Raw genomic sequence first — 57,230 nt, 5'->3', positions numbered from 1 at the left:
GGCATGGAATGGCTGCCGCTGCCTAAGCTGCCCGCCAGCCGACCGGAAACGACCGGCCGCGTTGTACCCCGCCCCGGAATCCCGGTGGTGGGCATGACCTTACAACCTGATTGTTACAGGCGGCGCCGAACGGCGTCGTCCACCGTCAGCACATGTGTCCTGGGAGGGAAACATCATGTCAGTACGTTGTTGCCGTGGGGCGACAGGCGCATCCGTGCCTGCACGTACCCCCACCGCGTTGCGCCGCCGTGCGCTGGCGGTCTGCGTTTCGATGCTGGTCGCCGGGCAGGTGATGGCCCAGCAGAGCGATATCCAGGACACGAATGCCGCGACCCAGCTGGACACCGTCCAGGTGACGGGTACCCGCAGCAGCGTGACCCGTGCCCAGCAAATCAAACAGAATGCCGAGCAGATCGTCGATTCGATCGTGGCTGAGGACATCGGCAAACTGCCCGACAACAACGTCGCCGAAGCGCTGCAGCGCATCTCCGGCATCCAGATCACGCGCAACTACGGCGAAGGCAGCACCATCGCCATCCGTGGCCTGACCCAGGTGCGCACCGAGCTCAATGGCCGTGACATCTTCACCGCCAATGATGGCCGCGGCCTGAGCTTCGAAGACGTCTCGGCCGAGCTGCTCGGCGGCGTCAACGTGTACAAGAATCCCTCGGCGGAAATGATCGAAGGTGGCCTGGGCGGCACGGTCGACCTGCGCACACGCCTGCCGTTCGACTATGACGGCCGCAAGATCGCCGGCAGCCTGCAGTACAACCATTACGATCTGGCCGATGACAGCAAGCCGGCCTTCTCGGGCATGTTCAGCGACCGCTGGCAGACCGGTATCGGTGAGATCGGCCTGCTGGTGAACTATTCGCAGCAGACCAGCCCGTTCCGCCAGGACACGATTTCGCTGGAGCCGTGGTACTCGCAGACCGATCTGCCCGGCTTTGAAGGCACTGAGGTGTTCGTGCCGCACGGCGCCGGCATCAATACCACGGTGGGTGAGCGCAAGCGTCGCACCGGTGCGGTGGCGCTGCAGTGGCGCCCGCGCGACGACATCGAAGTGCAGGCGCAGGTGCTGCGCTCGGACTACGATTTCCGCTGGCAGGATTACTCGTTCTTCGCCTACAGCGGCGGCGATGCCATGCAGGGCGCGCGCGACATCGTGGTCAACGACCGCAACGAACTGGTCAGCGGCGTGTTCCAGAACACCCCGGCCGATTCCAACACCAGCCTCACCCAGCGCAAGTCGATCACCACCGACTACTCGTTGGGCGCCAAGTGGACGGTGACCCCGAACCTGACCTTGAGCACTGATGTCCAGTACGTGGATGCCACCACCAAGGGCACGCGTTACATCGTGGGCACCGGCATGAATGCCACGCCCTTCTATACGATCGACCTGAGCGGCGACCTGCCGTACCTGGCCGTGACCGATGCCGCGGGCAACCAGGGGTATCTGACCGATCCGGCCAACTACGTCGGCTGGAAATTCCATCTGGACAACAAGGACGACAACAAGGGCACCGAGTTCGCCTGGCGTTCGGACATGGATCTGGCGTTCGATGATGGCTTCGCCCGCAGCTTCAAGGCCGGCGTGCGTTACACCGATCGCAAGGCCGAGAACCAGGGCAACGTGTGGCGCTTCATGTGGCTCGGCGCGCCGTTCGCCGACTTCCCGAACGTGGGCCTGGTGCCGAACCCGATCACCGATTTCTTCCGTGGCAAGAGCTATACCTTCGGCCCCACCCTGAGTGCGGCCGACGCGGCGGTGGAGAACTACGAGCAGACCCTGGCGGCGTTCGGCGCTGATCCTCTGGAATTCTCGCCGAACAACATCAACAACCAGCGCGAGAAGACCTACGCGGCGTATGGCGTGCTGCGCTTCGGCGCGGACGACTGGGGCGTGCCGTTCGATGGCAACGTCGGCGTGCGCGTGGTGCGCACCGAGGTCACCTCCGACGGCGTGCGCACCGGCACCGACATCGAAGGTGGCGGCCTGCTGCCGGTGAATGTGGAGCAGTCGTATACCGACGTGCTGCCCAGCCTCAATCTGCGTTGGATGTTCACCGATCAGCTGCAGCTGCGCTTCGCCGCGTCCAAGGGCATTTCGCGCCCGGGCTTCGACAAGCTCAACCCGAACCTGAGCCTGAGCGCGGCCGATGCCGGTGGCGGGGTGACCCGGCGGACCGGTTCGGCGGGCAACCCCAACCTCAAGCCGATGGAAGCCACCCAGTTCGACACCTCGCTGGAGTGGTACTTCGGCCAGGGCTCGATGATGTACGGCACCGCGTTCTACAAGAAGGTGGACGGCTTCATCGCCAATGCCGTGTTCAACGAGGTCTACGCCGGCGAGAACTGGGAGATCACCCGCCCGGTCAATGGCGATGACGGCAAGATCAAGGGCGTGGAAGTGGGCTACACCCAGTTCTTCGACTTCCTGCCGGGTTGGATGAGCCATTTCGGCCTGCAGACCAACTACACCTACGTCGATTCCAAGGCGCCCAGCCCGAACGCCACCGATACCAACGGCAGCCAGCTGGTGGTGCCGCTGGAGGGGCTGTCCAAGAACAGCTACAACGTCATCCTCAGCTACGAAGTGCCGCGGTTCCAGGCGCGTGTGGCCTACAACTGGCGCAGTGACTGGTTGATCACCACGGCCGGCAACGGGACCGGCAATCTGCCGGTCTACAACAAGGGCTTCGGCCAGCTGGATGCCTCGCTGCGGTTCAACATCAACGACGTGTGGTCGGTGTCGCTGGACGGCATGAACCTGCTCGATACCCGCAATGAGAGCTACCTGGGCTACACCACGCGCTACCGCGATTTCGTGATCAACGACCGTCGCTACGGCATCACCCTGCGCGCGAGCCTGTAACGCGCGTGATCGTCTGTCGGCCTTCCTGCTTCGTGGATCTTCCTCTCCACCACGAAGCGGGCAGGGCCGCAGTTCCTGCTCCAGGCGTGCGGCCGCGATGCCGCACGCCGCTCCACCGGGAGGCCCGTGCATGACCCCCGCCGATTGCCTGATCTGGACGTTGCGTGCATCGGCCCGCGCTGGCCGCTGCCGGGCAGGGTGGCTGGTGCTGCTGCTGGCCGTGTTTCCGAGCGTTGCCGCAGCTGCGCCTTACCAATGGCACAACGTGGCGATCGGTGGCGGTGGCTTTGTGACCGGGCTGGTGTTCCATCCAGCCCAACCGAATCTGCTTTACGCACGCACCGATGTCGGTGGTGCCTACCGGTGGGATCAGACTACCGGCCGCTGGGTCCCGTTGACCGACTGGCTCGGCCGCGACGATGCCAACCTGACCGGCATCGAGAGCCTGGCCGTGGACGCCAGCGACCCGCAGCGCGTCTATCTGGCCGCAGGCACCTATACCAACCCCCGCGTGGGCAACGGCGCGATCCTGCGCTCGTCCGACCGGGGGGCCACCTTCACCCGCACCGATCTTCCGTTCAAGCTCGGTGGCAACGAGCTCTCGCGCGGCAATGGCGAGCGGCTGGCGGTGGACCCGCATCAAGGCCGCATCCTGCTGCTGGGCACGCGCAGCAACGGGCTGTGGCGCAGCGACGACCATGGTGCCCACTGGCAGGAAGTGACGAGCTTCCCGGCGCTCGCGCGCAGTGCGCCGGCCAGTGCGCCGGCCTGGAACGGCACGCAGCAGATCGGCATCGTGTTCGTGCAGTTCGATGCGCGCAGCGGCCGTGCCGGACATGCCACGCCGGTGATCCATGCCGGTGTGTCGACCACCACCGGCCCCGCGCTGTACCGTTCCGATGATGCGGGGAAGACCTGGCAGCCACTGCCTGGGCAACCGCGTGGCCTGCGCCCGACACGCATGGCGCAGGGCAGTGACGGACGCCTGTATATCGCCTATGCGGATCTGCCGGGTCCGGACAGCATGGGCAACGGCGCGCTGTGGCGGTTCGATCCCGCGCAGGGGCGCTGGCAGGACATCAGCCCGGTGCCACAGTCCAGTGACACCCAGAGCGATGGCTTCGGCTGGGGCGGCGTCAGCGTGGAGGCCGGCAATCCGGACGTGGTGATGGCCAGCACCTTCAATCGCTTCGGCCCGCACGACGATATCTTCCGCAGTACCGATGGTGGCCGCAGCTGGGCGCCGGTCATCGCAGGGGCGACGTTCGAACACGGCAACGCGCCCTGGACCGCGCACGCCTCCCCGCACTGGATCGCCGATGTGCAGATCGATCCGTTCGACCCGCGTCGGGTGCTGTTCGTCACCGGCTACGGGCTGTGGGCGAGCCGGGATATCCGCGCCGTCGACGATGCCCGGCCGGTGCAGTGGTGGTTCCAGAATGATGGGCTGGAAGAAACGGTGCCGTTGGATCTGGTCAGCCCGGGGCAGGGCGCGCACCTGCTCAGTGCGCTGGGCGACATCGATGGCTTCCGCCACGATGACCTGACCGTGTCGCCATTGCAGTACGCCGGTCCGCGCCTGACCAACAGCGAGAGCATCGACGTTGCCGCGCAGGCACCGTCCCACGTGGTGCGCAGCGGCACCGTGCGCCATCGCCTGCATGACGAGGTCCGTGCGGCCTGGTCGGACGATGGCGGACGTACGTGGCAGACGTTCGTGAGTGAACCGCCGGACGGCGAGGGCGCCGGCCGCATCCGCATCGCCAGCGACGGCGGCCGGGTGCTGTGGCACACGCTGCGCGGCAGCCATTGGTACACCGATGACCACGGCCGACACTGGCCGGCCGTGCGCGGCCTGCCAGTGTCGGCCGTGGTGGTCGCGGACACCCGCTCGCCTGCGCACTGGTTTGCATACGACGCCGCCAGTGGCGCATTGCTGCGCAGCGACGATGGGGGCGCCTCGTTCGTGGCCGACCGCGTACGCCTGGCGCCGGCCCCGGCGCTGACGCCCGAGTTGCGCGCCGATCCACAGCAGCCCGGGCTGCTGTATATCGGTGCCGGTCCGCAGGGGCTGCTGCGCTGGCGCGAAGGTGAGCTGCAACGCGTGGCAGGGGTGGACGTGGTTCACAGCCTTGGCGTCGGCAAAGGAGCCCCCGGTCGTGACGTTGCCAGCGTGTTCGTTGCGGGCACCGTCGAGGGCATCCAGGGACTGTTCCGTTCCGATGACGGCGGTGCCCGGTGGCTGCGCATCGATGACGCCGCGCACCAGTTCGGTCAGATTCAACGCGTCACCGGTGATCCGCGCCTGCATGGGCGTGTCTACTTCGCGACCGGTGGACGCGGCATCGTCTATGGAGATCCACAATGAAACGAGCATGTGCGCTGGCGGTATCGCTGTCGATGTTCACCGTGGCCGTGCAGGCCGAGCCGGTCCTGCCGCGGTTGTTTGCCGATGGCATGGTGCTGCAGCGCGACCAGCCGCTGCCGGTGTGGGGCACGGCCACGCCCGGCGCACGCCTGCAGGTCGGCATCGACGGCCTGCGCGCCAGTACCACGGTCGGTACGGACGGCAGCTGGAACGTCACGTTGCCGCCGCACGCGGCCGGCGGCCCGTTCCAGCTGGAGATCGCGGGCGACGGGCGCGCGCTGCAGGTGCGCGACGTCCTGTTCGGCGATGTCTGGCTGGCCAGCGGTCAATCCAACATGGAGTGGCCGCTGCACGATACGCAGGGCGCCGCGGTGGCCATCGCCGCAGCGAACGACGCGCAGCTGCGGCATTTCAAGATTCCCAAATCCTGGTCCGGGCAACCGGAGACGGCGCTGGCCGGTGGCCACTGGTTGCCGGCGACCCCTGCCAACGCGGGCAACTTCTCCGCGGTCGCCTACTACTTCGCGCGCGAGCTGCGGCAGCACACCGGGGTGCCGATCGGCATCATCGACAGCAGCTGGGGCGGCAGCGCCATCGAGGCCTGGATGCCGGCGGGGATCCAGGGCATCGACGCCGCCACGCTGGCCACGCGTATGCAGGCGCAGCGTGAGCGCGATGCCCGCACGCTGGTGCAGGTACGTCAGCGCCTTGCCCACTGGACCACGTTCGATGAGCAGCCGCAGTGGTCGGCGGTGCAGTTCGATGACAAGGACTGGGAGGCCGCCACGCTTCCCGGCCTGTGGGAAACCGGCGGCTTTGCCGGCATGGACGGCATTGGCTGGTACCGCGCCGAGTTCACCTTGAGTGCCGCGCAGGCAGCGCAGTCCGGCAGCCTCGGGGTCGGGCGGATCGATGATTCGGACCGCACCTTCGTCAATGGCGTGCTGGTCGGCGCGACGACCATGGCCTGGAACACGCCCCGGGTGTATCCGCTGGCGGCCGGCCAGCTGCATGCCGGTCGCAACGTGGTTGCGGTGCGGGTCGAGGACCTGGGCGGTGGCGGCGGTATCCACGGCGAGGCGGCCGAGCTGTTCGTCCGCCTGGCCGATGGCAGCCAGCTGCCGCTGCAGCGGTGGCGGTTCCGCCCCGCCGCGGTCACGGTCGCACTGGACGATGACAAGAACCAGACCCCGACGCTGCTGTACAACCGCATGATCCACCCGCTGCCGCCGTTCCCGATCAAGGGGGTGATCTGGTACCAGGGCGAGAGCAATGCGACCGATACCGGGGCGTTGGCTTACCGCGATCAGTTCAAGGCCTTGATCCAGCAGTGGCGTCAGGACTGGAACGCACCGGCGCTGCCGTTTGTCTGGGTACAGTTGGCCAGCTTCGGCGCGGGCGCCGATCACGGTGAGCAGAGCCCGTGGGCGTTGCTGCGCGAGTCGCAATCGGCGGCGCTGTCACTGCCGCACACCGCGCAGGCGGTCAGCATCGACCTGGGCAATGCGACGGACATCCACCCGCGCAACAAACGTGATGTCGGCGCACGGCTGGCGCTGGCCGCCCGGCACGCGGCGTATGGTGAAACGCTGGACTACAGCGGCCCGGTGCAGCGCGCTGTCCGCTTCGATCGCGGTCAGGCCGTCATCACCTTCGACCGGATGGGCAGCACGCTGGCGGTACGGGGCGGTGGCACCCAGGTACAGGGCTTCACCGTGGCCGGTGCCGACCGCCGCTTCCACCCGGCACAGGCGCGGATCGACGGTGATCGCGTGATCGTCCACAGCGAGGCGGTCGCCACGCCGGTCGCCGTGCGCTATGCCTGGCGCGAGAACCCGGCCGACGCCAACCTGATCAATTCGCAACAGCTGCCCGCCTCGCCGTTCCGCAGCGATACCTGGTGACCACAAGGACCCCGTGCATGTCTCCGACCACCTACCCGCTTCCGGTGTTCCCGCGCCGCCTGCTGCTGCCGGCCGCTTTGCTCTGTCTGCTGGCTGCGTGTGAGCAGGCACCGACACCGGCCGAGGGCTCCACGCCGCCGGCTACGGCCGCGGCAGGCAAACCGGCGACGCCCGACGCCGCCAGGCAGGCACCGATCCCGCAGTTCACCAGCAAGGACGGCAAGCACGCGCTGCTGGTGGATGGTGAGCCGTTCCTGGTGCTGGGCGCGCAGGTCAACAACTCCAGCAACTACGCGGCCGCGCTGGAGGCGGTGTGGCCGGCGGTGACGATCATCGGCGCCAACACCGTGCAGGTGCCGATCGCCTGGGAGCAGATCGAGCCGGAAGAGGGCAAGTTTGATTTTTCCTTCGTCGATACGCTGCTCCAGCAGGCGCGCGAGCATGACGTGCGGCTGGTGCTGCTGTGGTTCGCCACCTGGAAGAACAACGGCCCGGCTTACGCGCCGCGCTGGGTGAAGACCGACAACACCCGCTTCCCGCGGGTGGTGACCCGCGACGGACGCAGCATCGGCTCGCTGTCGCCGCATGCCCCGGCCACGCTGGAGGCGGACCGCAAGGCCTTCGTTGCCTTCATGCAGCACCTCAAAGCGGCTGACCCCCAGCGCACCGTGATCATGGTGCAGCCGGAGAACGAACCGGGCACCTATGGCAGCGTCCGCGATTTCTCGCCGATGGCGCAGAAACTGTTCAACGGCCCGGTGCCGGCCGAACTGCTGCAGAAACTCGGCAAGTCACCCGGCACCTGGGCACAGGTATTCGGTGCCGATGCCGATGAGTTCTTCCACGCCTGGTCGATCGGGCGCTTCATCGACCAGGTCACCGAGGCGGGCAAGGCGGTGTACCCGCTGCCGATGTACGTCAACGGCGCGCTGCGCGGGCCGTTCAATCCCGGGCAGCCGGGCCAGTACGCCAGTGGTGGCCCGACCGACAACGTGCTGGATGTGTGGAAGGCCGCAGGCCCACACATCGATTTTCTGGCGCCGGACATCTACATGCCCGAGTACCGCATGTACACCACGGTGCTGGAGCGCTATGCGCGGCCGGACAATGCGCTGTTCGTCGCCGAGACCGGCAACGCACCGCCGTATGCGCGCTACCTGTTCCCGACGCTGGGGCACGACGGCATCGGCTGGTCCACGTTCGGCATCGATTTCAGCCATTACAGCAACTACCCGCTGGGCGCGAAAAAGGTGGACGCGGAAACGCTGGCGCCGTTCGCCACCGGTTTCCAGCTGGTCAGCCTGGGCATGCGCCCGTTCGCCAAGGCCTCGTCCGAAGGCAAGCTGCATGGCGTGGCCGAAGAGGCCGGCCAGGCCGTGCAGGACGTGCCGCTCAACGCGCGCTGGCGGGCCACGGTCACCTATGGCGTGCCGCAGTTCTGGTTCCAGGGCCAGCCGCCGGGCAACCCCGAGCCGATCGGCAGCGCGCTGATCGCCGAGCTTGGCCCGGACGAATTTCTGATCACCGCCCAGCACGCGCGGGTCACCCTGCACCCGGCCGGAGAGGCCACCGCGAACATGGTGCTCGATCGTGTCGAAGAGGGGTTCTACAAGGACGGCCAGTGGCAGTTCCAGCGCAACTGGAACGGCGACCAGACCGACTACGGCTTGAACTTCACCACTGCGCCGCAGCTGCTCAAGGTCACGCTGGCGACGTATTGAACCGGGGGTGTCCGCACCCGCGCAACGAATGAGAAGGGAGCACTGAATGCGTTACATGAGCGTACTGAGCGTGCCGCTGCTGGCATTGCTGGCGTCACCGGCGATGGCCCAGAGCCACCGCGTGCTGGACAACGGTGTGGTGGTGGTGCCGGCCCAGGCCGGCGCGGCCCAGGTCCGGCTGGAACTGGTGGACGACAACATCGTGCGGGTCAGCGCCGACCCCGACGGCGACTTCACGCGCACCCCGAGCCTGATGCGCGTCCCCGTACAGGGCAAGCCGCGCTTCACGGTGGAGCAGGGCGGTGGCAACGTGCGGCTGGTCGCGGCCGGCATCAGCGCAGAGATCTCCGAAGCCGATGGCCAGGTCAGCTTCCGTGACGCCCAAGGCAAGCCGCTGCTGGCCGAGCGCGCCGGTGGCCGCAGCTTCAGCCCGCTCAACGTGGAGGGCAAGGCGTATTACAGCGTGCGCCAGCGCTTCGAGTCGCCCGGCGATGAAGCGATCTACGGGTTCGGCCAGCATCAGCAGGGCTGGATGAACCAGAAGGGCCGCGACGTCGAGCTGCTCCAGGGCAACATCGACATGGCGGTGCCGTTCATCGTCTCCAGCCGCAATTACGGTCTGCTCTGGGACAACAACGCGATCACCCGCCTGGGCGACCCGCGCGGGCTGCAGCCGCTGCAGGCCTCGCTGCAGGTGTTCGATGCCAAAGGCAAGGCCGGCGCGTTGACCGCCCGCTACATCGTCGATGGCAAGACCCGCGTCGAGCGCCGCGAGCCGGAAGTGAACTACCAGTACATCAAGGATCTCACCGCGTTCCCGGCCAAGGGCAAGAACGGGGCTGAAGGGGGGCGCTCGCAGGTGGTCTGGGAAGGCGCGATCGAGGCGAAGACCGCCGGTCGCCATACCTTCTCCCTGTACGGCAGCGAATACATCAAGCTGTACGTGGACGGCAAGCTGGTGATCGACCGCTGGCGCCAGAACTGGAACCCGTGGCATCACGAATTCGCGCTGGAGCTGACGCCCGGCACCCGCCACCAGATCAAGGTCGAGTGGGACCTGATCGACCCCAGCTACATCGCGCTGCTGCACCGTGATCCGCTGCCGCAGGCCGAAGCCGCCGATCTCTCGCTGTGGTCCGAAGCCGGGCAGATGGTGGACTACTACGTGGTCGCCGGGGGCAATGCCGATGAGGTGATCGCCGGCTATCGCGAACTCACCGGCAAGGCGGTGATGCTGCCCAAGTGGGCCTACGGTTTCTGGCAGAGCCGCGAGCGTTACAAGAGCCAGGATGAGCTGCTCGGCGTGCTGGACGAGTACCGCCGCCGCAAGCTGCCGATCGACAACATCGTGCTGGACTGGTCGTACTGGCCCGAAGATGCCTGGGGCTCGCACGACTTCGATCCCACCCACTTCCCCGATCCGGACGGCATGGTCAAGCACATCCATGACCAGCACGCGCAGGTCATGATTTCGGTGTGGCCGAAGTTCTACCCGACCACGGCCAACTACAAGGAACTGGACGCGGCCGGCTTCATGTACCAGCGCAACGTCGAGGTGGGCGAGCTGGACTGGATCGGCAAGGGCTACAAAAACTCGTTCTACGATCCCTACGCGGCAAAAGCGCAGCAGATCTACTGGCGCCAGATCAACGAGAAGTTGAACAGCAAGGGCTTCGATGCCTGGTGGATGGACGCCGACGAGCCGGACGTGCACTCCAACCTGGATATCGGCGAGCGCAAGGCACGTACCACGCCGACCGCACTGGGCCCGTCCACCGAGTTCTTCAATTCGTATCCGCTGCCGCACACCCAGGGGGTGTACGAGGGGGATCGCGCGGCCGATGGCCAGCGTGTCTTCATCCTCTCGCGCAAAGGCTATGCCGGCACGCAGCGTAATGCGGTGGCGGTGTGGAGCGGCGACATCGTGTCGCGGTGGGACGACATGCTCGAGCAGATCTCGGCCGGCGTGAATACCGCCATGTCCGGCCTGCCCAACTGGACCTTCGACATCGGCGGCTTCTCCACCGAGAAGCGCTATTCCGAAGAAGATCCGGCGCACCTGCCCGAGTGGCGTGAACTCAACACCCGCTGGTTCCAGTTCGGTGCGTTCGTACCGCTGTTCCGCTCGCACGGGCAGTACCCGTTCCGCGAGATCTGGAACATCGCCCCGGAAGGCACGCCGTACTACGACAGCATGGTGTACTACAGCCGCCTGCGTTACACGCTGCTGCCCTACATCTACACCCTGGCCGCCGACACCTGGCACCACGACGGCAGCATCATGCGCGGGCTGCCGATGGACTTCCCGTCCGATCCGGCGGTCCGTGACATCAACGACCAGTACCTGTTCGGGCCCTCGCTGCTGGTCGCCCCGGTCACCACGTTCGGCGCGACCTCGCGCAAGGTGTACCTGCCGGCCGGTACCACCTGGCTGGATTACTACACCGGCCAGCGCCTGCAGGGCGGCCAGACCATCGACGCCGCCGCGCCGCTGGAACGCATCCCGCTGTACGTGCGGGCCGGCGCGATCATCCCGACCGGACCGGTCCAGCAGTACGTGGATGAACAGCCGGACGCGCCGCTGACCGTAGTGGTCTATACCGGTGCCGACGGCACGTTCTCGCTGTACGAGGACGACGGCCGCAGCTATGGCTATGAGAAGGGGCAGTTCAGCCGCATCCCGCTGCAGTGGAACGAGGCCGCGCGTGAACTGCGCATCGGCAAGCGCGACGGTCAGTGGAAGGGCATGCAGGCGCAGCGCACGATCCAGGTCCGCTTCGTGGAGGGACCGCGTGCCGACGCCGGTGCGCTGGCCCCGGCCATCGATCAGACCGTGCGCTACGACGGCAAGGCGGTGGTCGTGCCGCAGCGCAAGATGGCAGCCGCGCGCTGATCGCCTAGGATGAAGATGACTACCGGTGGACATTTCGCCTTGGAGGGCGTTGACGTGGCAGCAGGCAGCACAGGCAGGCCAATGCAGCGCAGGGGAATGCCGTGGAGCTGAGCCGTCGCGGGCTGTTCAAGGCACTTGGGGCGGGGCTGACCCTGTCCGCCACCGGCTGGTCGTCGCAGGCCGGTGCGGTGCCAGCCGCTGCAGGGCGGGGCGACGCCGCCGCGGCGCCGGGGGACGCCCTGCAGCTCTGGTACCGCGCGCCCGCCACCGAGTGGGTACAGGCCCTGCCGACCGGCAACGGCCGGTTGGGCGCGATGGTCTGGGGCGGGGTCGCGCACGAACGGATCGGCCTCAACGAAGACACCCTGTATGCCGGGGGGCCGTATGACCCCACCAGTCCGGACGCGCTGACGGCACTGCCGCAGGTGCGCGCGCTGATCTTCGCTGGACGCTACGCCGAGGCCGAAGCGCTGGCCGACGCCAAGCTGCTGTCGCGGCCGGCCAAGCAGATGCCGTACCAGCCGCTGGCCGATCTGCTGCTGGATTTCGACCGTGCCGATCACATCGACGGGTACCGCCGGTCGCTGGATCTGGACACGGCCGTGGCGACCACCGAATTCCGCAGCGGCGGCGCCTGGCACCGCCGCGAGGTGTTCGTGTCCGAACCGGACCAGTGCATCGTGGTGCGGCTCAGTGCCGACCTGCCGGGCCGCGTCTCGCTGCGGCTGGGCGTGGACAGCCCGCAGCAGGGGACGGTGCAGGCGGACGCGAACGGGCTGTTGTTCGACGGGCGCAACGCGGGCTTCGCCGGTATCGAGGGCAAGCTCCGCTTCGCGCTGCGGGTGCAGCCGCGACTGCGCGGCGGCACCCTGCGGGTGGCGCGTGATCGCCTGCATGTGGACGGTGCCGACGAGCTGGTGCTGGTGTTGACGGCCGCCACCAGTTTCCGCCGCTTCGATGATGTCAGTGGGGATCCGCAGGCGCTCACCGCGGCGCACCAGGCGCAGGCCGATGCCCACGATTATCCGGCGCTGCTGGCGCGCCATCTGGCCGCGCACCAGACGCTGTTCCGTCGTGTGTCGATCGATCTCGGCAGCACGCCGGCCGCGCAGCTGCCCACCGATCAACGCGTGCAGGATTTTGCCAGCGGCAACGATCCGGCGCTGGCGGCGCTGTATCACCAGTACGGGCGCTACCTGTTGATCTGCAGTTCGCGGCCCGGCTCGCAGCCGGCCAACCTGCAGGGCGTGTGGAACGACCTCATGGCCCCGCCGTGGGAGAGCAAGTACACGATCAACATCAACACCGAGATGAACTACTGGCCCAGCGAGGCCAATGCGCTGCACGAATCCGTGCAGCCGCTGGAAGACATGCTGTTCGATCTGGCCCGTACCGGCGCGGTCACTGCGCGGCGGATCTACGATGCGCCAGGGTGGGTGGTACACAACAACACCGACCTCTGGCGGCAGGCCGGGCCGATCGACGGCGCGCAGTGGAGCCTGTGGCCGATGGGCGGTGTCTGGCTCCTGCAGCAGCTGTGGGACCGCTGGGACTATGGCCGCGATCCGGCGTATCTGCGCCGTATCCATCCGCTGTTCAAGGGGGCGGCCGAGTTTTTCGTGGCCACCCTGCAGCGCGACCCGACCACCGGCGCGATGGTCACCAACCCCTCGATCTCTCCGGAGAACCAGCATCCGTTCGGTGCGGCGGTCTGCGCCGGGCCGGCGATGGACTCGCAGCTGTTGCGCGATCTGTTCGCGCAGTGCATCCAGATCAGCGCGGTGCTCGGCGTTGATACCGCGTTCGCCGCGCAGCTGAAGACGCTGCGCGCGCAACTGCCACCGGACCGGATCGGCAAGGCCGGACAGTTGCAGGAGTGGCAGCAGGACTGGGACATGGAGGCGCCGGAAATGCACCACCGACACGTCTCGCATCTGTATGCGCTGCACCCCTCCAGCCAGATCAACCTCCGCGATACTCCCGCACTGGCGGCGGCCGCCAAACGCTCGCTGCAGATCCGCGGTGATGAAGCCACCGGCTGGGGCATCGGCTGGCGGCTGAACCTGTGGGCGCGGCTGGGCGACGGCGAGCATGCGCTGCAGATCCTGAAGATGCTGCTCTCGCCCGAGCGCACGTATCCGAACCTGTTCGACGCGCATCCGCCGTTCCAGATCGATGGCAACTTCGGCGGCACCGCCGGCATCACCGAGATGCTGCTGCAGAGCTGGGGCGGGTCGATCTTCCTGTTGCCGGCCTTGCCGTCGGCCTGGCCTGACGGCGAGGTACGCGGCCTGCGCGTACGCAATGCCGCCGGCGTGGACCTGCAATGGCGCGATGGCCAGCTGCACTCGGCCCTGCTGCGCAGTGAGCGCGGGGGCACCTATCAACTCGTGCATGGCGAGAGCACGCTGACCGTGGCGCTGCGCGCCCGTGGCCAGCAGCGCATCGGCCTGCGCGGCAATCAACTGGTGAAGCAATGAGTCTGTACGTAGGGCTGGATGTCGGCACCCAGAGCGTCAAGCTGCTGGCCTATGACCCGTCGCTCGGCGAAGTGGTGGCCACGGTCGCGCGGCCGATGCAGCTGGTCAGCCACGACGATGGCACCCGGGAGCAGGAGGCGCAGTGGTGGATCGATGGCATCGTCGCCTGCTTCGCCGAACTGGGCCCGGCGCTGCGCGGCCGCATCCGTGCGATCGGCGTCTCCGGCCAGCAGCACGGTTTCGTGCCGATCAACGCGCGCGGTGAGGTGATCGCACCGGTGAAACTGTGGTGCGATACCAGCACCGCCGCCGACTGTGCGCCGATCATGGCCGCGGTGGGTGGCCCTGCCTCCTGCATCGCACTGGCCGGCAATCCGATCCTTGCCGGCTACACCGCCTCCAAACTGCCGTGGACGCGCCGCCATCGCGCGCAGGCGTATGCAGAACTGGACGGCATCCTGCTGCCGCATGACTACATCAACTTCTGGCTGACCGGTCAGCGCTACGCCGAGTACGGCGATGCCTCCGGCACCGGCTGGCTGGACGTGCGCAACCGCTGCTGGTCGCGGGAGCTGCTGCAGGCAATCGACCCGCAACGCGACCTGGCCGCGCTGCTGCCGCCGCTGGTACCGCTGGAAGCGACCTTCACCCTGGACCCCCGGATCGCCGCGCTGCTGGATCTGCCGACCGACGTGCAGGTCTCCACCGGCGGCGGTGACAACATGATGGCCGCGCTGGGCACTGGCAACGTGGCCGCAGGGCGGCTGACCATGAGCCTGGGCACGTCCGGCACGCTGTTCGCGTATGCCGATCACCCGGTGGTGGACGACGACGGCCGCTGGGCCGCGTTCTGTTCCTCCAGTGGCGGCTGGCTGCCGCTGATCTGCACCATGAACTGCACCGTCGCCACCGAGCGCATGGCCGCGCTGTTCAACATCCCGCGCGGCGGTGGCGAGGCGCTGATGGCGCAGACCGAGCCAGGCGCGGGCGGCCTGGTGATGCTGCCGTACTTCAATGGCGAACGGACCCCGGACCTGCCCGACGCGCGTGCCTGCCTGCACGGCATGGACCTGCACAACACCACCCCGGCGCACTTCTATCGGGCCGCGATGGAAGGCGCCACGTACAGCCTGCGCAACGGCTACGACGCCTTCACCAGTGCCGGCCTGTCGTTCGACACCGTGTTGCTTACCGGCGGCGGCAGCAACAGTGCCGCGTGGCGGCAATTGATCGCCGACGTCTTCGATCTGCCGGTCAAGGTGCCCACCCAGGCCGAAGGTGCGGCGTTCGGCGCCGCCCTGCAGGCGCTGTGGGCCGCGCAGCGCGGGCAGGGCGGTGAGCAATGCCTGGCGGCTACAGTCGATGCGCACGTGCGCTTCGATGACGCGCTGTCGGCCACGCCCGATCGCCGCACTGTGCCGCGCTACGCAGAACAGTACCGGCGTTTCCTCCACCATCTTTCCGAGGTCGGTCCGCTGCTGCGCACCGCCCCGTCACCACCGCAAGGATCCGAGCAATGAGCACCTCCGTTTACATCGGCGCAAAGGAATACTTCCCCGGCATCGGCCGCATCCCGTTCGAGGGACGCGACTCGGACAATCCGCTGGCCTACAAGGTCTATGACGCAGACAAGCGCGTCGGCGGCAAGACCATGGCCGAGCACCTGCGCTTCGCCGTGGCTTACTGGCACAGCTTCTGCGCGACCGGCCACGATCCGTTCGGCCCGGGCACCCGGGTGTACCCGTGGGATGCCGGCAACACGCCGCTGGCGCGTGCCGAGGCCAAGGCCGATGCCGCGTTCGAGTTCATCACCAAGCTGGGCGTGCCGTATTACTGCTTCCATGACATCGATCTGGCGCCGGACGCCGACGACATCGCCGAGTACGAGGCCAACCTGCAGCACATGGTCGGCATCGCCGGCGAGCGCCAGAAGGCCACCGGGGTCAAGCTGCTGTGGGGCACCGCCAACCTGTTCTCGCACCCGCGCTACATGAACGGTGCCTCGACCAACCCGGATTTCGCCGTGGTCGCCCGCGCCGCGGTGCAGGTCAAGGCCGCGCTGGAGGCCACCGTGGCCCTGGGCGGCGAGAATTACGTGTTCTGGGGCGGCCGCGAGGGCTATGCCTGCCTGTACAACACCGACATGAAGCGCGAGAAGGACAACATGGCGCGCTTCCTCACGCTGGCCCGCGACCATGGGCGCAGCATCGGCTTCAAGGGCAACTTCCTGATCGAGCCCAAGCCGATGGAGCCGATGAACCACCAGTACGATTTCGACAGCGCCACCGTGGTCGGCTTCCTGCGCGAGCACGGCCTGGACAAGGACTTCAAGCTCAACATCGAGGCCAACCACGCCACGCTGTCCGGGCACACCTTTGCCCATGACCTGCAGGTGGCCTCCGATGCCGGCCTGCTCGGCAGCATCGATGCCAACCGCGGCAACCCGCAGAACGGCTGGGACACCGATCAGTTCCCGACCGATCTGTACGACACGGTGGGCGCGATGCTGGTAGTGCTGCGCCAGGGCGGCCTGGCCCCGGGCGGGTTCAACTTCGATGCCAAGGTGCGCCGCGAGTCGTCCGCGCCGGAAGACCTGTTCGAGGCCCACATCGGCGGCATGGACGCGTTCGCGCGCGGCCTGGAAGTGGCCCATGCCCTGATCGAGTCCTCGCCGCTGGAAGGCTGGCGCCAGGACCGCTATGCCAGCTTCAGCAGTGGCGCCGGTGCCGAGTTCGCCGCCGGTCGCAGCAGCCTGGAGGCCCTGCGCAGCCTGGCCCTTGCCCAGGGCGAGCCGCAGCAGCGCAGCGGCCGCCAGGAAAGGTATGAGAACCTGATCAACCAGTACCTGCTGCGCTGATCCGCAGCTTCCCTTCAACCCAGGGGTTCCCATGTCCAGTGCTTCGCTCAGCAGTACCCGCGCCGGCAGCGGCGAGAACACCGGCTTCATCGTCCTGATCAGCTGCGTGGCCACCATCGGTGGCTTCCTGTTCGGCTTCGACAGCGGCGTGATCAACGGCACCGTCGACGGCCTGAAGGACACCTTCCAGTCCAGTTCGGCCGGGATTGGCTTCGAGGTCGCCTCGATGCTGCTCGGCTGTGCGATCGGTGCGTTCTTCGCCGGCCGCCTCGGTGACCGGCTCGGCCGTCGCGGCGTGCTGATCATCGCCGCGGTGATGTTCCTGTTCTCCGCGTTGGGGGCCGGGGCGGCACACAGCTCCACGGTGTTCATCATCGCCCGGGTGATCGGTGGCTTCGCGGTCGGTGCGGCCAGCGTGATGTCGCCGGCCTACATCGCCGAGGTGGCCTCGGCCCGCTACCGCGGCCGGCTGGCGACGGTGCAGCAGATCGCGATCATCAGCGGCCTGTTCTGCGCCTTCCTCAGCAATTACCTGCTGGCCAAGGCGGCCGGTGCCTCCACCCAGGAGCTGTGGCTGGGGCAGGCGGCATGGCGCTGGATGTTCTGGATGCAGGCCATTCCCTCGCTGCTGTTCCTGTGCCTGCTGCTGGTGATCCCGGAGAGCCCGCGCTTCCTGGTGGTCAAAGGGCGCCGTGACCAGGCCCTGGCGGTACTGACCCGTCTGTACGGCCCGGCCGAGGCGCAGGCCAAGATCACCGAAATCGAAGGCTCGCTGTCCCAGGACCAGCACCGCCCGACCTTCTCGGATCTGATCAGCAAGACCACCGGCAAGCTGCGCCCGATCGTCTGGATCGGCATCGGCCTGGCGGTGTTCCAGCAGCTGGTCGGCATCAACGTCGTCTTCTATTACGGCGCGGTGCTGTGGCAGGCGGTCGGCTTCTCGGAGAACGACGCGCTGCTGATCAACGTGCTGTCCGGCGCGCTGAGCATCGGTGCGTGCCTGATCACCGTGGTGCTGATCGACCGCATCGGCCGCAAGCCGCTGCTGTGGGTCGGCTCGGTCGGCATGGCGATCTCGCTGGCCCTGGTCACCATCGCCTTCGCCAGTGGCTCGCTGGATACCGCCGGGAAGCTTCAGCTCACTGACAACATGGGCGTGCTGGCGCTGGTGGCGGCCAACGTCTACGTGATCTTCTTCAACATGTCCTGGGGTCCGGTGATGTGGGTGATGCTGGGCGAGATGTTCCCCAACCAGATCCGCGGTTCGGGGCTGGCGGTGGCCGGCGCGGCGCAGTGGACCTCCAACTTCGCCATCACCGTGTCCTTCCCGATCCTGCTGGGGAGCATCGGCCTGGCCGGTGCCTACGGCATCTATACGGTGGCGGCGGTGATCTCGGTGTTCTTCGTGCTGCGCTTCGTCAAGGAGACCAAGGGCAAGGAACTGGAGCAGATGGAGGGCTGAGCCGCTCCGGATGGCCCTGCGCGCAGGGCAGGGGCCAGGTCGGGGAGTGCGCTCCCCGGTCCGGGCCTGGCAGGACAGCCGCCGCAGCCCCTGGGCCCTGAACGCAAAAAACCCCGCCGTGGCGGGGTTTTTGGCTTTCTGCACCGCGACTGGTGCTCCCTAGGGGACTCGAACCCCTGTTTTAGCCTTGAGAGGGCCACGTCCTAACCATTAGACGAAGGGAGCAGGCTTTGTCGCGAACTGCGCAGCGCGCTAGTATATGGACCTAGATGCCATTGGGCAATCCCGAAAACTCAACCGGAAGCGCCAACATCAATTCCTCTGCTACATCACCGTTCAGCCTGCGCGTGATCCCGCGCGATCAGCACAACATCTCCCGCAAGGACATCAGCCCCAACGCCCTGCGCGTTCTGTACCGGCTGCGTGATTCCGGGTTTGCCGGTTACCTGGTCGGCGGCGCCGTCCGCGATCTGCTGGTGAACGGCCACCCCAAGGATTTCGACGTCGCCACCGATGCGACGCCCGAGCAGGTCAAGCAGTTGTTCCGCAACTGCCGGCTGATCGGCCGCCGCTTCCGCCTGGCGCACGTGGTGTTCGGCCGCGAGATCATCGAGGTCGCCACCTTCCGCGCCAATATCGACGATGGCAGCGGCGACCGTGAGATGGAAAACGGCATGCTCGTACGCGACAACGTGTACGGCAGCATCGAAGACGACGCGATCCGCCGCGACTTCACCTGCAACGCCCTGTACTACGCGATCGAGGATTTCTCGGTCCGCGATTACACCGGTGGCTTTGAAGATGTGCAGGCGCGCCTGATGAAGCTGATCGGTGAACCCGAGCAGCGCTACCGCGAAGACCCGGTGCGCATGCTGCGCGCGGTGCGCCTGGCGGCCAAGCTGGGCTTCCAGATCGAAGACGCGACCGCCGAACCGCTGCCGCGCCTGGCCAATCTGCTGGCCGAGGCTGCCCCGGCGCGACTGTTCGAGGAAGTGCTCAAGCTGTTCCTGTCCGGGCACGGCGTGGCCAGCTTCGAGGGCCTGGAGCGGTATGGCCTGCTCGACGTCATGTTCCCCGAGAGCGCCGCCGCCCTGCGCAGCAATCGCAGTGGCGCGTTGCGCCGCATGGTCATCGAAGGCCTGCACAATACCGATCTGCGTGTGGCCAATGATGAACCGGTGTCGCCGTCGTTCCTGTTCGCGCTGCTGCTGTGGCCGGCCTTCTGCCGCGCCCTGGCCAGCCTGCAGAAGCAGGGCGTCGCACTGGAAGAGGCGCAGCGCCGCGCCGCGGACCGCGTGACCCTGCACCAGTTGAGCACGATCGCCCTGCCGCGCCGCTTCTCGCTGCCGATGCAGGAAATCTGGCTGCTGCAGGGCCGCTTCAGCTCGCGCCAGCGCAAGCGCGTGATCCGGACCCTGACCCATCCGCGCTTCCGCGCCGCCTACGACTTCCTGGTCCTGCGCCAAGTCGCCTCCAGCGAGCATGAGGCCGACGTGGCGTTCTGGCGCGAGGCCCAGCTGCAGTCCGGCACCGAGCTGGATTCGGCGCTGGATGCCGCCCAGGCAGACGGTGAGGGCGAAGACGGTGCACCGCGCAAGCGTCGCCGCCGCCGCCGCCGTCCCGGTGGAGTGGCAGGCGAGTAAGTCGTGACCCTGGCCTGTATCGGATTGGGCGCCAATCTGGGGGACGCCGCGCAGACCCTGCGTGAGGCGTTCCAGGCGCTGGCGGCCCTGCCGCAGACCACGCTGCGGGCCCGCTCGCAGCTGTACAGCACGCCGGCCTGGGGCAACGAAGACCAGCCGGCGTTCGTCAACGCCGCCGCCGTGCTGGAGACCGCGTTGCCCGCACCGGATCTGCTGGCTGCCCTGCTGGAGATCGAGCGCCGTTTCGGCCGCGTACGCGATCCGGCCGTGCACTGGGGGCCGCGTGCACTCGATCTGGACGTGCTGCTGTATGGCGAAGAGGTGATCGATCTGCCGCAGCTGCAGGTGCCGCACCCGTATCTGCATGCACGTGCGTTCGCGTTGCTGCCCTTGGCCGAGATCGCGCCGGAGGCCACGATTCCCGGCCATGGCCGCGTGCGGGATGCTGTGATGCGGGTCGACTCCTGCGGGATCTCGCCAATAGGAGGATAATGGGGGGCTTATCGCCACCGGTTATCAGCTCATGAGTACCCACGCAGACAGCAAGCCCTGGACCGTCCCCGCCTTGGCGGAGGCCAAGCGCACGGGGCAGAAGCTGGTGATGTTGACCGCCTACGATGCCGGGTTCGCCCGCAGCTTCGACGCCAACGGCGTGGACCTGATCCTGATCGGCGACTCGCTGGGCATGGTGGTGCAGGGGCACGATTCGACCCTGCCGGTGACCACCGACGACATGGTCTATCACACCCGCGCCGTGGCCCGGGTGCTGGAGCGTGCGCTGCTGGTGGCCGATCTGCCGTTCGGCGCCGATGCCACCCCGGAGCGCGCACTGGATGCCTCGCTGCGGCTGCTCCAGGCCGGTGCCGAGATGGTCAAGATCGAAGGTGCCGGCTTCAAGCTGGACATCATCCGTTACCTGGTCGAGCGCGAGATTCCGGTCTGCTCGCACCTGGGCCTGACCCCGCAGTCGGTGCTTCGCCTGGGCGGTTATCGCGTGCAGGGCCGTGGCGATGCCGCCCAGCAGCTGCGCGATGACGCCAAGGCCGCGGTCGCCGCCGGCGCCAGCCTGGTCGTGCTCGAATGCGTGCCCACGCCGGTGGCTGCGCAGGTCACCGCGGACATCAGCGTGCCCACCATCGGCATCGGTGCCGGCCCGCAGTGCGATGGCCAGGTGCTGGTGCTGCATGATTTCCTCGGTCTGGACAGCGGCCACCGCCGTCCCAAGTTCGTCAAGGATTTCCTTGCCGAAGGCGGGTCGGTTGCCGGTGCGGTCCGTGCCTACGCCGACGCCGTGCGCGACGGCTCCTTCCCCGACGCAGAACACGCCTACGCCTCATGATCGATACCGTCACCGAACTGTCCCGCCTGCGCGCTGTCGTCAATGGCTGGAAGCGGGAGGGGCTGCGCGTTGCGCTGGTCCCGACCATGGGCAACCTGCACGCCGGGCACTACTCGCTGGTCACGCTGGCGCGGCGGTACGCCGACCGCGTGGTCTCCAGCGTCTTCGTCAATCCGACCCAGTTCGGGCCGAACGAAGATTTCACCCGTTACCCGCGCACGCCCGAAGCCGACACCACCGGGTTGGAGCAGGCCGGCTGCGATGTGCTGTGGCTGCCCACCGTTGAATCCATGTACCCGTTCGGCGTGGAGCTGGCGGCCAGCGTCAACGTGCCGGGCATCAGCGGTCTGCTCGAAGGCGCGCACCGCCCGGGCCATTTCGATGGTGTCTGCACCGTGGTGTCGCGCCTGTTCAACCAGGTCCAGCCGGACGTGGCAGCCTTCGGCAAGAAGGACTTCCAGCAGCTGGCGGTGATCCGCCAGATGGTGGAAGACCTGGCCTTCCCGATCCAGATCGTCGGCGGCGATATCGTGCGCGAAGACGACGGCCTGGCGATGAGCTCGCGCAACCAGTACCTCAACGCGGAGCAGCGCAGCGTCTCGACCACCATCCACCAGGTGCTGCTGGGCATGCGCGAAGGCTTCATCGCCGGCAAGACCCGCAGCCTGATCGAGGCCGAAGCGGCCGCCGCGCTGCAGGCCGCCGGGTTCCAGGTGGACTACGCCGTGGTTCGCCTGCCGGACCTGTCCGAGCCGGCCGATGCCAATGACGGCACCCGCGTGGCGCTGATCGCCGCACGGATCGGCAATACCCGGTTGATCGACAACCTGGAGTTCTGAGGGCTGCGCCCCGCCGGGTAGGGCCGCCCCATGGGTGGCTGCTGGGCGATGCCGGACGCCCAGCCACCCATGGGGGGGCTCTACGCCGGGCCGGGTGGTGTCGTGACGATGCTGAACCGCCGGCAGCCCCCGGCATGACCGCGCGCGCCAGCCCCTGCCGCCCGCCCCCCGGGTGCTAGAATTTCCCTTTCCTTTACCGTTGTCCCGTTGCCATGCATCTGTCCCTGCTGAAGACCAAGATCCACCGCGCCACCGTCACGCATTCCGAGCTGAACTACGAAGGTTCCATCGCCATCGATGACAACCTGCTGGCTGCGACCGGCATCCGTGAGTTCGAACAGGTGCACATCTGGGACGTCACCAACGGTGCGCGTTTCTCGACTTATGCCATCCGCGCCGAAGCCGGCAGCGGCGTGGTCTCGCTCAACGGTGGCGCCGCGCGTCACGTGCAGGTGGGCGACATCATCATCATCGCCGCCTTCGCCAGCATGAGCGAAGAAGAAGCTGACAGCTTCAAGCCGAAGTTGGTATATGTGGACGGCAAGAACCAGATCTCCCACACCAACGACACGATCCCGACACAGGCCGCATGACACAGCACAACGGATTCGACCCGCTTCATTCCCATGCCCAGCGCCTGCGTGGCGCGAGCATCCCTTCGTTGATCGCCGCCGAACCGGGCCGCGCACAATCGCTGGGGCTGCGGGTCGGTCCGTTGTACGTCAATTTCGCGCGGCAGAAGTACGACCGCGCGGCGTTGGACGCACTGCTGCAGCTGGCCACCGAGCGCGATGTCGCCGGCGGTTTCCAGCGGTTGTTCCGTGGTGAAACGGTCAACGTGACCGAAGGTCGTGCGGCGCTGCACACCGCGCTGCGCGGCGATGCCAGCGGCGCGCCGGTGGCCGGTGAGGCCTTCGCCACCGCCGCGCAGGTGCGCCAGCAGATGGGCGAGCTGATCGCCGCGCTGGAAGCAACCACTATCACCGATATCGTCAGCGTCGGCATTGGCGGCTCGGACCTGGGTCCGCGGCTGGTCGCCGATGCGCTGCGTCCGGTCTCCGGGGCGCGCTTCCGCGTGCATTTCGTGTCGAACGTGGACGGTGCCGCGATGCAGCGCACGCTCGCCACGCTGGACCCGGCGACCACGGCCGGCATCCTGATCTCCAAGACCTTCGGCACCCAGGAAACCCTGCTCAACGGGCAGATCCTGCACGATTGGCTGGGCGGCAGCGAGCGCCTGTATGCGGTCAGTGCCAACCCGGAGCGTGCGGCCAAGGCCTTCTCGATCGCCGCCGGCCGCGTGCTGCCGATGTGGGACTGGGTGGGCGGGCGCTACTCGCTGTGGTCGGCGGTCGGTTTTCCGATCGCGCTGGCGATCGGCTTCACGCGTTTCGAGCAGCTGCTCGAGGGCGCGGCGCAGATGGACGAACACGCGCTCACCGCGCCGCTGGCGCAGAACCTGCCGGTGCTGCATGCGCTGACCGATATCTGGAACCGCAACCTGCTCGGCCATGCCACGCATGCGGTGATGACCTATGACCAGCGCCTGGCGCTGCTGCCGGCCTACCTGCAGCAGCTGGTGATGGAAAGCCTGGGCAAGCGCGTGCAGCTCGATGGCAGTCCGGTCGCCAGTGACACCGTACCGGTGTGGTGGGGTGGGGCGGGCACCGACGTGCAGCACAGCTTCTTCCAGGCGCTGCACCAGGGCACCAGCGTGATCCCGGCCGATTTCATCGGCTGCGTGCACAACGATGATCCCTACGTGGTCAACCACCAGGCGCTGATGGCCAACCTGCTGGCGCAGACCGAGGCGCTGGCCAATGGCCAGGGCAGCGAGGATCCCCATCGCGAGTATCCCGGTGGCCGTCCGAGCACCCTGATCCTGCTCGATGCGCTGACCCCGCAGTCGCTCGGCGCGCTGATCGCCATGTACGAACACGCCGTGTACGTGCAGTCGCTGATCTGGAACATCAACGCCTTCGACCAGTTCGGCGTGGAGCTGGGCAAGCAGCTGGCCAGCCAGTTGCTGCCCGCGCTGCAGGGCCAGGCGCATGCCATCACCGATCCGGTGACGCTGGAACTGCTGGGCCGTCTCAAGGGCTGAGCATCGGCGCAGGCTGTGCCATCACGAACCGCCGGCCTGTCCGGCGGTTCTGCGTTGTGGCCGCCGGATCGCATCGCGTTCTGCGCAGTACACGCGGCAGGGGATACTGCAGCGCAACACGGATTGCCGCGCCACTCGGCCCAGGTATGCCGTAAACCGCCGTGATTGCAGGGTGGGTCATCGGTTTTGGCTATAGCCCAATCCCATACCAGCCTGCGCCGACGGCATAGCCGCGCGGTGGATTGACAGCGTGGCCCGCAACGCCAAAGGTAGGCCGTCATGGCGCGGGGAGTCGTGCCATCCGTCTGCTGCCTGTGCAATACCTGGGAGGGTACATGCCGTTGCTTTCGCTTCGTTCCAACCGGCGGTCGATCCGCCACGCCCTTGCGCTGGCCACCTCGGCCACGGTGTTGCTGCTGGCCGGCTGCGGCGGCGACACGCCGGCCACGACCGCGCAGGCTCCGGCGCCGGCTGCTGAGGCCGATGCCAACGCCATCCACCCGCAGGACTGGCCGGAACTGACCTGGCCGCTGGCCGACGACCCGGCGCTGGAGAAGCGCATCGATGCGCTGATGGCGGGCATGAGCGTGGAGCAGAAAGTCGGGCAGACCGTGCAGGGCGACATCGCCAGCATGACCCCCGATGACGTGCGCCGGTATCACATCGGCTCGGTGCTGGCCGGCGGCAACTCGGATCCGGATGGCAAGTACGATGCGCCGCCCTCGGCGTGGCTGAAGCTTGCCGATGCCTACTACGCGGCCTCGATGGATCCCGCCAGCGGCGGCCCCGGCATCCCGATCATCTTCGGTATCGATGCGGTGCACGGCCAGAGCAACATCGTCGGCGCCACGCTGTTCCCGCACAACATCGGTCTGGGCGCGACCCGCAATCCCGACCTGATGCGCCAGATCGGCCAGGTCACCGCGGTCGAAACGCGTACCACCGGCATGGAGTGGACCTTCGCACCCACCGTGGCGGTGCCGCAGGATGATCGCTGGGGCCGCACCTACGAAGGCTATTCTGAATCGCCGGAGGTGGTGGCCAGCTTCGCCGGCAAGGTCGTGGAAGGCCTGCAGGGCGTGCCGGGCCAGCCGGGCTTCCTCGATGGCCACCACGTGATCGCCTCGGTCAAGCATTACGCCGGCGACGGTGGCACCACGCACGGCAAGGACCAGGGTGACACCCAGGTCAGCGAAGCGGTGATGCGCGACGTGCACGCCGCCGGGTATCCGCCCGCCATCCAGGCCGGTGCGCAGACCGTGATGGCCTCGTTCAACAGCTTCAATGGCGTCTCCATGCACGGCCACAAGCCGATGCTGACCGACGTGTTGAAGGGGCGCATGCACTTCGGCGGCTTCGTGGTCGGCGACTGGAACGGCCACGGCAAAGTGGCCGGCTGCACCAACGACAACTGCCCGGCCTCGTTCAATGCCGGCGTGGACATGCTGATGGCGCCCGACAGCTGGAAAGGCATCTATGAGAGCAATGTCGTTGCGGTGAAGTCTGGCGTGATCAGCATGGCGCGCCTGGATGAAGCGGTGCGTCGCATCCTGCGGGTCAAGCTGCGGCTGGGCCTGTTCGAGGCCGGCAAGCCGTCCACGCGCCCGCTCGGTGGCAAGTTCGAGCTGCTCGGCGCGCCCGAACATCGCGCGATCGCGCGCCAGGCGGTACGCGAATCGCTGGTGCTGCTGAAGAACCAGGACGGCGTCCTGCCGCTGGCGCCGAAGCAGCGCGTGCTGGTCGCCGGTGACGGTGCCGATGATCTGGGCAAGCAGTCCGGTGGCTGGACGCTCAATTGGCAGGGCACCGGCACCAAGCGTGCCGATTACCCGAATGCGGACAGCATCTGGGATGGGCTGAAGCAGCAGGTCACCGCCGCCGGTGGCAGTGCCGAGCTGGCGATCGACGGCAGGTACCGCACCAAGCCGGATGTCGCGGTGGTGGTGGTGGGCGAGAACCCGTACGCCGAGTTCCAGGGCGACATCGCCACGCTGGCCTACAAGCCGGGCGATGACAGCGATCTGCAGTTGATCAAGCGGCTCAGGAGCGAGGGCATCAAGGTGGTCACGGTGTTCCTCAGCGGCCGCCCGCTGTGGGTGAACCGCGAGATCAATGCGTCCGATGCTTTCGTTGCAGCATGGCTGCCGGGCTCGGAAGGGGCAGGCATCGCCGATGTGCTGCTGCGCAGGCCCGACGGCAGCGTGCAGCACGACTTCAAGGGCACGCTCAGCTTCTCCTGGCCGCGCACCGCCGTGCAGTACCAGAACAACGTCGGCCAGAAGGACTACGACCCGCAGTTCGCCTTCGGCTTCGGCCTGCACTACGCCGACAACGGCAACCTCGCCGCACTGCCGGAGGTCTCGGGCATCACCGGTGAGCAGGGCGATGCCGGTGTGTACTTCAACAAAGGCAAGCCGACCGCCGGTCTGGCCATGCGCCTGAGCGGGGTCAAACAGTCGGAACTGCCGGCAGTGACGTTCCCGGCCGTGCTCAGCGATGCCAGCCTCAAGGTGTCCGCGATCGATCACAAGGCGCAGGAAGATGCGCGTCGCCTGCAGTGGTCGGGCAGTGGCAAGGCGAACATGGCGCTGCTGTCCACGCGGCCGCTGGACCTCACCCGCGAAAGCAATGGCGATGTGCAGCTGCTGCTGACCGTGCGCCGGAGCGGCGCGATCGCCGGGCCGGTGGGGCTGGCGATCGGCTGCGGCCAGGGCTGCGAAGGCAGGGTCGATCTGGCTCCCACGCTGGGCGGCATCGCCGAGGGCGAATGGCAGACGATCGGCGTGCCGTTGAAGTGTTTCGCCACAGCCGGCGCGGACCTGTCGAAGATCGAGCGCCTGCCGGTGCTGGAGTCTTCCCACGCGCTGGACCTGTCGGTGTCGCGGATCGCGCTGGGCACCGGCAACGACGCCAAGACCGTGGTCGCCTGCGCGACCCGATGAAGCCACACGGGCCCCTGCCGCCGCGGCAGGGGCTGATCGCCACCGCGCGCTGCGTTTGCCGGCGCGCGGGACGGTGCAATGTTGCATAAGGAGCATGACGTGGGATTGGCAACACTCGATGTGGCAATCGTGCTGGTGTACCTGGCCGGCATCTTCGTGCTGGCGCAATGGGTCTCGCGCGAGAAGGCCGGGCACAGCAAAAGTGCCGAAGACTACTTCCTGGCCGGGCGCTCGCTGCCGTGGTGGGCCATCGGTGCCTCGCTGATCGCGGCCAACATCTCGGCCGAGCAGATCATCGGCATGTCCGGCTCCGGCTATGCGATCGGCCTGGCCATCGCGTCCTACGAATGGATGGCCGCGCTCACCCTGCTGATCGTCGGCAAGTACTTCCTGCCGATCTTCCTGCGCAACGGCATCTACACGATGCCGCAATTCCTGCAGCAGCGGTACGGCAACCGCATCCGCACGCTGATGGCGGTGTTCTGGTTGGGGCTGTACGTCTTCGTCAACCTGACCTCGATCCTGTGGCTGGGCTCGATCGCGGTGACCGAGGTCACCGGCATGGACCAGATGCTGGCGCTGGTGCTGATCGGCGTGTTCGCGCTGCTCTACCAGTTGTACGGTGGGCTGAAGGCAGTGGCGCTCACGGACATCGTGCAGGTCTCGCTGCTGATCCTCGGGGGTCTGCTGGTGACCGCGCTCACCCTCAATGCGGTGGGGGGCGAGGCCGGCATTCCCGGCGGCTTCCAGAAACTGTGGGATCAGCATCCGGAGCACTTCCAGATGATCCTGCACCCGGACAACCCGTTCTACAAAGACCTGCCGGGCCTGAGCGTGCTGATCGGCGGGCTGTGGATCATGAATCTGAGCTACTGGGGCTTCAACCAGTACATCATCCAGCGCGCGCTGGCGGCCAAGGACATCGGCGAAGCGCAGAAGGGCGTGCTGTTCGCGGCCTTCCTGAAGCTGTTGGTGCCGCTGGTGGTCGTGGTGCCGGGCATCGCGGCGGTGGTGCTGGCGCCGGATCTGGGCAAGCCGGACCGTGCCTACCCGGCGATGATGAGCCTGTTGCCCAGCGGCATCCTCGGCCTCGTCTTCGCCGCGCTGGTGGCCGCGATCGTGGCGTCGCTGGCGTCGAAGATCAATTCGGTGGCGACCATTTTCACCCTGGATTTCTACGCCAAGGCGCGTCCGCAGAGCAGTCAGACCACGCTGGTGCGCGTGGGCCGCATCGCGGCGACGGTGGCGGTGCTGGTGGCGATCGCCACGGCGCGTCCCTTGCTGGGCAGCTTCGACCAGGGCTTCCAGTACATCCAGGAATTCACCGGCTTCTTCACCCCGGGCATCACGGTGATCTTCCTGCTGGGCCTGTTCTGGAAGAAGGCCAGCGAAGCCGGTGCACTGGCGGCGGCGATCGGCTCGTTCGCCTTGTCGATCGTGCTGAAACTGGCATGGCCGTCGCTGCCGTTCATCGACCGTGTCGGCCTGGTGTTCCTGCTGGCGCTGGTGCTGGCCGTGCTGATCTCGCTGTGGAAGCCGGCGCGCACCGGGCAGGATCTGATCCGTACCGATGACGTGCGCTACGCCACGCCGATGAGTTTCAACATCGGCGGTGCGGCGGTGATCGCGATTCTGATCGCGTTGTACACGGTGTTCTGGTAACCGCGATCACCTGCATGCGGCAAACCAAAACGGCGACCTTCGGGTCGCCGTTTCTGTCTCATGCCGTGTGGTGCGAATGATGCTTCACCGGCTTGGATCACGCTCCGGGCTGGGCCGCTTGGCCAGCTTGCGCTGCAGCGAGCGGCGGTGCATGCCGAGCAGTCGCGCCGCGGCGGACACGTTGCCGCCGGTCTCATGCATCGCCTGCTGGATGTGTTCCCACTGCAGCCTGCTGATCGGAGTCATCGCATCCGGTGGCTCCATGTCACCATCATCGGCCGGGCCATCGTCTTCCTCGCCGAGCGCGCGCAGGATCATCGGGACCGTGGCCGGCTTGGGCAGGTAGTCATCGGCGCCAAGCTTGATCGCTTCCACCGCGGTGGCGATGCTGGCATAGCCGGTCACCAGCAGGATCCGCATGTCTTCGCGCAGGGCGCGCAGCGGCTGGATCAGCGCAAGGCCGGATTCGGTACCGAGCTTGAGGTCGATCAGCGCGTAGGCCGGCGGCTGCTGCCGGGCCAGCAGCAGGGCTGATGCGGTGTCGCTGGCGGTGACGGTTTCCAACCCTTTGCGGGCCAGGCTGCGCTGCAGCGTGCGCAGGTACAGTTCGTCGTCGTCGACCAGCAGGCCATGGCTGGCCTGGCCGGGCGTGGGGGTGAAAGCGGTCATGCGGAAGTCTCCCGTGGGGACAAGGGCAGGCGGAAGCCGACGCGCGTGCCGGCGCCATTGGCCGGGCGCATCCACAGCTCGCCGTCCAAGCGTTCGATGGTGGCGTGGGACAGGGCCAGGCCCACGCCCATGCCGTCGGTCTTGCCACTGTTGAACAAGGTGCCGGGCAGTACCGCCTGGCGGGCATCGAAGCCGTGGCCGTAATCGCGCACTTCGCCGATCAGGTCATCGCCTTCGATACGCAGCGACAGATCCACCTGTGGGCGGTCGGCTTTCTCGCCGGCGTCGGCGGCATTGTTGAGCAGCACCATCAGCAGGTGCCCGATACCCGGGTCCAGCGGCAGGGTGAGCGGGGCGTCCTCATTGCGCTTCAGCGCGATCGTCGGACGCACCAGCCGCCATTGTTCCAGCACCTGCGGCAACGTCACCGCATCGCGGCCGGGGGCGTCGCCGGCGGCCGGGCGGGCGAGGGCGAGCACGCGCTCCCGGCACTGCACCAGCAGCTCGCGCAGGGTTTCCACGTCATCGCGGACCTCGCTGCTTTCAGTCTGGTCGGCGATATCGTCGGCGAGCAGGGTCATGGTCGCCAGCGGGGTATTGAGTTCATGCGCCACCGAGGCGGCGTGGGTGGCCAGCGCGACGATGCCCTCGTTGCGCACGAAGCGCTCGCGCAGCATGGCCAGCTCGTGTTCGCGCTGGCGCAGGGCGATCGCCAGCCGCGTTGCGAACACCAGCACCACCGTGGCCGACAGCAGGAAGTTGCAGACCACGCCCCACTGCTGCATCTGCGCGCCGGTGAAATAGCCGCTCGGCAGCGGCAGGCCGAACACGCCGCTTGCCGCATAGCCGATCAGGCAGGCGGCCGCCACGGCGAGGGTCCAGCGCAGGGGCAGGGCGAGCGCGGCCAGCGCGATCAGGATCAGGAACAGCGAGCCGAAAGGATTGGCGACGCCGCCGCTCCAGCCGACCATCCAGGTCAACACGATGACATCCACCAGGATGTGGCCGAAGGCGGTGACCGGTGCGGTGTCCGGGCCCTGCACGCGCAGCTGCGCGTACAGGTTGAACAGGGTCAGCGCGGCGACGCCGGCCCAGAGCGGCAGCTGCGGCAACTCCAGGCCCAGCACCCAGGTAGCGACCAGGATGGTGGCGGCCTGGCCAGCCACGGCCAGCCAGCGCAGGCTGCACAGGGTGCGGAGAAAGGGGGCGTCGGTACCGGTCATGTCCGCACATCGTATGCGCTCCGGACCGGACCTGCCTGCGACAATCGGCCGCATCGGCCGCATCGGGGGCGCGCGGCGCGCTGCGGTACGGAACATGAGTGCCAAGCAACGGCGGGCACCTACCCGCGCGCTGGGCGCGCTAAAATAGGCGGATGCATGACGCCGTGACCCGACCGACCCAACCCGCCGACTCCGCCGTGTGGGCCCGCCGCCAGACCCAGCCCGTCCGTATCGGCGGCGTGGTCGTGGGTGGGGGCCATCCCGTGGTGGTGCAGTCCATGACCAACACCGACACCGCCGATGTCGCCTCCAGCGTGAAGCAGGTGGCCGAACTGTGGCGTGCAGGCTCGGAGATGGTGCGGTTGACCGTCAACAATCCCGAGTCGGCCGCGGCCATCCCGCGGATCGTGGAGAAGCTGCAGATGATGGGGATCGATGTCCCCCTGATCGGCGACTTCCACTACAACGGTCATCAGCTGCTGACCCAGGAACCGGCCTGCGCCGAAGCCCTGGCCAAGTACCGGATCAATCCGGGCAACGTCGGCTTCGGCAAAAAGAAAGACACCCAGTTCGCGCAGCTGATCGAGTTTGCGATCCGCTACAACAAGCCGGTCCGCATCGGCGCCAACTGGGGCTCGCTGGATCAGTCCCTGGCCGCGCGCCTGATGGACGAGAACAGCCAACGCGCACAGCCCTGGGATGCCGGTCGGGTACTGCGCGAAGCGCTGATCCGCTCGGCGCTGGATTCGGCGGAGACCGCCGTGGAACTGGGCCTGCCGCGCGACCGCATCGTGCTCTCGGCCAAGGTCAGCGGCGTGCAGGAACTCATTGCGGTGTACCGCGACCTGGCCCAGCGCTCGGATTTCGCGCTGCATCTGGGCCTGACCGAAGCCGGTATCGGCAGCAAGGGCATCGTTGCCTCCTCGGCGGCGCTGGCCGTGCTGCTGCAGGAAGGCATCGGCGACACCATCCGTATCTCGCTGACGCCCGAACCGGGCCAGTCGCGCACGGCCGAAGTGATCGTTGCCCAGGAGCTGCTGCAGACCACCGGGCAGCGGGCCTTCACCCCACTGGTCACGGCCTGCCCCGGCTGCGGCCGGACCACCTCGGAGTTCTTCCAGGAGTTGGCCAAGGTCGTGCAGAACCACGTGCGCGAGAAGATGCCGGTCTGGAAGGTGAGCCACCCGGGTGCGGAGAACATGACCCTGGCGGTCATGGGCTGCATCGTGAACGGCCCGGGTGAATCGCGCCACGCCAACATCGGCATCTCGCTGCCGGGCACGGGTGAAACGCCGGCCGCGCCGGTGTTCGTGGATGGCGAAAAGACGGTCACCCTGCGTGGCGAGAACATCGCCCAGGACTTCGTCACGCTGATCGATGAGTACGTCGAACGCACCTATGTCCGACGCGTTGGATAAGCCGGCGGTGCTGGCCGCAGCGGAGCCGGCCGCCGGCGTCCGCCACTGGATGGGCCGCAACGCCTGGCGCTTCGTGCTGCTGTTCGTCGGCGTGCTGCTGCCATTGGCGGGCTTCGTGGCCCTGGCCGATGAAGTGCACGAGCTGGAAGCGATCTACTTCGACGACCTGCTGTTGTGGAAGCTGCACGCCCTGCATTCGCCGGGCCTGGACCGGTTCTTCGTGCTGCTGTCCAAGCTGGGCTACGAGTGGTTCCTGATTCCGGCCGACGTGCTGATCGTGGGCCTGCTTGCGTGGCGCAAACGCTGGCGCGAGGCCAGTTTCGTCGCGATCTGCTTTGCCGGCTCGGCCCTGTTGAATCTGGGCAGCAAGCGCTTCTTCCAGCGCGACCGGCCCAGCCTGTGGGAGTCCATCGCCCCGGAGAGCACCTTCAGCTTCCCCAGCGGCCACGCCATGGGCTCGATGACCTTGGCCGTCACGCTGGTGCTGCTGGCCTGGAACACCCGCTGGCGCTGGCCGGTGGCCCTTGCCGCACTTACCTTTGCGGTCCTGGTGAGCATCTCGCGCATGTACCTGGGGGTGCATTACCCCTCCGACATCCTGGCCGGCTGGTGTGCCGCCCTGGTGTGGGTGGTCGGGTGCTTCCTGGTCATGTTCCGCCGCCGGCATCCGTGGCGGCACCGCCACTGAGGGCATTCCGGCGCTAAACTGGCCGAAAACGGCATGAAGGCCGGCCGCATCGATAGGCTGTCCCTTTGGAACAGGCTAGGATGAGAGGCGTAGGGGGAGGGGCAGGACAGCACGTCTGTGATGCGCGGACCAGAATGCGATGATGGGGAACCCGGTTCCTTGTGATCGCCACATCCCGCCGCTAGGCTTGCCCCCGTTCACAGTGTTTGACGAGGTTGGCGGATGACGATTCGAGTGTATCTGGTGGACGATCATGCTCTGGTGCGTACGGGCATGAAGATGATCCTCTCCAACGAGACCGACATCGAGGTGGTCGGTGAGGCGGAGAGCGGTGAAGATGCGCTGCCGGATATCCGCCGCCTGCGGCCCGACGTCGTGCTGTGCGATCTGCACCTGCCGGGCGTGAGTGGCATGGAAGTCACCGAGCGCGTGGTCCGTGGCGATCACGGCACCCGCGTGGTGATCGTCTCCGTCCTTGAAGATGGCCCGATGCCCAAGCGCCTGCTCGAAGCCGGCGCGTCCGGTTACATCGGCAAGGCCTGCGATGCACAGGAACTGCTGCGCGCGGTGCGTGATGCCGCACTCGGCCGCCGTTACCTGGGCAACAGCATCGCGCAGAATCTGGCGTTGTCGAACGTGGAAGGTAACCATTCGCCGTTCGATACTCTGTCCCCGCGCGAACTGGAAGTGGCGCTGCTGCTCACCCAGGGCCTGCGCCAGGAAGACATCGCCAAGCGCCTGAGCCTGAGCGCGAAGACCGTCAATACGCACAAGGCCCGCCTGTTCGAGAAGATGGGCATCAACGACAACATCGCGCTCGCGCGCATGGCCAGCCAGTACGGCCTGGTGGATCCGGCACGCCCGATGTAACCCGCGCGCTGGCGGCAGATAAAAAAACGCCCGGGCATGCCCGGGCGTTTTCGTTCAGTGCGCGCGGACCCGCGCCACGATCTTCGCGGCCTGGGCCGCACTCTCGCGCACCTTGTCCCACTCGCCGCGCTCGATCCAACCGCCCGGCACCATCCACGAACCGCCGATGCAGACCACGTTCTTCTGCTCCAGGTACTCGGCCGCCGTATCTTCGGTGATGCCGCCGGTCGGGCACAGCTTCAGATCCGGAATCGGACCGGCCAGCCCCTTGATCATCGCCAGCCCGCCCACGGCCGAGGCCGGGAACAACTTGCAGACCCGGAAGCCGCGCGCATACAGCGCCAGCATTTCCGTCGGCGAGGCCGCACCCGGCACCACCGGCAGCGGTGCCTGCGCCAACGCATCGGCCATGTGCGCCGGCGTACCCGGCGTGACCAGGAAATCCGCACCCGCATCGATCGACTGCTGCATCTGCTCCACGGTCAACACCGTGCCCGCACCCACCACCACATCCGGCAGCTCGCGCTTGAGCATGGCCAGTGCCTCCATCGCCACCGGCGTACGCAGCGTCAGCTCGATCGCCGGCAGCCCGCCCTCCAACAACGCCGCACTGGCCGCACGGGCCTGATCCAGCGTATGCACCGTCACCACCGGCAGAATGCCGGCAGCCTTCAACAGGGTTTCAGCGCGTTTCTGATGTTCGGCGATGCTCATGCGTTTTCAATCCTTATTCCAAAAAGTACGACGCCAACAACGCGCCGAAAAGTGTCCGGAGGCAGCGGGATGGCCCCAACCAGGACCGTCAAGCGGCATGGATGCCGCTTAACGAGCCCCCATGGATGGGTTCACGGCGCGTCCTGGTTGGGGCCATCCCGCTGCCTCAACCAGAACACCCGGCCGCCGCTTTTGCGTCAGCTCACGCGTCCTTACCCTCATGCGGCGCTTCCGCCGCCGCCGCATCGTGCCCAAGCTCATATTCCGCATCGTAATTCCAGATGCTGCCGTCATCGGCCGCCGGCCCACACGAAATCGACATCGCCCCCTGATCGGCCGGGCCTACCAGACGGCGGCTCATCGCGAACAGATTGCGGCCCAGATCATGCGCCGCCGGTGCGGTGTTCGGCGCAGGCTCGCGTGCTGCGAACTCGGCTGCGTCCACCAGCAGTTCCAGCGTGCCGGCCTCACCATCCAGACGGATGATGTCGCCCTCGCGCACCCGTGCCAGCGGACCGCCACGCGAGGCTTCCGGCGTCATATGGATTGCCGCCGGGAACTTGCCCGAGGCACCGGACAGACGACCATCGGTGACCAGCGCCACCCGGCGCCCCTGGTTCTGCAGCAGGCCCAGCAGCGGCGCCAGCGAATGCAGCTCCGGCATGCCATTGGAGCGCGGGCCCTGGTAACGGACCACCGCCACGAAATCGTGCGGCAGCACACCGGCGGCGTGCAGCTTGTTCAGCACCTGTGGCGCATCGACGACCACCGCCGGTGCTTCGATCGTGCGGAACTCCGGCTTCACCGCTGACAGCTTGATCAGCGAGCGGCCGAGGTTGCCACGCAGCAGGCGCAGGCCGCCCTGCGACTCGAACGGATTGGCCACGCCGCGCACCACATCCGGATCGGCACTCTCGCGCACGCCATCGATGTAGGTCAGCTTGCCGTCGCGAAGCGCCGGCTCCTGGCCGTACTGGTGCATGCCGCCTTCGGCCACGGTCTGCAGGTCGGCATGCATCAGGCCGGCCTCCATCAGCTCGCGGAACACGAACGCGGTGCCGCCGGCCGCAGCGAAGCGGTTCACGTCGGCTTCGCCGTTCGGATAGACGCGGGCCAGCAACGGGATCAGCTGCGAGAGCTGGTCCATGTCGTCCCAGGTCAGCACGATGCCGGCCGCACGCGCCACTGCGATCCAGTGGATGGTGTGGTTGGTCGAACCGCCGGTGGCCATCAGGGTGACCACGGCGTTGACGATCGCGCGTTCGTCGATCAGACGGCCGAGCGGACGGAAGTCGTCGCCCAGGGCACTGATCTCCAGCGCACGCACGGCCGCGTGGCGGGTCAGTGCGTCGCGCAGCGGTGTATCCGGATTGACGAACGAGGCGCCCGGCATCTGCACGCCCATCGCCTCGAGCAGGGTCTGATTGGAATTGGCGGTGCCGTAGAAGGTGCAGGTGCCGGCGCCGTGGTACGAAGCGGCTTCGGCTTCCAGCAGTTCCTCGCGGGTCGCCTGGCCGGCCGCATAGCGCTCGCGCACTTCGGCCTTCTGCTTGTTCGGGATGCCCGGGGTCATCGGGCCGGCCGGCAGGAAGATCGCCGGCAGATGGCCGAAGGCCAGCGCGCCGATCAGCAGGCCGGGCACGATCTTGTCGCAGACGCCCAGGTAAACGCTGGCGTCGAACATGTCATGGCTCAGGCCGATCGCGGTCGACTGGGCGATCACATCGCGCGAGAACAGCGACAGTTCCATGCCGCCGCGGCCCTGGGTGACACCGTCGCACATCGCCGGCACGCCACCGGCGACCTGGGCGGTCGCACCGAGTTCGCGCGCGGTCTCGCGCAGGATCTCCGGGTAGTGCTCGAACGGCTGGTGTGCCGAGAGCATGTCGTTGTACGCGGTGATGATGCCCAGGTTGGGCGTCACGCCGCCGCGCAGGCGCGACTTGTCGGTCGGGCCGCACGCGGCGAACCCGTGGGCGAGGTTGCCGCAGCTCAGGCGCGAACGGAACGGACCGTCGCGCAGTGCCGCGTCGACACCGGCCAGGTAGGCGGCGCGGGAGGCGACGCTGCGCTGGACGATGCGCTCGGTGATGGCATGGAGTTTGGGATGCAGGCTCATTGGCTACCGGCTATGAGAAGGCGAACGGAACAACACCGGGGCAACTCAGTCACACCAGTGGACGCGCAGTTTCGCGCCGTCGAGATCGATCGCATTGAGGATGGGATACAGCTGCGGATTGTTGCTTTCCAGCGCGTGCTTGAGCACTTCCAGCTTCTGCTTGCCACGCAGCAGCAACAGGCGCTGGCGGCTCTGCTTCAAGCCATGCGGGGTGAGGGTGATGCGCAGCGGCCACTGATTGGCACCGGGGCAGCCGGTGGCATCCAGCGCTGCGTAGGGCAGGGTGCTTTCCAGGGCGCGGGTCAGATCCTTCGAACCCGGGAACAGCGAGGCGGTGTGGCCGTCGTTGCCCATGCCGATCACGCTCAGGCACGGCCGCTGGCTGTGCTGGGCCTGCAGGTTGGCGCTGTAGACGCATTCGGGCAGCGGCTTGCCGACCCGCACCAGCGGATCGAAATGCGCGCCTTCGGCACGGGTGAGGAAGCTCTCCCGCACCAGCCAGGCATTGCTGTCGCGATCCTGCGGTGACAGCCAGCGCTCATCGACCAGGCTCACTTCCACCCGGTCCCATTGAACGTCCAGCTCGGCCAGTGCCTGGTAGATCGGCGCCGGCGTGGTGCCGCCGGAGAGCAACATGCGCGCCCGGCCGAACTCGGCGATGTCGCGGTTGAGCTCGGCGGCCATTTCAGCGGCCACGGCCTCGATCCAACCATCGGCATCGCCGTGACGGATCAGGGTGAAACGGTCGGACGTATCCAGAGTATTCATGCGGTGCCTCCCGGCAGATCGCGTTCCACATCCGCCGCATACGCGGCCGCGCCGAGCAGGCCCGGGCTGGGGTGCATCACCGCCAGTGACGGCACCTTGGACATGATCGAAGAGAAGCGGCCCTTGTGTTCAAAGCGCTGGCGGAAGCCGGAATGCTGCAGCGAATCGAGCATCTTCGGCACCAGGCCGCCGGTCAGGAACACGCCGTCCCAGGCGCCCTGCATCAGCACCAGGTCACCGGCGATCGCGCCGAACACCGCGCAGAACACATCCACGGTCCGCATCGCCTGCGGGTCGCCATGCAGCGCACGCGCAGTGACGTCCACTGGCAGCAGCTGGCCCGGATCGATGTCGGCCATCTCGCACACGGCGCGATGGATGTTGACCAGGCCCGGGCCGCAGATCAGGCGCTCGTTGGAGACACGGCCGAACTGCTCGGAGAGGATCTCCAGGATGCGGATCTCTTCCGGCGTCCCGGGCGGGAAGCTGACGTGGCCACCCTCGGTTTCCAGCGGATAGCAGCGGCCGTGGCGCAGGATCAACCCGCCCACGCCCAGCCCGGTACCCGGACCGATCACCGCATAGTTGCGCGGCTGGCCGGGCTTGCCCGGCACCCATGCTGCGCCGCCGACCTGGATCACGTCCTGCGGCTGCAGCAGCGAGATGGCCATCGCCTGCGCGGCGAAGTCGTTGATCAGGTGCAGTTCGTCGAAGCCGAGCATGTGCGCGGTGCGCATGCGCGAGATCACCCACGGGTGATTGGTGATGCGCGCCTCGTCGCCGTCCACGCGGCCGGCCACGGCGAACACGCCGCGTTTGGCCTGCGCGCCGATCTCTTCCAGGTAATGGCGCGCCGCTTCACCCAGCGAGGGGAACTCGGCGACGCGGAACTCGCGGATGCTGTCCTGCTGCAGCGGGGCATCGAGTGAGGTATCGGCAAGCGCGAAGCGTGCGTTGGTACCCCCGATGTCCGCCACGAGGACCGGTTGGGACACCACCGTCATGCCTGGCCACCACGGCCAGCCTCGGCATCCACATCGGCCGGCAGGAAGCCAGCCGCTTCCTGCGGACCCCATTCGCCAGCCGGGTAGGGCTGCAGCGGCAGGCTGGCCGCTTTCCAGGCATCGCTGACGCTGTCGATCCAGGCCCAGGCAGCGCGCACTTCGTCATCACGCACGAACAGCGCATGGTTGCCGTTGAAGGCATCCAGGAACAGGCGTTCATAGGCGATGCGGCGATGCAGGCCGGTGGGTACGGACAGTTCCAGTTCCAGCGGGTGCAGTTCCAGCGCGCCCCATTCCGGGCCCGCCAGCGAGCTCATCAGGCCCAGCTCGATGTTCTCCTGCGGCTGCAGCTGGAAGGTGATGCGGTTCGGCGTGGCGTTGCCGCGGGCCGGGCGCTCGAACAGCCAATGCGTGACCGGCTTGAGGTTGACCACCACGCGCGTGGTGCGCTCGGCCAGGCGCTTGCCGGTGACGAGGTGGAATGGCACACCGCTCCAGCGCCAGTTGTCGATATGCGCGGTGACGCCGGCGAAGGTTTCCACGTCGCTGCCTTCCGGCGGCTGGTAGGCCTGCGCGGGCTGGCCGTTGATGGTGCCGGCGGTATAGCGGCCGCGCACGCTGTCACGTGCGGCGTGCTTGGCGTCCAGCGGGCGCAGGGCGCGCAGCACTTTGACCTTTTCATCGCGGATGCGGTCGGCTTCCAGCGACGCTGGCGGTTCCATCGCGACCAGGCACAGCAGCTGCAGGATGTGGCTCTGGACCATGTCGCGCAGTGCGCCGGAGCGGGCGTAGTACGCGTCACGGCCATCCACACCCTCGCTCTCGGCGACCAGGATGTGCACCGATTCGATGTAGTTGCGGTTCCAGACCGCCTCGAGCAGCGTGTTGCCGAAGCGCAGCGCGATCAGGTTCTGCACCGCGGCCTTGCCCAGGTAGTGATCCAGGCGGAACACGCGGTCTTCGTCGATCCACTGGCCGATGGTGGAGATGATCTCCTCGGCGCTGGCGCTGTCGCTGCCGATCGGCTTTTCCAGCATCAGCCGGTGCGGTGCGGCCAGTGCGCCGCCCTTGGCCAGGCCTTCGCAGGTGGAGATGTACAGGCCCGGCGGAATCGCCAGGTAGCTCACGCAGTGGCGGTCGACCAGGTCATGCACCGATTCGGCCACGGACTCGGGATTGCGCAGGTCCACCGAGCGGTAGTCGATGCGCTGCAGCAGCGAGTGGATGTCGTCCTGGCTGGCCATCGGCATGGCCTGCTGCAGGCGCGGCCGCAGGATCTCGCGGAAGGCCTCGGTGTCGTGCGGCGACAATGCCAGCGCACGGACCTTGAAGTCTTCGGGGAGCAGGCCGTCGCCGAGCAATCGCAGCAGCGAGGGGAACAGATAGCGCTGGGCCAGGTCACCTGTGGCGCCAAACAGGAAAAGGGTGTCGTGCATCGCTCGAGTTTCAGATCCGGGTGACATCGTTGTCAATCGCTTCTCGTCTATGTTCTCGGGGGTCGGGCGGGGTAGCTTGTCTGCCCGACATGATGGCCTGCCGACCCGGTGTCGGGAGAGATTTCGCATCCTCCCCGGCAATCAGGTCACGGCCGACCATCGGATAGTGCCACGTGAAAACGTTTACATGGCAGAATGCGCAGACTGTATTCGATTGCAGTGGTCGCCGTCATGCGGCACCACGCCATCGACCTGCCATCGGGAGGGCCGAAGGCAGTTCCGCATAACAGCCCGGAGACCGGGCGGACTGGAATGGTGATATGGCAAAAGTGCAGCTGCAGGGCGTTCGCAAGGTCTATGACAACGGTCAGGTGGCCGTGCAGGGCGCAACCTTCGAAGTGGCCGATGGTGAGTTGATGGTGCTGGTGGGGCCGTCGGGGTGTGGCAAGTCCACACTGCTGCGCATGGTGGCCGGGCTGGAAGAGATCAGTGGCGGCACGCTGACGATCGGCGACCGCGTGGTCAACGACGTGGCGCCCAAGGATCGCGACATCGCGATGGTGTTCCAGAGCTACGCGCTGTACCCGCACATGACCGTGGCCGAGAACCTGGCGTTCGGTCTGAAGCTGCGCGGCCACGACAAGGCGACGATCAGCAAGCGGGTCAGCGAGGCGGCCGAAACGCTGGGCCTGACCGACATGCTCGACAAGCTGCCCAAGGCGATGTCCGGTGGCCAGCGTCAGCGCGTTGCGCTGGGGCGCGCCCTGGTGCGTGAGCCGGCGGTGTTCCTGCTCGATGAGCCGCTGTCCAACCTGGATGCCAAGCTGCGCCACAGCGTGCGCACGGAAATCGCGCAGCTGCACCGCAAGCTGGGCACCACCATGATCTACGTGACGCACGACCAGGTCGAAGCCATGACCCTGGGCCAGCGCATCGTGGTGCTCAAGGATGGCGTCATCCAGCAGATCGATACCCCGATGGCGCTGTACGACCGTCCGGCCAACCTGTTCGTGGCCGGCTTCCTCGGCAGCCCGGCGATGAACGTGCTGCGTGGCACTCTGCAGCGCACCGGGAACGGGTTTGCGGTGCAGGACACGGCGCTGACCGCGCCGCTGGGCCAGGCGCGTATCGCGCAGGACTGGGTCGGCAAGGCGATTGCCGTGGGCGTGCGCCCGGAGCATCTGCAGCCTGCCGCTGCCGGTGATGCGACCGCGTTCGAGGCGATGATCGACGGCATCGAGCCGGTCGGCAACGAGATCTTCGTCAACATGACCAGTGGCGGCCAGCCGTTGGTGATGCGCGTGGCGCCGCAGGCGTTGCCGTCCGTCGGTGAGCCGATCCGGGTGGCGATCCAGCCGCAGGGTCTGCACTTCTTCGACGCAGACACCGGCGAGCGCTTGAACGACGCGTAAGGCGCGGACGGGTGACGGGGTTCGCCGACCAACGGTCGGCGCCTACCCGGGCGGCAGGTCGCACCGCTGGTCGTGACCGCGATGCTTACCGCGCCAGACCGTCCAGCAACGGCAGGTGGGCGGCTTCCACCCCGCCGACCGACAACGGCTCCGGCGCGATCTCCAGCGGCAGCACGGCCAGGGCGAGGTCACCGGCCACCGAGGCCACCGTGCCGATCGCCGCCGCGTTCTGGTGCACCTGCGTGCCGCTGGTCGTGCCCTCCACGACCCGCAGCAGCTGCAGGGCGCGCTTGGCCTTGCCGAGGAAATGGGTGCGGGCCACGATTTCCTGGCCCGGGTAGCAGCCCTTCTTGACGCTGTACCCGTTCAGGCGGTCCAGCCCGAGCTGCTGCGGCGTCCACTGCTCGCGCTGATCGGCATCCAGGCGCGGCAGGCCGTAGCGCAGGTCGGACTGGCGCCAGGCGAGCGCGATATCCGCGCTGTCGGCCGCAGCGGCCACGGCATCGGCCGCACCGATCCGCAGGCTGCGCGGAAGCGCATCGCTGCCCAGGTCCAGTTCGAGGTTTTCGCCGGCAAGTTGCGCAATCGCGGCCCCGCAGGCCGATTCCGGCGCGGTGAAGCTTGCTACCACCGCCAGATCGTTTCGCAGCTCGATCCGGACCTTCCGGCGGAACACGAAACGCTGCAACTGCGACGCAATCGCATCGGCGTCGCCATCGGCGAGCACCAGCACGATGCGCTCCTCCTCCAGCCGCAACAGCTGGAACACAGCAATGGTGCGGCCCTTGGCCGTCAGCCAGGCGCTCCACTGCCAATGCCGCAGGGGCAGGGCGGTGACGTCGCTGGAAAACTGGGCATGGGCGAAGGCGGCCGCATCGGCACCGCTGAGACTGAGCAGCTGGTGACCGGGGAGGCGCGAAAAGCCGGCGAAATCGGAGGGCAGGTTGTCAGGCACGTGAACGGGGTCTAAAATTTGTGCGTTGCGAGAACACCCATGATAGGCCAAACAACCCCCACTCCAGATTCTGAAGCTGAAGGCACGCTGGTACCGGAGGAGCAACCGCTCCCCGAGACGCCGGTAGTGCCTTTGGAAATCGGCGGCCGCGGCGGACTTGATCCGGTGCGGTACGGAGATTGGGAAAAAAACGGACGCTGCATCGATTTTTGATCAGCATTGAGCCAACGCGGCATTGCGCCGCCCAGCCGAGATAACGAGCCCAGCGAATGGCCGCCAGAGAACGTCCCCTTTCCCCGCACCTTCAGGTGTATCGCTGGCAGATTCAGATGGCCACCTCGATCCTGCATCGAGCGACCGGCATCTTTCTGTCTGTTGGAGCCCTGATCATTGCCGGCGGCCTGCTCGCCCTGATGATGGGTCCTGAATCCTGGAACTGCTTCACCGGCCACGCCGGTAGCTGGTACGGCAAGCTCTTCCTGTTCGCCTGGACCTGGTCCTTCGCCTACCACCTGTGCAATGGCATCCGCCATATAGTGCAGGACTTCGCGATCGGCTTCTCCATTCCCGCCTTCGTGCGCAGCAGCTGGGTCTCGGTCTTCGCCAGCCTGGTGATCACCGCCCTGATCTGGGCCTATGTCTTCATGGGAGCGGCCGCATGAACAAGTACCGTACCCCGCTGAAGAACGTGCGTGGCCTGGGCGCCGCCAAGACCGGCACCGAACACTTCGTGATGCAGCGCCTGACCGCCACCGCGCTGGTCGGCCTGACCATCTGGTTCCTGGTGTTCGTGCTGAGCCTGATCGGCGCCGATTACGTGACCGCCACCGACGCGGTGTCCAAGCCGTGGAATGCGGTGCTGCTGGTCGGCTTCCTGGTCGCGATGTTCTGGCATGCCCAGCTCGGCCTGCAGGTCGTGCTGGAAGACTACATCCACAATTCGCTGCTGGCCCTGGCGCTGCAGACGACGGTGAAGTTCATCGCCGTGCTCGGCGCGATCGTCAGTGTGTTTGCGGTCGCCCGCATTACGCTCGGCGTTGCCTGAGTCCAGGCACCAAGACAGGAATCCAGATTAGATGTCCGCTTACAAGATTACGGAACACAAGTACGACATGGTCGTGGTCGGCGCAGGCGGTGCTGGCCTGCGCGCTACGTTCGGTCTTGCCGCCAAGGGCCTGCAGACGGTCTGCCTGACCAAGGTCTTCCCGACCCGTTCGCACACCGTGGCCGCGCAGGGCGGTATTTCCGCCGCGCTGGGCAACATGGGCGAAGACGACTGGCGCTACCACTTCTTCGACACCATCAAGGGCTCGGATTGGCTGGGTGACCAGGACGCCATCGAGTACATGTGCCGCGAAGCGATTCCGGCCATCATCGAACTGGAACACTACGGTGTGCCGTTCAGCCGTACCGAAGAAGGCAAGATCTACCAGCGCCCGTTCGGCGGCATGACCACCAAGTACGGCGAAGGCCCGTCCGCGCAGCGCACCTGCGCCGCCGCCGACCGTACCGGCCACGCCATGCTGCACACGCTGTACCAGCAGTCGCTGGCGCACAACGCGCGCTTCATGATCGAGTACTTCGCCCTCGACCTGATCTTCGATGACGAAGGCGTCTGCCGCGGCGTGCTCGCGCTGGACATGGCCGACGGCTCGCTGCACCTGTTCCGCGCCCATGGCGTGGTGCTGGCCACCGGCGGCTACGGCCGCGCCTACTTCAGCGCCACCTCGGCCCACACCTGCACCGGCGACGGCGGCGGTCTGGTCATGCGTGCCGGCCTGCCGATGCAGGACATGGAGTTCGTGCAGTTCCACCCGACCGGTATCTACGGCGCGGGCTGCCTGATCACCGAAGGCGTGCGTGGCGAAGGCGGCATCCTGCGCAACAGCAACGGCGAGCGCTTCATGGAGCGCTATGCACCGCACTACAAGGATCTGGCCTCGCGCGACGTGGTGTCGCGTTCGATGACCATCGAGATCCGCGAAGGCCGCGGCGTCGGCGAGCACAAGGATCACATCCTGCTCGACCTGACCCACCTCGGCCCGGGCGTCATCGACGACAAGCTGCCGGGCATCGCGGAAAGCGCCCGCATCTTCGCCGGCGTGGACGTGCACAAGCAGCCGATCCCGGTCATCCCGACCGTGCACTACAACATGGGCGGCATCCCGACCAACTACCACGGCGAAGTCGTGCGCAAGGTCGGCGACAACCCCGATGCGGTCGTGCCGGGCCTGTACGCCATCGGCGAAGCGGCCTGCGTGTCCGTGCACGGCGCCAACCGCCTGGGCTCGAACTCGCTGCTGGATCTGGTCGTGTTCGGCCGTGCGGTGGCCAACCGCTGCGCCGACACCATCAAGTCCGGCGCACCGCACAAGACCCTGCCGTCCGATGCCTGCGACAAGGCCCTGGGCCTGCTCGACAAGCTGCGTTATGCCAACGGCGACACCCCGACCTCGGTCATCCGCGATCGCATGCAGCGCACCATGCAGAACGACGCGGCGGTGTTCCGTACCAGCAAGACGCTGGAAGAGGGCTGCACCAAGATGGCCGAGATCTTCGACTCCTTCCAGGACGTCAAGGTGTCCGACCGTTCGCTGGTATGGAACTCGGACCTGATCGAAACCTACGAGTTGAACAACCTGCTGCTCAACGCGGTGGCGACGATCAACTCGGCCGAACAGCGCAAGGAAAGCCGCGGCGCGCATGCGCATGAGGACTTCCCGGACCGCGACGACGTCAACTGGCAGAAGCACACGCTGGTCAACGTCGACGAGAACGGCAAGTGCGAGTTCGACTACCGTCCGGTCCACATGTACACGCTGAGCAAGGACGTGGACGTCGTCCCGCCCAAGCCGCGCGTTTACTAAGAGACCTGCGGCATGACCTCCGTCCACGCAGCGCTCGCCACCGCCACCTCCCGCACGGGTGGGGTGGTGCGTGCGCCGCGGGCCGGTGGTGTCGACTTCCTCATCTTCCGTGCTACCCGCGCCTGCGTTGCAGCGCGAGCCGCCTGAGCCAACGAGAACAGCCATGGCCGAGTTTTCCCTCCCCAAGAATTCCAAGATCGGAAAGGGCAAGCACTTCCCCGCCCAGACCGGTGCGAAGAACACCCGCACCTTCAAGATCTACCGCTGGAGTCCCGACGACGACAGCAATCCGCGCACCGATACGTATGAGATCGATCTGGACGCCTGCGGCCCGATGGTCCTGGACGCGCTGATCAAGATCAAGAACGAGATCGATCCGACCCTGACCTTCCGTCGTTCGTGCCGCGAGGGCATCTGCGGTTCGTGCGCGATGAACATCGACGGCACCAACACGCTGGCCTGCACCCGCGCGATTGCCGATTGCGGCAAGGCCGAAGTGCCGATCTACCCGCTGCCGCACATGAGCGTGGTCAAGGATCTGGTGCCGGACCTGACCCACTTCTACGCGCAGTACGCCTCGATCAAGCCGTGGATCCGTACCCAGACCCCGCCGCCGCCGGATCGCGAGCGCCTGCAGTCGCCGGAAGACCGCAAGAAGCTCGATGGCCTGTACGAGTGCATCCTGTGCGCCTGCTGCTCGACCAGCTGCCCGAGCTACTGGTGGAACGGCGAGCGTTACCTGGGCCCGGCCATCCTGCTGCAGGCCTACCGCTGGATCATCGACTCGCGCGATGAAGACACCGGTGCGCGCCTGGACGAGCTGGAAGACCCGTTCAAGCTGTACCGCTGCCACACCATCATGAACTGCTCGCGGACCTGCCCGAAGGGCTTGAACCCGGCGCTGGCGATTGCCGAGATCAAGAAGCTGATGATGGCGCGTCGCGCCTGATCCAGAGGTGTCCTGCAGCGCCACGCCATGCGTGGTCCTGCAACAAAGGGTTGAAACTGTGGGGCCGCGCCATGCGGGGTCCTGCAGAAAATGATCGAAACGGTAGAGCCACGCCATGCGTGGCTTTGCCTTATCTGGAAACGCAGAAAATGGACGAAGCAACCGAACTGAAAAAGCTGCGCTGGCGTTGCCGCCGCGGCATGCGCGAGCTGGACCAGCTGTTCGGCCGTTACCTGGACCGTTGCTGGCTGCAGGCACCGACAGACGAGCGCGAGGTTTTCCTGTTCCTGCTCGAGAGCGAGGACGATAAGTTGTGGCGCTGGTTCATGGGTTACGAGGAGTGCCCGCATGCCGCGCCCGCCGCCCTCATCGCCCGGATCCGCGCCCTTCCAGCGTGAGTGGTCTCCCTCGCGCTGGCAGTGCCGCGCGCTGATCGCCATGGGCGCGGTGATGCCCTGGGCATTGTGGGCGACCGATCTGCCCGCGCCGTGGGGCGTGGCGCTGGGCATGGTGGCGATGGCCGGCACCTGGTGGGAGGCGTGGCGATATGCGCGCCGCCCGGGCTGCGTCTTCGTGATCCCCGCGGACGAGGACCCGGCGCAGGTGGATGGCGAGCCGGTGGAGGCGCTGCAGATGCGGCGCCGCGGCCCGCTGGTGCAGCTGGGGTGGCGCCGGGAGGGCCGCCGCCATTGGCGCCTGTTCTGGCCCGATACCCTTCCGCCGGCGCAGGCACGTGAACTGCGACTAGCCGTCCGGGCACACTGCATTTCCCGTTCACCCCCTGCAGTGGCACCATAGCCCGAATTGTCCGGCGTACCTGCATGTTCAAACCCATACCTGTCTCGATTGGCCTGCGTTACCTGCGCGCCAAACGCCGCAACGGCTTCATCTCCTTCATCTCCATGGCCTCGATCCTCGGCATTGCCCTGGGCGTGACCGTGCTGATCACCACGCTGGCGGTCATGAGCGGTTTCCAGAAGGAGATCCGTGATCGCCTGCTGCAGATGACCGCGCATACCACCATCACCACCGACGGCGCCCCGATGGCCGATTGGGCGCATGCGGTGGAGGTGGCCAAGAAGGATCCGCGGGTTGCCGGCGCGGCGCCGTACATCGAAATCCAGGCCATGCTCAGCGGCCCCCGCGTGCAGGGCGCCATCGTGCAGGGCATCGACCCGGCGCTGGAGCCGAACGTCTCGGTGATCAACCAGAAGGTCAAGAAAGGCAGCTTCGACAGCCTGACCGCGGGCAGCTACAACCTGCTGGTCGGCCAGGAACTGGCGATCTACCTAGGTGTCGGCGTCGGCGATACCGTGCTGGTCACGTTGGCCGAAGTGCAGGGCACGCCGATCGGCGCGATCCCGCGCATGAAACGCTTCACCGTGAGTGGCATCTTCGAAGCCGGTTACAACGAGGTCGACCGTGGCGTGGCCTACGCCAACATGGCCGATCTGGAAAAAGTACTGCGCATCGATGGCGTCACCGGCGTGCGCCTGAAACTGCATGACATGGACAAGGCGCTGGATGTCGGCGTCGATCTGGCCCACAACCTGACCGGTGCCTACCGGGTCAGCGACTGGACCCAGCAGAACGCGAACCTGTATCACTCGCTGCGCATGGAGAAGGTGGTGATGGGCATCCTGCTCTCGCTGATCATCGCCATGGGCGCGTTCAACCTGGTCTCCTCGCAGGTGATGCTGGTCACCGACAAGCAGGCCGACATCGCGATCCTGCGCACCCTGGGCCTGACCCCGGGCGGCGTCATGCAGGTGTTCATGGTGCAGGGCTCGTTGATCGGCATCTTCGGCACCGTGCTCGGCGTGATCGGTGGCATCACCCTGACCTTGAACCTGGAGCGCATCCTCGGCGCGATCGAGACGCTGTTCAACGTCAAGCTGCTGCCGGAGGACGTGTACTACATCACCGGCCTGCCGACCGACATGCAGACCCCGGACATCATCGTGATCACCGCCGTGGCGCTGGTCATGAGCTTCCTTGCCACCCTGTATCCCGCCTGGCGCGCGGCACGTACCCAGCCGGCGGAGGCCCTGCGTTATGAATGAAGCACTCACCCTGGGCCAGGAAGTCATCCGCGCCGAAGCCCTGGCCAAGACCTATGCCGAAGGCCGCATGCAGACCCCCGTGTTCAACGGGCTGGACCTGCGCGTAGCGGCCGGCGAGACCGTGGCCATCATCGGCGCCTCCGGCGCCGGCAAGAGCACCCTGCTGCACTTGCTCGGTGGGCTGGATACGCCGACGGCGGGCGAGGTCTACGTGGCCGGCCAGCGCATGTCCGGCCTGTCCGACAGCCAGCGCGGCCAGCTGCGCAACCGCGCGCTCGGCTTCGTGTACCAGTTCCATCACCTGCTGCCCGAATTCACCGCGCTGGAAAACGTGATGATGCCGGTGCTGCTCGGTGGCGAAGAAGTGGTCGACGCGCGCACCCGTGCGCAGGCGCTGCTGGAATCGGTCGGCCTGGGCCATCGCCTGGACCACAAGCCGGGCGAGCTGTCAGGCGGTGAGCGCCAGCGTGCGGCCGTAGCCCGCGCCTTGGTCAACCGCCCGGCCTGCGTGCTCGGTGATGAGCCGACCGGCAACCTGGACGACAAGACTGCCGCGACCGTGTTCGAGCTGATGCTTGAGCTCAACCGCGCGCACCACACCAGCCTGGTGCTGGTGACCCATGACCGCTCGCTGGCACGCAAGCTGGACCGCGTGCTGGAGCTGCGCGAAGGGCGGCTGCACAGCCTCGCGCACAGCGAGGTCTGAGCGGGCGTCGCTGCCCGCCTGATCGCTGAACACCCGGCGGGGTCCTCTCGCCGGGGCCACGCCGGGCGGCGCATGATCGCCGCACAGTCCCCAGCAGGAGGCGTCATGAAGCAGACCCTTGCCATCGCGGCCCTGTGCCTCGGCCTGGCCGCGTGTGCCAGTACCGGCCGGTTGTCCACCGCGCAGAAGCTCGATCTTTACCGCGCCCACGCCGGGCCGCCGCAGCAGGACATGCCGCTGTACGGCTCACTGTCCGGCTGGACCGAGCTGGGCGATAGCGCGCTGGCGGTGTGGACACGCCCGAGCGAAGGCTATCTGCTGGAGCTGGCTGGTCCGTGCCAGGGGCTGGAGTACGCTGCGGCGATTGGGCTGACCAGTCGGGTCAGTCGGGTCTCGGCGCGCTTCGACAAGGTCCTGGTGCGGGACGCTACGCCTGGTCCCATCAACATGCCGTGCTTCATCAGCAGCATCCGCAAGCTGGACACCAAGGCCCTGCGCAGCTCGGAACAGGCGCTGCGGCAGGCGCAGCTGCAGGAGCGTGAAGAAAGCCAGCAGGCGCCAACCCCGTAGTGCCGGCCGCTGGCCGGCCAAGGCATATCTACGATGGCACCGCGATCTGCCGATCGCCGCATCCTCGCTGTCGCTACGACCTCACGGTCGCCACATCCTCGCGGTAGATACCGACCGTTGGTCGGTATCACAGGCGATCAGGCCTCCGGTACGAACCCGGCCGGCTTCTCCGCGCCACCACTGAACAAGTACTTCACCAGCTCCTCTTCCAGGAACGCGCGGTGCTTGGGATCGCGCGGCGACAGCCGGTTTTCGTTGATCAACATGGTCTGGTGCGCCAGCCAAGCGGCCCACGCCGGCTTGCCGATGTGGTTGAAGATGCGCTGGCCCAGTTCGCCGGGGTAGGGCACGAAGTCCAGGCCTTCGGCGTCGCGTTGTTCGTACTGGCAGAAAACGGTGCGGGGCATAGCGTTACTCGATGTCTTGGGATGTTGCTGCGCGCCGCATTGTACGGCGCTTGGGCTGAGCGGGCGGTGCACCGGTCTCCAGCAACTTGCGGATCGGTGCGGGTAGGCCCAGCGTGGCCAATTCCTCGGGAGCGACCCAGCGCAGGCCCGCGTGCTCGTTGCGAAGGCCCTGTACCGCGGTCACCAACACCTGTAGATGCAGCCGGTAGTGGCTGAAGGTGTGCTCCAGCACCGGCAGCGGCTCGGCATCGTCCAGCGAGCCGTCGATGTGCGCGTCGAACCACTCCTGCAACGCGATCCCGCTGTCGGCCTGGGGCAGGGTCCACAGCTGCGCCCAGATGCCGGTGTCCGGCCGCTTCTGCAGCAGCACCCCGCCGTGCGCATCGCGCAGCAGCAGCGCGACCGCCTCGCGCTCGGGCAGGGTCTTGCCCGGTTTGGGCGTCGGCAGCTGATCGGTACGCCCCTCGCGACGGGCGACGCAGGTGGCCTGCAGCGGACAGATCACGCAGGCAGGCTTGCTGCGGCTGCAGACACTGGCGCCGAGGTCCATCTGCGCCTGGGTGTAATCGACCATGCGCGTGTCAGGCACATGCTCGGCGTGTGCTTCGGCTACCGCCCACAGCTGCTTTTCGATCACCGGCAGGCCGGGGAAGCCCTCGATGCCGTGGTAGCGCGTCAGCACGCGTTTGACGTTGCCATCCAGGATTGCGAACCGATCATTCCAGGCCTGGCTGAGGATCGCGCCCGCGGTGCTGCGGCCGATGCCCGGCAGCGCATGCAATGCATCGAAATCGCGCGGCAGCTCGCCGCCATGCAGGTCCACGCAGCGCTGCGCGGCGGCATGCAGGTTGCGTGCACGGGCGTAGTACCCCAATCCCGCCCACTGCGCCATGACCGCATCATTGCTGGCCGCGGCCAGGTCGGGCAGGGTCGGGAACGCCGCGAGGAACTTCAAGAAGTACGGGATGACCGTGCTGACCTGGGTCTGCTGCAGCATGATTTCCGACAGCCACACCCGGTACGGCGAGCGCGGGTGCTGCCACGGCAGGTCATGCCGGCCGTGGTCATCGAACCAGTGCAGCAGCCGCGCGACGAAGACATCGTCGGTCGGCAACGTGGCGCTGGCGGGAGGCTGGCGGGTCATGCAGGTTCCGGAGGAGGGCGGGTGCCACGCCATGCGTGGCTGCATCGGCTCAGGCGCCGAGTGCTTCCGGCAGCAGTGCGTCGACAAAGGCTTCCGGATCGAACACGCGCAGGTCTTCCGGGCGCTCGCCGATGCCGCAGAAGCGGATCGGAATGCCGAACTCACGCGCCAGCGCGAACACCACGCCGCCCTTGGCGGTGCCGTCCAGCTTGGTCACCACCAGGCCGGTCACATTGACCGCGGCATGGAACTGGCGCAGCTGCGAGAGCGCGTTCTGGCCGGTGGTGCCATCGATGACCATCAGCACTTCATGCGGCGCATTGGCGTCGATCTTGCCAAGCACGCGGCGGATCTTGCCGAGCTCGTTCATCAGGCCGGCCTGGGTATGCAGGCGGCCTGCGGTATCGGCGATCAGTACCTCGGTACCGCGGGCCTTGCCGGCCTGCAGTGCATCGAAGGCGACCGAGGCCGCATCGGCGTTCTGGCCCTGCGCGACCACGGCCACGCCGTTGCGCTCGCCCCACGCCTGCAGCTGCGCGACGGCAGCGGCGCGGAAGGTATCGCCCGCGGCCAGCATCAGGCTGTGGCCGTCGTCCTTGAAGCGCTTGGCCAGTTTGCCGATGGTGGTGGTCTTGCCGACGCCGTTGACGCCGACGGTGAGCACCACGAAGGGCTTGGCGGTGCGGTCGATCACCAGCGGCTTGGCCACCGGCTGCAGGATCGCGATCAGCTCGGCGCGCAGCGCGGTGAGCAGCGCGTTGGCATCGGTGAACTCGCGCGCCTTCATGCGCTTGCGCAGGCCTTCGACCAGCGCGGTGGTCGCGCCGACGCCGACATCGGCGGTGATCAGGGCGGTTTCCAGTTCGTCGAGCAGGTCGTCATCAAGCTTGGGATTGCGCGAGAACAGACCGCCGAAGCTGCGGGCGATCACGCTGTTGCGCAGACGCTCGCGCCAGCCGCTCTTGCCGGCGGCGGCGGGGGCCATGTCCTGGGAGGACGGGCGCTCGGTGACGATGGTGGGGGCGACCGGGGCAACCGGGGCAGCGGGAGCGATTGGAGCTGGAACAACCGACGGCGCAATGACGGCCGGCGCCGGGTTGCTCACAGGAGCGGCCGGAATCGGGGTGGGCGTGGCGGGCGCGACACGGGCCTCCAGCGGCGGCTCTTGAGCCGGTGCAGCTACCGTCGGGACGGGGCCGACAGGCTCCTGAACAATTGGCGCGGCCACCGCAGGTGCAGGGGCTGCTGGCGCCGGGGTCACCGGAGCAGGCACCACAGGTGCAGCCACCACGGGCGCAGGAATGACCGGAGCGGGAACCACCGGTGTCGGCGCGATCACCCGCTCTACCGGCGCGGCAGCGGGAACAGGCGTTTCCACCACGGGCGGCAGCGGCGCAGGCGCAGGCGCAGGCGCCGGCGGTGCAGCAGGCTCGGTCTTGGCCTGCGGGAACGCGGCAGCCAGCTCCTCGGCGGAGTAATGCTGGGTCTTGGCCGCCTCTTGCGGGGCGTCCTGGGGCTTTTTGCGACGGAAGAAGCTGAGCATTGGCAAAAGACGCTGAAATCAGAGGGCTATGCTACCACTGCGCCCCGAATGCCCATGGGCGTGCAGGTGCGGTGGGGCGGGACTCAAGTAATGGCCGATGCGGCCGTTACCGGTTGTGAAGGGCTGCGCCATGCGGGCGCGGCCGGGACGGCGAAACGGGAAACGGTGAACGATGAGCGTGATGTCCATTGCCAGCGCCGGCATGCGTGCCGCCTCGCTGGGCGTACAGGCGGCCGCCTCCAACGTGGCACGATTGCCGGTGGCTGATTCCACACGCCTGGGTGTGGCGCAGGCCGCAACGGCAGGCGGCGGTGTCACCGCCACCGTGGTCGCCGCCCCCGACGATGCCAACGCGCCGATCGCGGATATGCTCACGGCCAAGCAGGCTGCGCTGGCGTTTGCCGCCAACGCAACCGTGGTCCGGCGTCAGGACGAGATGCTGGGCACCTTGCTCGACCGCTGGGCCTGAGCCAAGCGCGCGCGCTGACCGCCGCGCGGCGCCATGCATCATCAACCGCGGTGGGCGCCGACCCGTGGCCGGCACCCATGGGCAGCACGACTTACGCCGACAGCTCCAGCAGCAGCTTGTTGAGCCGGCGCACATACGCGGCCGGGTCCTTCAGCGTGTCGCCCGCGGCCAGCGCGGCCTGATCGAACAGCACGCGGCTCAGGTCGTCGAAGCGCGCGGCATCGCCTTCCTGGTCCAGCTTGCCGATCAGCGGATGGGCCGGGTTGAACTCGAACACCGGCTTGCTGTCCGGCACCTTCTGCCCACTGGCTTCCAGGATCTGGCGCATCTGCAGGCCCAGGTCCTGCTCGCCGATCGCCAGGATCGCCGGGGAATCGGTCAGGCGGTGCGAGACGCGCACATCGGCAACGTCCTCACCCAGCGCGGACTTGATGCGGTCCACCAGCGCCTGCTTGTCCTTGGCGACGGCTTCCTGCGCCTGCTTGTCTTCGGCGCTTTCCAGCGCGCCCAGGTCCAGATCGCCACGCGCGACATCGACGAACGACTTGCCGTCGAATTCGGTCAGGTACCCCATCAGCCATTCGTCGATGCGGTCGGTGAGCAGCAGCACTTCGATGCCCTTCTTGCGGAAGACTTCCAGGTGCGGGCTGTCCTTGACCTGGGTGTGGCTGTCGCCGGTCAGGAAGTAGATCTTGTCCTGGCCCTCGATCATGCGGCCCACGTAATCGGCCAGCGAGACGCTGGGCTCGCTACTGGCATCATGGGTCGAGGCGAAGCGCAGCAGGCCGGCGATCTTTTCGCGGTTGTTGAAGTCTTCGGCCGGTCCTTCCTTGAGCACCTGGCCGAACTGCTTCCAGAAGCCGGCATAGATCTCCGGCTGGTCCTTGGCCAGCTTTTCCAGCATGTCCAGCGAGCGCTTGGTCAGCGCAGACTTCATCGAATCGATGACCGGGCCGGACTGCAGGATTTCGCGCGAGACGTTCAACGACAGATCGTTGGAATCCACCACGCCCTTGATGAAACGCAGGTACAGCGGCAGGAACTGCTCGGCCTGGTCCATCACGAAGACGCGCTGCACGTACAACTTCAGGCCCTTGGGTGCGTCGCGGTGGTACAGATCGAACGGCGCATGGCCGGGGACGTACAGCAGCGAGGTGTACTCGAGCTTGCCTTCCACCTTGTTGTGGCTCCACGCCAGCGGGTCCTGGTGATCGTGCGCGGCGTGCTTGTAGAACTCCTGGTACTCGGCGTCGGTGATCTCGTTGCGCGGGCGCGTCCACAGGGCGCTGGCACGGTTGACGGTCTCCCATTCGATCTCGGCCGGGGCGTCTTCGCCGTGGTGTTCCTTGACCATCTGGATCGGCAGGCCGATGTGGTCGGAGTACTTCTTGATGATGCCGCGCAGACGCCAGCCATCGGCGAAGTCGCGCTGGTCGTCCTTCAGGTGCAGCACGATGCGGGTGCCGCGCTCGGGCTTGTCGATGCTTTCCACGTCGAACTCGCCTTCGCCGCGCGAAGACCAGTGCACGCCCTCGCTGGCGGGCAGGCCGGCACGACGGGAATAGACATCGACCTGGTCGGCGACGATGAAGGCGCTGTAGAAGCCGACGCCGAACTGGCCGATCAGCTGCGAGTCCTTCTTCTGGTCACCGGAGAGCTGGCGCAGGAAGTCGCCGGTGCCGGACTTGGCGATGGTGCCCAGGTGCGCGATCGCCTCGTCACGGCTCATGCCGATGCCGTTGTCGTCGATGGTCAGGGTGTTGGCGGTGGCGTCGAAGCTGACGCGGATGCGCAGGTCGCCGTCGTTCTCGAGCAGGACCGGCTGGGTCAGCGCTTCGAAGCGCAGTTTGTCCGAGGCGTCGGCGGCGTTGGAGATGAGCTCGCGAAGGAAGATTTCCTTGTTGGAGTACAGCGAGTGGATCATCAGCTGCAGCAGCTGTTTGACTTCGGTCTGGAAGCCCAGGGTTTCTTTTTGGGTCTGCACGGTCATGGGTCGTGTTGCTCCTTGGGGCATTGCCGCGCCCGGCGCGGCGGCTGGCTCAAGGGGTAGGGGTGGATTGTCCCGAATTCAAGGCCGCCACCTCCAGCACGGCGCCTGTCTGTCTGCGTGGGGAGGGCGGCGGGTACGGGGTGCCGGGACGCGGCGTGAACCCCTCCATGGGGCCTCGTGGGCAAGCATCCATGCTGCCCAACGGTCCCGGCCCCCCGTACCCGCCACCCTCCTGTCAGGGGGCGCGTGTGGTGCGGTTGGATCCGTGCGGTACATGGACGTCGTTGCCCCGGCACATGATTTGGTCCGAGGACGAGGCGGCTCTTACCGCTACAACCTAGAATGTCGTCCTGAACCGCCTGCCATCCGTGCCCATGACTCTCTTACGCCCGTTCGCCCATCCCGCTTCCATCTGTCCCCGGAGCCACGCATGAAGCCGCGGCAGCCGGCGGGCGCCGTGGGCCAGGTGCGGATCATCGGGGGCAAGTGGCGCAATACGAAGCTGCCGGTGCCGCTGTCACCGGGGCTGCGGCCCAGCAGTGACCGGGTGCGCGAGACGCTGTTCAATTGGCTGATGCCGCGGCTGGGCGGGGCGCGGGTGCTGGATCTGTTCGCCGGGAGCGGGGCGCTGGGGCTGGAGGCGGTGTCGCGGGGGGCGGCGCAGGCGACGCTGGTGGAGCGGGATGTGGCGTTGTCCCGGCAGCTGCGTGAGTCGGTCGCCAAGCTGGGGGCGCAGGACCAGATCGCGGTGGTGCAGGCCGATGCGCTGCAGTGGCTGCGGCAGCCGGCCGGGGCGCTGGCGGATATCGTGTTCATCGATCCGCCGTTCGCCGATGGGCTGTGGGAGGCCGTGATCGCCGGGCTGCCGTCGCATCTGGCCGCCGATGCCTGGCTGTACGTGGAGTCCCCGGCCGATCAGGCGCCGAAGATGCCCGCGCCGTGGCTGCTGCACCGTGAGGGGGGCACCCGGGAGGTCCGTTTTGCCCTGTATCGGCGCGCCACTGCTACACTTTCACCAGACCAACACGCGTAGCTGACGTATGACCGTGGCCAACCGCCGCATTGCTGTCTACCCGGGCACCTTCGATCCGATCACCAACGGTCACATCGATCTGGTGAACCGCGCTGCACCCCTGTTCGAGAAGGTGGTGGTGGGCGTGGCGCAGAGCCCGTCCAAGGGGCCGACCCTGCCGCTGGAGCAGCGCGTGCAGCTGGCTCGCGATGCGCTGGGCCACAACCGCAACGTGGAAGTGCGTGGTTTCGATACCCTGCTGGCGCATTTCGTGCGCTCGGTACAGGGCGGCATCCTGCTGCGCGGCCTGCGCGCGGTGTCCGATTTCGAATACGAATTCCAGATGGCGAGCATGAACCGCCATCTGATCCCGGAGGTCGAGACCCTGTTTCTGACCCCGGCCGAGCAACACAGCTTCATTTCGTCTTCGCTGGTCCGCGAGATCGCCCGTCTGGGCGGCGACGTGTCCGGCTTTGTGCCGTCCGCTGTGCTTGAGGCGCTGCGCAAGGTCCGTGAAGCGAAGTCGGCCCAAGCGTAGTACCTGCAAGACCCATACATACCAAGAATCACCAAGGGAGGAATTCCATGAACAACACCATGCGTGCCATGTTGATCGCGTCGTTCGCGCTGGCCTTTACCGCCTGCAAGAAGGAAGAGGCCGCGCCGGTCGTCGAAGCCCAGCAGGCGCTGGTCGCCCCGGCTGCCGATGACGATGCCGGCTGGAAGAAGTACCTGCAGGCCGTGGCCGTGCAGAACATGGGCAACATCAGCAACAGCCCGTACCTGTACTACCTCGCCCCGGAATCGGATCCGGAATTCGCGGCCAAGTATGAGCGTCAGGTCGAGAGCGCCACCCAGGCCGTGGGCCGTGGGGTGCAGCCGGGCAACATGCTGGCCTTCGGTTCCTCGGCCTCGGCCAAGATGGCCGACATGATCCAGGCCGTGTTCAAGGACGTCTCGCCGGATTCGATGAAGGGTGTGCGCGTGGTGTTCATCGGCAAGGCTGCCGACAACGCCCGTGTCCAGTCGATCATCCAGCCGACCGGCGCCGAGTACATCTTCGTCGAAGCCAAGTAACCCGTGCAGTGGCGGCTGCGCCTCGTGCGCGGCCCGGGTGGCGCCCGCAGGGGCGTCACCGATGA

The 57,230-nt window shown here is 67.1% G+C and carries 47 protein-coding genes and 1 tRNA gene; 35 read left to right on the top strand and 13 right to left on the bottom strand.

Annotated elements, in window-relative coordinates:
* The first annotated feature begins 271 nt into the window (after positions 1 to 271).
* From ABE463_RS05510 to ABE463_RS05470, 9 genes are all read left to right on the top strand, one after another.
* Positions 272 to 2,878, top strand: a complete 2,607-nt coding sequence (locus ABE463_RS05510) for a TonB-dependent receptor (protein WP_259260446.1) — start codon at positions 272 to 274, stop codon at positions 2,876 to 2,878.
* A 130-nt stretch (positions 2,879 to 3,008) separates the two neighbouring features.
* Complete coding sequence (locus ABE463_RS05505; RefSeq protein WP_346467498.1) at positions 3,009 to 5,246, top strand: cellulase; 2,238 nt, start codon at positions 3,009 to 3,011, stop codon at positions 5,244 to 5,246.
* A complete protein-coding gene (locus ABE463_RS05500; protein WP_346467497.1) occupies positions 5,243 to 7,150 on the top strand; it encodes a sialate O-acetylesterase in 1,908 nt (635 codons plus the stop codon). The genes ABE463_RS05505 and ABE463_RS05500 overlap by 4 nt, the downstream gene beginning before the upstream one ends.
* 17 nt (positions 7,151 to 7,167) lie before the next feature.
* Positions 7,168 to 8,871 carry a DUF5597 domain-containing protein gene (locus ABE463_RS05495; RefSeq protein WP_346467496.1) on the top strand — a complete coding sequence of 568 codons (1,704 nt, stop codon included), beginning with the start codon at positions 7,168 to 7,170 and terminating at the stop codon, positions 8,869 to 8,871.
* 46 nt (positions 8,872 to 8,917) lie between these two features.
* The gene (locus ABE463_RS05490) at positions 8,918 to 11,764 is read left to right on the top strand and encodes a TIM-barrel domain-containing protein (protein WP_346467495.1); all 2,847 of its coding nucleotides are present in this window, start codon (positions 8,918 to 8,920) and stop codon (positions 11,762 to 11,764) included.
* 101 nt (positions 11,765 to 11,865) lie between these two features.
* Positions 11,866 to 14,244, top strand: a complete 2,379-nt coding sequence (locus tag ABE463_RS05485; RefSeq protein ID WP_346467494.1) for a glycoside hydrolase family 95 protein — start codon at positions 11,866 to 11,868, stop codon at positions 14,242 to 14,244.
* The gene (xylB, locus tag ABE463_RS05480) at positions 14,241 to 15,764 is read left to right on the top strand and encodes a xylulokinase (protein WP_346467493.1); all 1,524 of its coding nucleotides are present in this window, start codon (positions 14,241 to 14,243) and stop codon (positions 15,762 to 15,764) included. The genes ABE463_RS05485 and xylB overlap by 4 nt, the downstream gene beginning before the upstream one ends.
* Positions 15,761 to 17,101 (top strand): xylose isomerase, encoded by a 1,341-nt coding sequence (gene xylA / locus ABE463_RS05475; protein ID WP_123728945.1) that lies wholly within the window; start codon positions 15,761 to 15,763, stop codon positions 17,099 to 17,101. The genes xylB and xylA overlap by 4 nt, the downstream gene beginning before the upstream one ends.
* A gap of 31 nt (positions 17,102 to 17,132) precedes the next feature.
* Positions 17,133 to 18,563, top strand: coding sequence for a sugar porter family MFS transporter (locus tag ABE463_RS05470; protein WP_259260327.1), 1,431 nt, complete (start codon positions 17,133 to 17,135; stop codon positions 18,561 to 18,563).
* Between the two features lie 150 nt (positions 18,564 to 18,713).
* Here ABE463_RS05470 and ABE463_RS05465 read toward each other — a convergent pair.
* A tRNA-Glu gene (locus ABE463_RS05465) sits at positions 18,714 to 18,788 on the bottom strand.
* Positions 18,789 to 18,838: 50 nt separating this feature from the next.
* Between ABE463_RS05465 and pcnB the strand changes: the two genes are divergently transcribed.
* The 8 genes from pcnB to ABE463_RS05425 all read left to right on the top strand — a co-directional run bounded on the left by pcnB (position 18,839) and on the right by ABE463_RS05425 (position 29,092).
* On the top strand, positions 18,839 to 20,206 hold the full coding sequence (pcnB, locus tag ABE463_RS05460) for a polynucleotide adenylyltransferase PcnB (RefSeq protein WP_123728947.1): 1,368 nt from the start codon (positions 18,839 to 18,841) through the stop codon (positions 20,204 to 20,206).
* Between the two features lie 3 nt (positions 20,207 to 20,209).
* Positions 20,210 to 20,698, top strand: coding sequence for a 2-amino-4-hydroxy-6-hydroxymethyldihydropteridine diphosphokinase (gene folK / locus ABE463_RS05455; RefSeq protein ID WP_346467492.1), 489 nt, complete (start codon positions 20,210 to 20,212; stop codon positions 20,696 to 20,698).
* A 31-nt stretch (positions 20,699 to 20,729) separates the two neighbouring features.
* A complete protein-coding gene (gene panB, locus ABE463_RS05450) occupies positions 20,730 to 21,545 on the top strand; it encodes a 3-methyl-2-oxobutanoate hydroxymethyltransferase (RefSeq protein ID WP_259260329.1) in 816 nt (271 codons plus the stop codon).
* Positions 21,542 to 22,384 carry a pantoate--beta-alanine ligase gene (gene panC, locus ABE463_RS05445; RefSeq protein WP_346467491.1) on the top strand — a complete coding sequence of 281 codons (843 nt, stop codon included), beginning with the start codon at positions 21,542 to 21,544 and terminating at the stop codon, positions 22,382 to 22,384. Before panB ends, panC begins: the two co-directional genes overlap by 4 nt.
* Before the next feature lie 212 nt (positions 22,385 to 22,596).
* Positions 22,597 to 22,977, top strand: coding sequence for an aspartate 1-decarboxylase (gene panD / locus ABE463_RS05440; RefSeq protein ID WP_019183273.1), 381 nt, complete (start codon positions 22,597 to 22,599; stop codon positions 22,975 to 22,977).
* Complete coding sequence (pgi, locus tag ABE463_RS05435; protein WP_346467490.1) at positions 22,974 to 24,488, top strand: glucose-6-phosphate isomerase; 1,515 nt, start codon at positions 22,974 to 22,976, stop codon at positions 24,486 to 24,488. The genes panD and pgi overlap by 4 nt, the downstream gene beginning before the upstream one ends.
* A gap of 335 nt (positions 24,489 to 24,823) precedes the next feature.
* Positions 24,824 to 27,430: an exo 1,3/1,4-beta-D-glucan glucohydrolase gene (locus ABE463_RS05430; protein ID WP_346467489.1), complete on the top strand. Its 2,607-nt coding sequence runs from the start codon at positions 24,824 to 24,826 to the stop codon at positions 27,428 to 27,430.
* 99 nt (positions 27,431 to 27,529) lie between these two features.
* A complete protein-coding gene (locus ABE463_RS05425; RefSeq protein ID WP_346467600.1) occupies positions 27,530 to 29,092 on the top strand; it encodes a sodium/sugar symporter in 1,563 nt (520 codons plus the stop codon).
* Positions 29,093 to 29,176: 84 nt separating this feature from the next.
* On the opposite strand, the gene ABE463_RS05420 is transcribed toward ABE463_RS05425, so the two are convergent.
* Together ABE463_RS05420 and ABE463_RS05415 are read right to left on the bottom strand one after the other, a co-directional pair.
* Positions 29,177 to 29,761, bottom strand: a complete 585-nt coding sequence (locus tag ABE463_RS05420; RefSeq protein WP_123728954.1) for a response regulator transcription factor — start codon at positions 29,759 to 29,761, stop codon at positions 29,177 to 29,179.
* A complete protein-coding gene (locus ABE463_RS05415; RefSeq protein ID WP_346467488.1) occupies positions 29,758 to 30,984 on the bottom strand; it encodes an ATP-binding protein in 1,227 nt (408 codons plus the stop codon). The genes ABE463_RS05420 and ABE463_RS05415 overlap by 4 nt, the downstream gene beginning before the upstream one ends.
* Before the next feature lie 152 nt (positions 30,985 to 31,136).
* Between ABE463_RS05415 and ispG the strand changes: the two genes are divergently transcribed.
* The 3 genes from ispG (at position 31,137) to ABE463_RS05400 (ending at position 33,960) form a co-directional block, all read left to right on the top strand.
* A complete protein-coding gene (gene ispG, locus ABE463_RS05410; protein ID WP_346467487.1) occupies positions 31,137 to 32,402 on the top strand; it encodes a flavodoxin-dependent (E)-4-hydroxy-3-methylbut-2-enyl-diphosphate synthase in 1,266 nt (421 codons plus the stop codon).
* Positions 32,383 to 33,090, top strand: a complete 708-nt coding sequence (locus tag ABE463_RS05405) for a phosphatase PAP2 family protein (RefSeq protein ID WP_259260336.1) — start codon at positions 32,383 to 32,385, stop codon at positions 33,088 to 33,090. The genes ispG and ABE463_RS05405 overlap by 20 nt, the downstream gene beginning before the upstream one ends.
* 222 nt (positions 33,091 to 33,312) lie before the next feature.
* Positions 33,313 to 33,960, top strand: a complete 648-nt coding sequence (locus tag ABE463_RS05400) for a response regulator (protein ID WP_019183265.1) — start codon at positions 33,313 to 33,315, stop codon at positions 33,958 to 33,960.
* Positions 33,961 to 34,014: 54 nt separating this feature from the next.
* On the opposite strand, the gene ABE463_RS05395 is transcribed toward ABE463_RS05400, so the two are convergent.
* The 5 genes from ABE463_RS05395 to zwf all read right to left on the bottom strand — a co-directional run bounded on the left by ABE463_RS05395 (position 34,015) and on the right by zwf (position 40,001).
* Positions 34,015 to 34,674, bottom strand: a complete 660-nt coding sequence (locus ABE463_RS05395) for a bifunctional 4-hydroxy-2-oxoglutarate aldolase/2-dehydro-3-deoxy-phosphogluconate aldolase (protein ID WP_346467486.1) — start codon at positions 34,672 to 34,674, stop codon at positions 34,015 to 34,017.
* A 202-nt stretch (positions 34,675 to 34,876) separates the two neighbouring features.
* Positions 34,877 to 36,793: a phosphogluconate dehydratase gene (gene edd / locus ABE463_RS05390; RefSeq protein ID WP_259260337.1), complete on the bottom strand. Its 1,917-nt coding sequence runs from the start codon at positions 36,791 to 36,793 to the stop codon at positions 34,877 to 34,879.
* A gap of 45 nt (positions 36,794 to 36,838) precedes the next feature.
* Positions 36,839 to 37,561: a 6-phosphogluconolactonase gene (gene pgl, locus ABE463_RS05385; protein ID WP_123728961.1), complete on the bottom strand. Its 723-nt coding sequence runs from the start codon at positions 37,559 to 37,561 to the stop codon at positions 36,839 to 36,841.
* Positions 37,558 to 38,565 carry a glucokinase gene (glk, locus tag ABE463_RS05380; RefSeq protein WP_346467485.1) on the bottom strand — a complete coding sequence of 336 codons (1,008 nt, stop codon included), beginning with the start codon at positions 38,563 to 38,565 and terminating at the stop codon, positions 37,558 to 37,560. The genes pgl and glk overlap by 4 nt, the downstream gene beginning before the upstream one ends.
* Positions 38,562 to 40,001 (bottom strand): glucose-6-phosphate dehydrogenase, encoded by a 1,440-nt coding sequence (zwf, locus tag ABE463_RS05375; protein WP_123728963.1) that lies wholly within the window; start codon positions 39,999 to 40,001, stop codon positions 38,562 to 38,564. Before zwf ends, glk begins: the two co-directional genes overlap by 4 nt.
* Positions 40,002 to 40,321: 320 nt before the next feature.
* On the opposite strand from zwf, the gene ugpC reads away from it, so the two are divergent.
* On the top strand, positions 40,322 to 41,413 hold the full coding sequence (gene ugpC, locus ABE463_RS05370; RefSeq protein WP_259260340.1) for a sn-glycerol-3-phosphate ABC transporter ATP-binding protein UgpC: 1,092 nt from the start codon (positions 40,322 to 40,324) through the stop codon (positions 41,411 to 41,413).
* A gap of 85 nt (positions 41,414 to 41,498) precedes the next feature.
* Here the strand turns inward: ugpC and ABE463_RS05365 are convergent, their stop codons facing one another.
* Positions 41,499 to 42,368 (bottom strand): folate-binding protein, encoded by an 870-nt coding sequence (locus ABE463_RS05365; protein ID WP_346467484.1) that lies wholly within the window; start codon positions 42,366 to 42,368, stop codon positions 41,499 to 41,501.
* Positions 42,369 to 42,407: 39 nt separating this feature from the next.
* Between ABE463_RS05365 and ABE463_RS05360 the strand changes: the two genes are divergently transcribed.
* The 10 genes from ABE463_RS05360 (at position 42,408) to ABE463_RS05315 (ending at position 49,523) form a co-directional block, all read left to right on the top strand.
* Positions 42,408 to 42,581 (top strand): DUF1674 domain-containing protein, encoded by a 174-nt coding sequence (locus ABE463_RS05360; protein WP_346467483.1) that lies wholly within the window; start codon positions 42,408 to 42,410, stop codon positions 42,579 to 42,581.
* A 56-nt stretch (positions 42,582 to 42,637) separates the two neighbouring features.
* The gene (gene sdhC / locus ABE463_RS05355; RefSeq protein WP_046273608.1) at positions 42,638 to 43,030 is read left to right on the top strand and encodes a succinate dehydrogenase, cytochrome b556 subunit; all 393 of its coding nucleotides are present in this window, start codon (positions 42,638 to 42,640) and stop codon (positions 43,028 to 43,030) included.
* Entirely contained in the window at positions 43,027 to 43,413 is a 387-nt protein-coding gene (gene sdhD / locus ABE463_RS05350; RefSeq protein ID WP_123728966.1) for a succinate dehydrogenase, hydrophobic membrane anchor protein, read from the top strand. Before sdhC ends, sdhD begins: the two co-directional genes overlap by 4 nt.
* Before the next feature lie 31 nt (positions 43,414 to 43,444).
* Positions 43,445 to 45,235: a succinate dehydrogenase flavoprotein subunit gene (sdhA, locus tag ABE463_RS05345; protein ID WP_121041870.1), complete on the top strand. Its 1,791-nt coding sequence runs from the start codon at positions 43,445 to 43,447 to the stop codon at positions 45,233 to 45,235.
* A gap of 163 nt (positions 45,236 to 45,398) precedes the next feature.
* Entirely contained in the window at positions 45,399 to 46,184 is a 786-nt protein-coding gene (locus ABE463_RS05340) for a succinate dehydrogenase iron-sulfur subunit (protein WP_088432210.1), read from the top strand.
* A 149-nt stretch (positions 46,185 to 46,333) separates the two neighbouring features.
* Positions 46,334 to 46,582, top strand: coding sequence for a succinate dehydrogenase assembly factor 2 (locus ABE463_RS05335; protein WP_019183252.1), 249 nt, complete (start codon positions 46,334 to 46,336; stop codon positions 46,580 to 46,582).
* Positions 46,533 to 46,982: a hypothetical protein gene (locus tag ABE463_RS05330; protein ID WP_346467482.1), complete on the top strand. Its 450-nt coding sequence runs from the start codon at positions 46,533 to 46,535 to the stop codon at positions 46,980 to 46,982. The genes ABE463_RS05335 and ABE463_RS05330 overlap by 50 nt, the downstream gene beginning before the upstream one ends.
* A 23-nt stretch (positions 46,983 to 47,005) precedes the next feature.
* Complete coding sequence (locus ABE463_RS05325; RefSeq protein ID WP_088432207.1) at positions 47,006 to 48,247, top strand: lipoprotein-releasing ABC transporter permease subunit; 1,242 nt, start codon at positions 47,006 to 47,008, stop codon at positions 48,245 to 48,247.
* Positions 48,240 to 48,953: a lipoprotein-releasing ABC transporter ATP-binding protein LolD gene (gene lolD / locus ABE463_RS05320; RefSeq protein ID WP_121041874.1), complete on the top strand. Its 714-nt coding sequence runs from the start codon at positions 48,240 to 48,242 to the stop codon at positions 48,951 to 48,953. Before ABE463_RS05325 ends, lolD begins: the two co-directional genes overlap by 8 nt.
* Positions 48,954 to 49,058: 105 nt before the next feature.
* Positions 49,059 to 49,523, top strand: coding sequence for a DUF6491 family protein (locus ABE463_RS05315; RefSeq protein WP_346467481.1), 465 nt, complete (start codon positions 49,059 to 49,061; stop codon positions 49,521 to 49,523).
* 137 nt (positions 49,524 to 49,660) lie between these two features.
* Here ABE463_RS05315 and ABE463_RS05310 read toward each other — a convergent pair whose 3' ends face one another.
* The 3 genes from ABE463_RS05310 to ftsY are packed head-to-tail and all read right to left on the bottom strand — an operon-like array spanning position 49,661 to position 52,617.
* On the bottom strand, positions 49,661 to 49,930 hold the full coding sequence (locus ABE463_RS05310; RefSeq protein WP_019183247.1) for an oxidative damage protection protein: 270 nt from the start codon (positions 49,928 to 49,930) through the stop codon (positions 49,661 to 49,663).
* 4 nt (positions 49,931 to 49,934) lie between these two features.
* Positions 49,935 to 51,074: an A/G-specific adenine glycosylase gene (gene mutY / locus ABE463_RS05305; RefSeq protein ID WP_346467480.1), complete on the bottom strand. Its 1,140-nt coding sequence runs from the start codon at positions 51,072 to 51,074 to the stop codon at positions 49,935 to 49,937.
* A 49-nt stretch (positions 51,075 to 51,123) separates the two neighbouring features.
* Complete coding sequence (gene ftsY / locus ABE463_RS05300) at positions 51,124 to 52,617, bottom strand: signal recognition particle-docking protein FtsY (RefSeq protein WP_346467479.1); 1,494 nt, start codon at positions 52,615 to 52,617, stop codon at positions 51,124 to 51,126.
* Positions 52,618 to 52,789: 172 nt separating this feature from the next.
* On the opposite strand from ftsY, the gene ABE463_RS05295 reads away from it, so the two are divergent.
* Entirely contained in the window at positions 52,790 to 53,086 is a 297-nt protein-coding gene (locus ABE463_RS05295) for a hypothetical protein (protein ID WP_346467478.1), read from the top strand.
* A gap of 91 nt (positions 53,087 to 53,177) precedes the next feature.
* On the opposite strand, the gene htpG is transcribed toward ABE463_RS05295, so the two are convergent.
* On the bottom strand, positions 53,178 to 55,076 hold the full coding sequence (htpG, locus tag ABE463_RS05290) for a molecular chaperone HtpG (protein ID WP_346467477.1): 1,899 nt from the start codon (positions 55,074 to 55,076) through the stop codon (positions 53,178 to 53,180).
* 430 nt (positions 55,077 to 55,506) lie between these two features.
* On the opposite strand from htpG, the gene rsmD reads away from it, so the two are divergent.
* From rsmD to ABE463_RS05275, 3 genes are read left to right on the top strand one after another with little or no spacing between them, the layout of a single operon-like run.
* Positions 55,507 to 56,109 carry a 16S rRNA (guanine(966)-N(2))-methyltransferase RsmD gene (rsmD, locus tag ABE463_RS05285; protein WP_346467476.1) on the top strand — a complete coding sequence of 201 codons (603 nt, stop codon included), beginning with the start codon at positions 55,507 to 55,509 and terminating at the stop codon, positions 56,107 to 56,109.
* 7 nt (positions 56,110 to 56,116) lie between these two features.
* Entirely contained in the window at positions 56,117 to 56,626 is a 510-nt protein-coding gene (gene coaD / locus ABE463_RS05280) for a pantetheine-phosphate adenylyltransferase (RefSeq protein ID WP_123728976.1), read from the top strand.
* A gap of 47 nt (positions 56,627 to 56,673) precedes the next feature.
* Positions 56,674 to 57,165 (top strand): hypothetical protein, encoded by a 492-nt coding sequence (locus tag ABE463_RS05275; RefSeq protein ID WP_019183240.1) that lies wholly within the window; start codon positions 56,674 to 56,676, stop codon positions 57,163 to 57,165.
* Positions 57,166 to 57,230 lie beyond the last annotated feature (65 nt).

The organism is Stenotrophomonas sp. TWI819 (assembly GCF_039673075.1).
GTDB lineage: Bacteria > Pseudomonadota > Gammaproteobacteria > Xanthomonadales > Xanthomonadaceae > Stenotrophomonas > Stenotrophomonas rhizophila_B.
The sequence above is the reverse complement of the archived record's forward strand: the minus strand, read 5'-3'. Positions and strand labels throughout refer to the sequence as shown.

What these genes read in the sequence shown, in the direction of transcription:
- ABE463_RS05510 (WP_259260446.1), top strand. Translation starts at nt 272, where the DNA reads ATGCTGGTCGCCGGGCAGGTGATGGCCCAGCAGAGCGATATCCAGGAC.
- ABE463_RS05505 (WP_346467498.1), top strand. Translation starts at nt 3,009, where the DNA reads ATGACCCCCGCCGATTGCCTGATCTGGACGTTGCGTGCATCGGCCCGC.
- ABE463_RS05500 (WP_346467497.1), top strand. Translation starts at nt 5,243, where the DNA reads ATGAAACGAGCATGTGCGCTGGCGGTATCGCTGTCGATGTTCACCGTG.
- ABE463_RS05495 (WP_346467496.1), top strand. Translation starts at nt 7,168, where the DNA reads ATGTCTCCGACCACCTACCCGCTTCCGGTGTTCCCGCGCCGCCTGCTG.
- ABE463_RS05490 (WP_346467495.1), top strand. Translation starts at nt 8,918, where the DNA reads ATGCGTTACATGAGCGTACTGAGCGTGCCGCTGCTGGCATTGCTGGCG.
- xylB (WP_346467493.1), top strand. Translation starts at nt 14,241, where the DNA reads ATGAGTCTGTACGTAGGGCTGGATGTCGGCACCCAGAGCGTCAAGCTG.
- xylA (WP_123728945.1), top strand. Translation starts at nt 15,761, where the DNA reads ATGAGCACCTCCGTTTACATCGGCGCAAAGGAATACTTCCCCGGCATC.
- ABE463_RS05470 (WP_259260327.1), top strand. Translation starts at nt 17,133, where the DNA reads ATGTCCAGTGCTTCGCTCAGCAGTACCCGCGCCGGCAGCGGCGAGAAC.
- panB (WP_259260329.1), top strand. Translation starts at nt 20,730, where the DNA reads ATGAGTACCCACGCAGACAGCAAGCCCTGGACCGTCCCCGCCTTGGCG.
- panC (WP_346467491.1), top strand. Translation starts at nt 21,542, where the DNA reads ATGATCGATACCGTCACCGAACTGTCCCGCCTGCGCGCTGTCGTCAAT.
- panD (WP_019183273.1), top strand. Translation starts at nt 22,597, where the DNA reads ATGCATCTGTCCCTGCTGAAGACCAAGATCCACCGCGCCACCGTCACG.
- pgi (WP_346467490.1), top strand. Translation starts at nt 22,974, where the DNA reads ATGACACAGCACAACGGATTCGACCCGCTTCATTCCCATGCCCAGCGC.
- ABE463_RS05430 (WP_346467489.1), top strand. Translation starts at nt 24,824, where the DNA reads ATGCCGTTGCTTTCGCTTCGTTCCAACCGGCGGTCGATCCGCCACGCC.
- ABE463_RS05420 (WP_123728954.1), bottom strand. Translation starts at nt 29,761, where the DNA reads ATGACCGCTTTCACCCCCACGCCCGGCCAGGCCAGCCATGGCCTGCTG.
- ABE463_RS05415 (WP_346467488.1), bottom strand. Translation starts at nt 30,984, where the DNA reads ATGACCGGTACCGACGCCCCCTTTCTCCGCACCCTGTGCAGCCTGCGC.
- ispG (WP_346467487.1), top strand. Translation starts at nt 31,137, where the DNA reads ATGCATGACGCCGTGACCCGACCGACCCAACCCGCCGACTCCGCCGTG.
- ABE463_RS05405 (WP_259260336.1), top strand. Translation starts at nt 32,383, where the DNA reads ATGTCCGACGCGTTGGATAAGCCGGCGGTGCTGGCCGCAGCGGAGCCG.
- ABE463_RS05400 (WP_019183265.1), top strand. Translation starts at nt 33,313, where the DNA reads ATGACGATTCGAGTGTATCTGGTGGACGATCATGCTCTGGTGCGTACG.
- ABE463_RS05395 (WP_346467486.1), bottom strand. Translation starts at nt 34,674, where the DNA reads ATGAGCATCGCCGAACATCAGAAACGCGCTGAAACCCTGTTGAAGGCT.
- edd (WP_259260337.1), bottom strand. Translation starts at nt 36,793, where the DNA reads ATGAGCCTGCATCCCAAACTCCATGCCATCACCGAGCGCATCGTCCAG.
- pgl (WP_123728961.1), bottom strand. Translation starts at nt 37,561, where the DNA reads ATGAATACTCTGGATACGTCCGACCGTTTCACCCTGATCCGTCACGGC.
- glk (WP_346467485.1), bottom strand. Translation starts at nt 38,565, where the DNA reads ATGACGGTGGTGTCCCAACCGGTCCTCGTGGCGGACATCGGGGGTACC.
- zwf (WP_123728963.1), bottom strand. Translation starts at nt 40,001, where the DNA reads ATGCACGACACCCTTTTCCTGTTTGGCGCCACAGGTGACCTGGCCCAG.
- ugpC (WP_259260340.1), top strand. Translation starts at nt 40,322, where the DNA reads ATGGCAAAAGTGCAGCTGCAGGGCGTTCGCAAGGTCTATGACAACGGT.
- ABE463_RS05360 (WP_346467483.1), top strand. Translation starts at nt 42,408, where the DNA reads ATGATAGGCCAAACAACCCCCACTCCAGATTCTGAAGCTGAAGGCACG.
- sdhC (WP_046273608.1), top strand. Translation starts at nt 42,638, where the DNA reads ATGGCCGCCAGAGAACGTCCCCTTTCCCCGCACCTTCAGGTGTATCGC.
- sdhD (WP_123728966.1), top strand. Translation starts at nt 43,027, where the DNA reads ATGAACAAGTACCGTACCCCGCTGAAGAACGTGCGTGGCCTGGGCGCC.
- sdhA (WP_121041870.1), top strand. Translation starts at nt 43,445, where the DNA reads ATGTCCGCTTACAAGATTACGGAACACAAGTACGACATGGTCGTGGTC.
- ABE463_RS05340 (WP_088432210.1), top strand. Translation starts at nt 45,399, where the DNA reads ATGGCCGAGTTTTCCCTCCCCAAGAATTCCAAGATCGGAAAGGGCAAG.
- ABE463_RS05335 (WP_019183252.1), top strand. Translation starts at nt 46,334, where the DNA reads ATGGACGAAGCAACCGAACTGAAAAAGCTGCGCTGGCGTTGCCGCCGC.
- ABE463_RS05330 (WP_346467482.1), top strand. Translation starts at nt 46,533, where the DNA reads ATGCCGCGCCCGCCGCCCTCATCGCCCGGATCCGCGCCCTTCCAGCGT.
- ABE463_RS05325 (WP_088432207.1), top strand. Translation starts at nt 47,006, where the DNA reads ATGTTCAAACCCATACCTGTCTCGATTGGCCTGCGTTACCTGCGCGCC.
- lolD (WP_121041874.1), top strand. Translation starts at nt 48,240, where the DNA reads ATGAATGAAGCACTCACCCTGGGCCAGGAAGTCATCCGCGCCGAAGCC.
- ABE463_RS05315 (WP_346467481.1), top strand. Translation starts at nt 49,059, where the DNA reads ATGAAGCAGACCCTTGCCATCGCGGCCCTGTGCCTCGGCCTGGCCGCG.
- ABE463_RS05310 (WP_019183247.1), bottom strand. Translation starts at nt 49,930, where the DNA reads ATGCCCCGCACCGTTTTCTGCCAGTACGAACAACGCGACGCCGAAGGC.
- mutY (WP_346467480.1), bottom strand. Translation starts at nt 51,074, where the DNA reads ATGACCCGCCAGCCTCCCGCCAGCGCCACGTTGCCGACCGACGATGTC.
- ftsY (WP_346467479.1), bottom strand. Translation starts at nt 52,617, where the DNA reads ATGCTCAGCTTCTTCCGTCGCAAAAAGCCCCAGGACGCCCCGCAAGAG.
- ABE463_RS05295 (WP_346467478.1), top strand. Translation starts at nt 52,790, where the DNA reads ATGAGCGTGATGTCCATTGCCAGCGCCGGCATGCGTGCCGCCTCGCTG.
- htpG (WP_346467477.1), bottom strand. Translation starts at nt 55,076, where the DNA reads ATGACCGTGCAGACCCAAAAAGAAACCCTGGGCTTCCAGACCGAAGTC.
- rsmD (WP_346467476.1), top strand. Translation starts at nt 55,507, where the DNA reads ATGAAGCCGCGGCAGCCGGCGGGCGCCGTGGGCCAGGTGCGGATCATC.
- coaD (WP_123728976.1), top strand. Translation starts at nt 56,117, where the DNA reads ATGACCGTGGCCAACCGCCGCATTGCTGTCTACCCGGGCACCTTCGAT.
- ABE463_RS05275 (WP_019183240.1), top strand. Translation starts at nt 56,674, where the DNA reads ATGAACAACACCATGCGTGCCATGTTGATCGCGTCGTTCGCGCTGGCC.